A 57,671-nucleotide genomic window follows, 5' to 3' on the forward strand; every position below is an offset into this window, starting at 1 on the left:
CGGCGCCGCCGAGCATGAGCAGCGCGAGCGCGAGGGTCGTCACGGCGATCGTGCCGTCCGCGGCGATGACGAGCGCCTTGCGGTTCACCCGGTCCGCCCACACGCCGCCGAAGATCGAGACGACCGCCTGCGGCAGGAACCCGAAGAGCGTGCTCAGCGCGAGCACCGCACCCGACTTCGTCTCGATCGTCAGGTGCCACATGACGGCGTACTGCACGAGCATCGAGCCGAAGAGGGAGACCGTCTGCCCGGAGAGGAAGATCGCGGTGTCCCGCCGCCACCGGGGCTTGGCGAGCGTGTCGTCGACGGGAGCGTCGGGCTCCGCGCCGTCGGAGACGTCGGCGGTGGGGGCGTCGGTGTTCTCGTACGGCGTATGGCTCACCCGCACATCCTGACGGCCGCCACCCACACGGTCCACGGAATTCGCCGACGGCGGACGGTCAGTCGGCCACGGGCACCTCGCCGGCGTGGGCGATGTTCCCGAGCCGGCGCCACACGAGGGCGAGCGTGATGCCCGCGCCGACGAACGCGAACCAGAACGGGGCGGTGATCCCCCACGCCTGGGCGAGGACGCCGCCCAGCGCCTGCCCGACGACGCTGCCGCCGAACACGCAGACCAGGTACACCGAGCCGACGCGACCCTGGAACTCCGTGGGCACGGCGCGCTGGCGGATCGTGTTGGACACGGTGCCCCAGACGAACGCGTACGCCCCGAACACGACCATGATCGCGAGCGCGACCCAGCCGGTCGTGGTGAGCGCGAGCGCGAGGTGCATGACGACCTCGAGCGAGAGGCACACGCGCATGATGGTCGACAGCCGCAGGTGGCGCTCGAGCCACCCGAACGACGCGATGCCGATCACTCCCCCGACGGCCGACGCCGTCGTGAGGAGGCCGAAGCCGACCTCGCCCATGTCGAGGTGGTCCAGCGCGTACTTCACGAGGACGCCCCACGGCGCAGCCCAGGTGACGTTGAAGGCCAGGATGACGAGCGCGAGCGTGCGGACCGGCGCGTTCCCGAGGATCCACCGCACACCCTCGGCGATGTCCTGGCGCACGTGCGTCTGCGTCTCGCGCACCCCACCGGGCTGCGTCGCGATGCGGCCCACGAGCACGACGGCGAGGGCGACGCACACGACCTGGACGACGAACGGCCAGACCGCCCCGAGCGCGAACAGGAACGCGCCGACGGGCGGCCCGAGGAGCTGGTTCGCGGTGAGGAACCCGGCCTGCAGCCGCGCGTTGCCGGTGCCGAGGTCGCGTGGCTCGACGAGCATCGGGAGCAGCGTCTGGGACGCGGAGTCGGCGAACACCTCGGCGACCCCGTAGAGGAACGTCACGGCGAGCACGACGCCGATGCTCACGTGCCCGGTCGCGATCACGACGCACAGGGCGACGACGACGAGTGCCCGCAGCGCGTTCGCGACCATGACGACGACGCGCCGGTCGAGGCGGTCGGCCAGCGCCCCGGCCCAGAGGCCGAACAGGAGCCAGGGCAGCTGCTGCAGGAGCGCCGCGAGCGCGACGAGGAACGCGGAGTCGGTCTGGGACGCGACGAGCAGCGGACCTGCCGCCAGGGCGATGCCGTCGCCGACGTTGCTGGTCCACGACGACGACAGCAGCCAGCGGAAGCCGGTGCCCATGCGCCGGGGCGCGACGATCTCTCCGAGCCTGCTCACAAGCGGAGAAGCGTACGCGGTGCGGTCGTCCACCCGGGCAACCTTTCCGGGCATCCGCACCGGGTCCTGGCCGTGCGCCGCCCCGGACCCCGCACCGAGCACCTCGGCAGGCCTGGCAGCATGGGCCCGTGACGATCCCCACCGCGCCGCGCGACCCCGGCGAGCCGCCCCCGCGGCTCCCCCGCCACCTCCAGCCCGGGGACGGCTGGGTCGAGTGCGAGTGCGGGCGCCGGCACTGGGGCCTGTTCGGTGCGGCGGGGCTCCTGCTCGGGCGGCGCGACGGCGAGGGGCGGCTGACCGACGTCGTGCTGCAGCACCGCGCCCCGTGGTCCGACCAGGGCGGGACGTGGGGCGTGCCGGGCGGCGCCGTCGGACCGGACGAGACGCCCGCGCAGGGCGCGCTCCGCGAGGCCCGGGAGGAGGCGGGCGTCGAGCCCGGGCACGTGCGCGTCCTCGGCGAGCACGTGCTCGACCACGGTCCGTGGCGGTACACGACCGTGCTGGCCGAGGTGGCCGACGGCGCGACGTTCGAGCCGCGCGCGACCGACGCGGAGAGCGTCGAGGTGCGCTGGGTGCCGGTCGACGACGTCGCGTCCCTGGACCTGCTGCCCGCGTTCGCAGACGCCTGGCCCGGCCTGCGCGCGACTCTCGACCACGGCACGACCGGGGCCTGACGGCCCGCGCGCGCGGGACCTTCGTCACCGATCGGCGCCTGACCGGTCCCGGGACCGGTCAGGCGCCGGTGGGCCGGGGCACGATGGCGTCGTGCCCGAGGACACGTCGACCACCTACCGCGCCCTCGCCTCCGCGAGCAGGCTGACGCTCCTGCACGCGCTGCAGGAGCGAGGGCCGATGACGCTCGCGGACCTCTCGCGCGAGGCCGCGCTGTGCCCGAGCGCGACCCGGGAGCACCTTCAGCGGCTGACGGACGCGGGCTTCGTGCGTGGCGCGCCCGAGGTCCGCACGACGCGCGGGCGGCCCCGCATCTTCTACGAGGCGATCGTGGGCGAGCACCCCCCGCAGGACGACGGCGCGACGCGGCGCCTCGGGGAGTCGATCGTCCGGGCCGCGCTCGCGCGCGCGGTGCTCGGGTACGACGACGCCCAGGACGCCGCGGACGTCCACCCCGCGCAGGACCGGTGCGGCGACGACCCAGCCGGGGCCACCGGACCGTCCCGGCGTGGCCCCGGCGACCTCGCGGGACCGGCGCGCGCGGCGGGGCGCCGGCTCGTCGACGTGCTGCGGACCGCGGGCCAGGAGGCCCCCGAGCCCACTCCCGAGAACCAGCTCGCCGCGCTCGACGACCATCTGCACCAGCTCGGGCTCGACCCCGAGCTCGACCGCGGCACGATGCGCGTCCACCTCTACCGGTGCCCGTTCCTCGCGCTCGCCGCCGAGCGCGAGGAGGTGCTCTGCGCGGTGCACCTCGGACTGGTCCAGGGCGTGCTCGCGGGCATCGGCGGTCCGGTGCGCGCCGAACGGCTGCTGCCGTTCGTCGAGCCGCACCACTGCGTGCTGCAGCTCTCACGCGCGGGCTGATTATTCACGGTCCCCGACCCGTCGCGCAGGCTCCCCCGCGCGCCATGCTGACGACGCACCGGGCAGAGCGCCCGGGGTCACGCCGACGACGGTGGTGACCTGCGACGACGGGAGGACGAGATGACCGCCCCTGCCACGACCAGACCGCCGTCGCTCCTCAGCGCGGCCCGCACGCCGTCGACCGTGGACCTGTCGACGTGGGACCCGGAGGACGAGTCCCGCTGGGACCGCCGGTTCGCGTGGCGCACGCTGTGGATCAGCACCTACAACCTCACGCTCGCGTTCTGCGCCTGGTACCTCGTGAGCGCGGTCGCCCCCCGGCTCAACGACGTCGGCTTCGACCTGACGACGGCACAGCTCTACTGGCTCACGGCCGTCCCGGGCCTGGCCGGCGGGCTGTTCCGCATGGTGTACATGTTCCTGCCGCCCGTCGTCGGCACCCGCACGCTCGTCGGCGGCACGGCGACGCTGATCCTTCTTCCGATGCTCGGCTGGACGTTCGCGGTCCGCGACGCGAGCACGCCGTACTCGGTGCTCATGCTCCTCGCCGTCGCGGCGGGGATCGGCGGCGGCGCGTTCTCGGGGTTCATGCCCTCCACGAGCTACTTCTTCCCGAAGCGCATGGCGGGCACGGCCCTCGGGCTTCAGGCCGGGATCGGCAACTTCGGCGTGAGCCTCATCCAGTTCCTCACGCCGTGGGTCGTCGGCTTCGGCCTCCTCGGGACGGCGGTCCTCACGCCGCAGCAGACGGCGACGGGCAGCGACCTGTGGCTGCACAACGCGGGCCTGGTCCTCGTGCCCTGGACGGTGCTCGGCGCGGTGCTCGCCGGCGTGTACCTCCGCCGCGTCCCGGTGCAGGCGAACTTCCGCCAGCAGCTCGACATCTTCGGGAACAAGCACACGTGGATCATGACGGCCATCTACCTCATGACCTTCGGGGCGTTCAGCGGGTTCGCGGCGCAGCTCGGGCTGCTCATCGTCGCGCAGTACGGCAGCTTCGAGAACGCGCCCGACCCGCTGCGCTACGCGTTCCTCGGGCCGCTGCTGGGCTCGGCCGCGCGCGCCGGTTTCGGGCCGCTGTGCGACCGGTTCGGCGGGGCCGTGTGGACGCTCGTCGCGGGGATCGGCATGACGGTGTCGACGGTGTTCTCGCTGTTCTTCCTCGACCCGACGGACGTCGGGCAGTTCGGCTGGTTCCTCGCGGGGATGCTCGCCGTCTTCACCTTCGCCGGGATCGGCAACGCGGGGACGTTCAAGCAGATGCCGATGATCTTCCCGCGCCGCCAGGCGGGCGGGGTGATCGGCTGGACGGCGTCGATCGCGGCGTTCGGCCCGTTCCTCGTCGGCATCGGCCTCTCGATGGTCCCCGCGCGGTCCTTCTTCATCGGCTGCGCCGTGTTCTTCGCGCTGTGCACGTGGCTCACGTGGCACTACTACGCCCGCCCGGGCGCACCGAACCCGTCCTGACCCGTACCCCGTCGGGTCGGTCCCGCCCCCGGCCGACCCCCGATCCCGAGGAGCTGTCGTGCCCCCACTCGACGAGCGAACCCCCCGCGACCCGGCCGACGCCCTGCTGCGGCTGGGGAGCCGGCTCCGCCGCGGGCAGGTGTCGGAGGACCTGCGCCAGGTGTTCCTGACCGGCGGACGTCAGGGCGACGTGTTCTACCGCGACCGCTGGTCCCACGACAAGGTCGTGCGCTCCACCCACGGCGTGAACTGCACCGGGTCCTGCTCCTGGAAGGTCTACGTCAAGGACGGCATCATCACCTGGGAGACCCAGCAGACCGACTACCCCTCCGTCGGCCCCGACTCCCCCGAGTACGAACCCCGCGGCTGCCCCCGCGGCGCCGCGTTCTCCTGGTACACCTACTCCCCCACCCGCGTGCGCTACCCCTACGTCCGCGCCACCCTGCTCGACCTGTACCGGCGCGCGAAGAGCACGGTCGGCGGCGACCCCGTGCTCGCGTGGGCGAAGGTCACGTCAGACCCGGAGTCGGCCCGCGCCTACAAGTCGGCCCGCGGCAAGGGCGGCCTCGTGCGCGCGACCTGGGACGAGGCCGCCGAGATCGTCGCCGCAGCCCACGTGCACACCATCAAGACCTACGGCCCCGACCGCGTCGCCGGGTTCTCCCCCATCCCCGCCATGTCCATGGTGTCGCACGGGGTGGGGTCACGGTTCGTCCAGCTCCTGGGCGGGACCATGCTGTCGTTCTACGACTGGTACGCCGACCTCCCGGTCGCCTCCCCGCAGGTGTTCGGCGACCAGACCGACGTGCCGGAGTCCGGGGACTGGTGGAACTCGACGTACTGCATCATGTGGGGCTCCAACGTCCCGGTCACCCGCACCCCCGACGCCCACTTCATGGCGGAGGCGCGGTACCGCGGCCAGAAGGTCGTGACCGTGTCGCCGGACTACGCGGACAACACCAAGTTCGCCGACGAGTGGCTCGCGCCCCATCCCGGCACCGACGGCGCCCTCGCCCAGGCGATGGGCCACGTCATCCTCACCGAGTTCCACGTGCGCGACCGCGCAGCCCGGTTCCTCGACTACATGGCGCAATACACCGACGCCCCGTACCTCGTGACCCTCGAGCCGCGCGGGGACGCGTACGTGCCCGGGCGGTTCCTCACGGCGGACCGGCTCGCGGGCACCCCCGCGGCCGACCAGGCCGGTGCCCCGAACGCGGCCTCCAAGACCGTGATCCTGTCCCGCGAGGGCGACGTCGTCGTCCCCAACGGGTCGCTCGGGCACCGCTACGGCGACCCCGGTCGCTGGAACCTCGACCTCGAGGGCGTCGAGCCGGCGCTGTCGGTCGCGGACCTGTCGGGCGGCGCGTCGGGCGATCCGGTCGCCGTCGACCTCCCGCGCTTCGACCTCGCCCCCGAGGAGGGCGCCGAGCACCAGGGCGGCGCGGGCGCCGTCCGGCGCGGCGTGCCGACGCACCGCGTGGGCGAGCACCTGGTGACGACGGTCTACGACCTCCTGCTCGCGCAGTACGGCGTCGACCGCCCCGACCTCGACCTGCCGGGCGAGTGGCCGACGGGCTACGACGACCCTGCGACGCCGGGCACCCCGGCGTGGCAGGAGGAGATCACCGGCGTCCCCGCCGTCGCCGCGGCGCGCATCGGGCGCGAGTTCGCGCAGAACGCGCTCGACTCCGGCGGCCGGTCGATGATCATCATGGGCGCCGGGACCAACCACTGGTTCCACTCCGACACGATCTACCGCACGTTCCTCGCCCTCGTGACCATGACCGGCTGCCAGGGCGTGAACGGCGGCGGCTGGGCGCACTACGTCGGGCAGGAGAAGGTCCGCCCGATCACGGGCTTCCAGCAGTACGCCAACGCGCTCGACTGGGTCCGCCCTCCTCGCCTCATGATCAGCACGGCGTTCTGGTACCTCGCGACGGACCAGTGGCGCTACGACGGCCTGCCCGCGGACGCGCTCGCGTCCTCGCTGGCACCCGGGAAGCTCGCGGGCCGTACGACGGCGGACACGCTGGTGGAGTCCGTCCGTCGCGGCTGGACGCCGAGCTACCCGACGTTCGACCGCAACCCTCTCGACCTGGTGGACGAGGCGGAGGCGGCGGGCACGGACCCGGTGCGCCACGTCGTCGACCAGCTCTCCTCGGGCGAGCTCGACTACGCGTGCGCCGACCCCGACGACCCGGCGAACTTCCCGCGCGTCCTCACCGTCTGGCGCGCGAACCTGCTCGGGTCGTCGGGCAAGGGCAACGAGTACTTCCTCAAGCACCTGCTGGGGACCGACGCCGCGGTGCGCGCCCCCGAGTCCGGGCCGGACCGCCGCCCGCGGGACATCGCGTGGCACGACGAGGCGCCCCGGGGGAAGCTCGACCTGCTCGTCACCGCCGACTTCCGGATGACGTCGACGACGCTGTTCTCCGACGTCGTGCTGCCGGCCGCGACCTGGTACGAGAAGCACGACCTGTCCTCGACGGACATGCACCCGTTCGTGCACTCGTTCAACCCGGCGATCAGTCCCCCGTGGCAGACACGCACGGACTTCGACATCTTCCACACGATCGCCCGGCGCATCTCCGAGCTGTCGGTGACGCACCTGGGCGTGCGCAAGGACGTCGTGGCCGTCCCCCTCGCGCACGACACCCCGGACGCCATGGCCACGCCCCACGGCGAGGTCCTGCCGCAGGGCGAGCTCGTGCCCGGGGTGACCATGTCCAAGCTCGTCGTCGTCGAGCGCGACTACCCGGCGTTCGCCGACCGGCTCGCCGCCCTGGGCCCGCTCACCCAGAAGGTGGGCATGGTCACCAAGGGGGTCGCGTTCGACCCGACGCCGGAGGTCGAGCGGCTCGCCGTCGCGAACGGCGTCGTCGCCGGCGGACCGACGGCGGGACGTCCGCGCCTGGACCGGGACACCCACGTGTGCGAGATGATCCTCGCGCTCTCGGGGACGACGAACGGGCGGCTCGCGGTGCAGGGGTTCGAGGACCTGGAGCGTCGTACGGGACAGCGCCTGGCCGACCTCGCGCGGGACGAGCAGGGCAAGCGCATCACGTTCCCGGACGTGCAGTCGCGCCCGACGGCGGTCATCACCTCTCCCGAGTGGTCCGGCTCCGAGCACGGCGGGCGGCGCTACAGCGCCTTCGTCATCAACGTCGAGCGGCTCAAGCCGTGGCACACGCTCACCGGCCGTCAGCACTTCTTCCTCGACCACGACTGGATGACCGAGCTCGGCGAGCAGCTCCCGGTCTACCGGCCGCCGCTCGACATGCACCGCCTGTTCGGCGACTCGCGCGTCGGCGACACGTCCCCCACGGGGGCGCAGGGGTCCGAGGGCTACGCGGAGGTCGCCGTGCGCTACCTGACCCCGCACTCGAAGTGGTCGATCCACTCCGAGTACCAGGACAACCTCTTCATGCTGTCGCTCTCGCGCGGCGGCCCCACGATCTGGATGAGCCCGCAGGACGCGGAGAAGATCGGCGTCGCGGACAACGACTGGATCGAGTCCTACAACCGCAACGGGGTCGTGGTCGCACGGGCCGTCGTCTCGCACCGCATGCCCGAGGGCACGGTCTTCATGTACCACGCGAAGGACCGGACCGTGGACGTGCCGCGGTCGGAGACGTCCGGTCTGCGAGGTGGCATCCACAACTCCCTGACGCGCGTGCTGCTCAAGCCCACCCACCTCATCGGCGGCTACGCGCAGCTCTCGTACGGCTTCAACTACATCGGCCCGACGGGCAACCAGCGTGACGAGGTCACGGTGATCCGTCGTCGTTCTCAGGAGGTGACCTACTGATGAAGGTCATGGCGCAGATGTCGATGGTGATGAACCTGGACAAGTGCATCGGGTGTCACACGTGCTCGGTCACGTGCAAGCAGGCCTGGACCAACCGCACCGGGGTCGAGTACGTGTGGTTCAACAACGTCGAGACCCGCCCCGGCCTGGGGTACCCCCGCACCTACCAGGACCAGGACCGCTGGCAGGGCGGGTGGGTGCGCACCAAGAAGGGCAAGCTCAAGCTCCGCGCCGGGGGCAGGTTGAAGAAGCTCGCCACGATCTTCTCCAACCCCGTCCTGCCCTCGATCCACGACTACTACGAACCGTGGACGTACGAGTACGACATGCTGCTCTCGGCCCCCCAAGGAGCGCACACCCCGGTCGCGCGGCCCAAGTCGCTGCTGACGGGCAAGGACATGAACATCTCCTGGTCGGCGAACTGGGACGACGACCTCGCCGGGTCCACCGCGACCATGGACCAGGACCCGATCCTGCAACACATGTCCGAGCACGTCGCGACCGAGCTCGACAAGACGTTCATGTTCTACCTGCCCCGCATCTGCGAGCACTGCCTCAACCCCGCCTGCGTCGCGTCCTGCCCCTCGGGGGCCATGTACAAGCGGGCCGAGGACGGCATCGTCCTCGTCGACCAGGACGCCTGCCGCGGGTGGCGCATGTGCGTCACCGGCTGCCCCTACAAGAAGGTCTACTTCAACCACAAGACCGGCAAGGCCGAGAAGTGCACCCTGTGCTACCCCCGCCTCGAGGTCGGCCTGCCCACCGTGTGCTCCGAGACGTGCGTGGGACGCCTGCGCTACCTCGGCCTCGTCCTGTACGACGCCGACCAGGTCACCCAAGCCGCCGCCGTCGAGGACGAGCACGACCTCCTCGCCTCCCAGCGCGCCGTCTTCCTCGACCCGAACGACCCCGCCGTGATCGCCGCCGCCCGACAAGAGGGCATCCCCGAGGACTGGATCACCGCCGCCCAGAACTCCCCCATCTGGGACCTCATCAGCCGGTACGAGATCGCCCTGCCGCTGCACCCCGAGTACCGCACCCTGCCCATGGTCTGGTACATCCCACCCCTGTCCCCCGTCGTCGACGTCGTCACCGCCTCCGGCAACGACGGCGAAGACGGACGCACCCTGTTCGCCGCCATCTCCCAGCTGCGCATCCCCCTGGAGTACCTCGCCGGACTGTTCACCGCGGGCGACACCGCCCCCGTCGAACGCGTCCTACGCCGCCTCGCCGCCATGCGCTCCTACATGCGCGACCTCAACCTCGACCGCGAACCCGACGAACAGACCGCCGCCGCCGTCGGCATGACCGGCACCCAGATCCAGGACATGTACCGCCTGCTGGCCATCGCCAAGTACGAAGACCGCTACGTCATCCCCACCGCCCACACCGAGATCGCCCGCGAGCTCGACGAGCTCTCCTGCTCCCTCGACTACGACGGCGGCCCCGGCATGGGCGGCGCGGGGCCGACGACGGGCGAGTCGTTCCACGCGGTCGGCGCGCAGGAGCGCGCCACGAGCCCGTACACGCCGTCCACGTCGGGCCGGGTCAACCTGCTCAACTGGGACGGCGACGGGACCCCGGGCGGGCTGTTCCCACCGTCGCGACCCACGGGCCGCCCCGATCCCGCGGGGGGTGCGGCATGAGGCGCGCGGCCCGGTCCCGGCCGGCGTCCTCGACGAGCGGCGCGTCGCCCGGCCCCCTGCCGGACGACCAGCGCCGCGCCGCGCACACGGTGATCTCGCTCCTGCTCGACTACCCCACCGCGGAGACCGCCGCCCACCGGGCGGACGTCGAGGACGTCGTCGCCGGGCTGCCCCCGGACGTGCGGCGGCCGCTGCGCGCGTTCCTCGACGCCACGGTGTCCGTGCCCCTCCGTGAGCTCCAGGCCGCCTACGTCGCGACGTTCGACCTCAAGCGCCGGTGCTCGCTCTACCTGTCGTACTACGCGGCCGGGGACACCCGGAAGCGCGGCGCCGCCCTCGTCACGTTCGTCGAGGCGTTCCGCGCCGCCGGCTGGGAGACGGACGGTTCGGAGCTGCCCGACCACCTGCCCACGGTGCTCGAGCTCTCCGCCCGCACCGACGGCGAGATCGCTGGGATGGTGCTCGACGCGCACCGCGACGGCATCGAGGTGCTGCGGGCCGCGCTGGAGACCCTGCGCAGCCCGTACGCGCACGTGGTCGGCGCGCTCGTCGCGACGCTGCCGACGATGCAGTCCGAGACGGCCGCGCGCTTCCGCGACCTCGTCTCCGCGGGACCGCCCACCGAGCTCGTCGGCCTGAGCGACCCTTCCCACCTCACGCCCTTCGCCACGATCCCGAGCCTGACCGAGGAGACCCGACGATGAGCCCGCTCGACGTCCTGCTGTGGGTCGCCGTCCCGTACGCCGTGGCGGCGGTGTTCGTGGTCGGCCACGTGTGGCGCTACCGCTACGACCAGTTCGGCTGGACGACGCGCTCGTCGCAGATCTACGAGAAGCGGTGGCTGCGCCTGGGTTCGCCCCTGTTCCACGTCGGCATCCTCATGGTCATCGGTGGTCACGTCGTCGGCATCCTCGTGCCGCGCACGTGGCTCGAGGCGGTGGGCGTCGACGAGCACGCGTACCACCTCGTGGCGACCGTGGCCGGCACGTTCGCCGCGGTCCTCACCGTCGTCGGGCTCGTCATCCTCGTGATCCGGAGGCGGCTGTCCGGCGCTGTGTTCCGCGCGACGACGCGCATGGACAAGGTCATGTACGTCGCGCTGGGGGCCGCGATCGGCTTCGGGACCCTCGCGACGGTGCAGCACCAGATCTTCGGCGGCGGCTACGACTACCGCGGCTCGATCTCGCCCTGGTTCCGCTCGCTGCTCACGTTCCAGCCCGACGCCTCGCTCATGGCCGACGTCCCGCTCACGTTCCAGCTCCACGTCCTGTGCGGCCTGGCGCTGTTCGCCCTGTGGCCGTTCACGCGCCTCGTGCACGTGTTCTCCGCGCCGCTCGGGTACCTCACGCGGCCCTACGTCGTGTACCGCCGCCGTCCCGCGACGACGTCGTCCCGTCCCCCGCGCCGCGGCTGGGAGCCCCCGGGCGCCCCGTAGCCCGGCTCACCTCGACCCGGTCCGAGCACGACGACGCCCGGCGGCCATCCCCGTGCCGCCGGGCGTCGTCACGTGCGGGCCGGTCGACGGCCCGGGCTTCTCAGCCCTGCACGGGCACCGGCCTGCGCGTGAGCCGGATGCTCACCTCGGTCGCCTCACGGGACACGTACTCGCGGTCGAACGCGCCGGGCTCGCGGCCCTCGAGCTGCGCGAGCAGCGGGAGCGGGTCGTGCGGCGCGACGAGCACGAGCCCGTCCCCGGGCGCGAGCGCCTCGAGGGCCCCGAAGACGACGCCGTGGCGCACCGCGTGCGGGATCGTGCGGACGTCGAGGACGATCTCGGCGTCGTCGTGCGCGCACCCGCACGTGTGCCCCTCCTCGTGCGCCGCCTCGTGCTGCGGGGGCTCGGTGATCTCGATCGGCTCTGCTGCCATGGTGGTCCTCCTGTCGTGGCGCCGTGACGCCGGTGGTGGGGCTGGGTCGGTGGTCGTCGGCACGGGTCCCCGGACGGTCTGTCCGCTCACGGCGCGACGTCGAACGCACCCGAGGCGCCGCGCTCGGCGTCGGACATGGCGTGCGTGACGAAGGGGTAGGTCCCGGCCTCGGGGAACGCGAGCTCGACGAACCCGCCCTGCGCGGGCAGGAGGCCGAGCACCTGGCTGCCGCCCGTCGTGCCGGCCGGGAGCGCGTACGCGCCCTCGTGGTAGACGGTGTCGAACTGGCCGCCGACGACGTGGAACGCGCTCGGGCGGTTCGGCCCGGCGTCGAGCACCCACACGCGCACGCGCTCGCCGACCCGGGCGTCGAGGGGGTCGTACCGGTACTGGTTCGCGTAGCCGTTGAACGCGAGCAGGTCGGGCTCGGCTGCCGCGACCTTCGCGTCGTCGGCGGACGCGCCCTGCGCACCCAGGTAGAGCTCGGACTGCACGACGACGTACTCGCGATGGACGGGGGTGAGGTCTGGCGGGTCGATGATCACCGCGCCGAACATGCCGTTGGCGATGTGCAGCGACATGGGCATGGTCGAGCAGTGGTACATCCAGATCCCCGCCCGGGTCGCCGTGAAGCGGTAGACGAGCGACTCCCCCGGCGCGATGGTCCGCATCGGCTCGTCGGGCGCGAGCGCGCCGGCGTGGAAGTCGACGGAGTGCCCGATCGTCCCGTCGTTGACGAGCGTGATCTCGAAGACGTCGCCGATCTTCCCCCGCAGCACGGGCCCGGGCGCGGTCCCGCCGAAGGTCCACACCGTCTGCTCGACGCCGGGAGCCACCTCCTGCACCGTCTCCGTCACGGTGAGGGTGCGCCGGTGCACGACGGGCTCGCCTGCGGGGTCGATCTCGGCCGGAGCGAGGGTCGCGTCGCGCGCGGTGAACCCGTCGCCCGGTTGTGTCATGAGGTCGACGTCGGACGCGGCCAGCGAGTCCTCCTCGCCCGAGCCCGCGCTCGTGTGCCCGTGGTGCGCGTCGGTGCCGTCGTTGGCCGCGAGCGTCCCGCCGGACCCCTCCGAGCCGGTGCCCTCGGCGTCGATCGTGAGTGTCATGCCCATGAGCCGGTGCCCGGCCACGGAGCACCAGCCGTCGAGGTCGCCGCTCACCACGCCGACGTCGACCGTGACGGTCTCCCCCGGTGCGACGCGGCCCGACGTCGTGCCGTCCTCGAGGACGAGGTCGTGCACGTCGTCGTCGGTGTTGGTGAGCTCGACGACGAGCCGGTCGCCCGCGGGCACGGTGATGGTGTCCGGGACGAACCGCATGTCGGCGGCCTCGACCTGCACGGTCGTCGTGCGGCCGGTCGCCGCGACCGGCACGCCGGCCCCTCCGGTCCCGGCGACGGCGCCACCCCCCACGGCACCGGAACCGACACCGGCCGCGACCGGGTCGGCCGCGACGCCGCCCACGACGGCGAGCGCGAGCGTCGCGACGGCGGCCGTCACCGCGCCCGCGAGCGGCCGACGCGCCTGCGCGTCCCGGAGGGCGGCGACGGCGCGTGCGGCGTCGCCGCGGCGCGTGCCCGACGGCGGAGCGCCCGTCGTGAGGCTCGCTGCCCCTGGGACGGGCGGCTGGGCCGGGGACGGCGCGGCCGCCGGCAGGGACGCGTCGTCTCCCGAGACCGCGTCGCCCCGCGAGACGATCACGGCGCGCAGCGCCAGCACGAGGAAGGCGAGGAAGGTCGCGAAGACGACGAGCGACAGCCCGACCCGCACCCACGACGGCAGCGGCAGGAGGTACAGCGCGAGACCGCCGTTCGCGACGATCACGCGGTACGCGCCGCCCGCGCCGACGACCGCCTCGGTGCGGCGGCGTCGCGCCGGGCCGCCGCCGAGCACGACTGGGACGAGGTAGGTGAGGGCGCCGAGGAGCACCTGAGCGGCGAACCCGACGACGAACGGCAGCAGCAGCCCGCCGATCGCGTCCTGCGCCGCGGCCCACGACGGCGCCGCGGCGACCTGGATCCCGAACGTAGCCACGCTCCCGGCGAACCACACGACGGACGCGGCGAGGCTCCACGCGGCGAACCCCCACGCGCGGCGCTGCGCCGCCCGGCCCTGCGCCGCGAGGTGCCGACCGACCATCACGGTGCCGCCGAGCACGACCGCGGCCCCGGCCGCGACGAGCGGCCGCCACCCGACGGCGCACGCCGCGACGACGAGCAGGATCCCGGTCGTGAGCACGGGCAGCGCGTGGCGGGCCGCGACGTCGGCGTCGGGCTCGATGCGCGTGCGCAGCACGGTCGGCCACAGCAGCACGAGCGTGCCCAGCACCGTGAGACCCACCCACCCGAGGACGTTGAGCGTCACGTGCGCCACGTAGAGGCGGCCGTACGCCTCCGTCCCCGCGCCGCCGCGGGCCATGAGGACGCCGAGCGTCACGCCGACCGGCAGGCACGCGGCAGCGACCACGTAGTAGCGGACGAGCCGACCGAAGCGCGACGGCAGCGCGCCCCGGCCCTGGAGCGCGAGCACGGTCGCGTGCGTGAGCGCCCCCGCGCCCACCAGCACCCCGCCCGCGACCACGAGGGACCAGACGTCGGCCAGCAGCCCCGCGACGACGAGCAGCGCGCCGACCGTGTGCGCGGCGAGCCGCGCGACGTGCAGCGGGCGGCCGCCCGGTGCCTGTCGGCGCAGCATCGTGTCGGCGAAGTGCTGGCTCCACACGAGGATGGCCGTGCTCACGGCGCCGAGCATGAGGACGTGGACCATGAGCCACACGGCCTCGGGCACGAACCGGTGCACGACGACGAGCACCACCTCCGCGACGAACCAGCCGAGGACGAGGGCGTGGAGCCACAGGTTCCGGCCGGTCACCCCGACCTTCTGCGTCCCGGGCAGCGGACCGGAAGGTCGGGCGGACAGGAGCGAGGGTCGCTCGGGCGAGGCGGGCACGGTCACCTTCCGAAGACGATCGGGACTGCGGCGGCTGCCGAGGTAGAACCCTGGTCGGCCGAGGAAGAATCCTGGTCACGCGAAGCAGACCCCTGGTCCACTGATGCGCGCGCCGGGGTGGGCCGAGCGGCTGGCTCGACCCCTCGGAGCGCCGACCAGACCGCGACCCCGACGAACCCGAGGACGGCGAGCACGTTCGCCGCCCCGCCGACGCGGACGGCCGTGACCGTCGCAGGCCCGTCGCCCGCGAGGTCGCCGACGACCCGGACGGCGAGCGACACGTGCAGCAGCGCGAGCGGCGCCCACATCGCGGCGCGGTACGGGAGCGGACGGCGCAGCACGGCCGGGAGGATGAGCGGCGCGTGCGCCATGATCATCGACAGCCCGAACCCGAGGAACACGGCGTGCACGACGGCGTCGTACGTCGTCCCCGAGCGCAGCGTCACCGCAGGGCCGAGGCCGGAGGGACCGGCACCGGCCGCGAGGAACACCCAGGCGGCGCCCGCGAGGACGAGCCAGGCGTACCCCGCGAGCATCGCTGCGGCGGCGAAGCGCGGCAGCCCGGACGCGCGGACGGTGCGACGCGCGACGTCGCGCCGCAGCAGGACCACGGCCGACGCCGCGAGCGCCGCCCCGGCGAGCGCGTCCCCGGGCGCGGGCGCGAGCAGGGCGACGCTCGCGGCGGCGACGTAGACCAGCGCACCGGCGAGGACAGCGCGCTCGGTCCGGGCGTCGATCTCGAGCCGTGCGAGCTCGACGCGCTCGCCGAGCACGGTCCAGGCGACGAACCCGACGAGCCACGGCAGCAGGTCGGGCACCGCGACGCCCGCGGCCCAGAGCGCGGCACCCCCGACGGCGAGCACGGCGCCCGCGGCCTGGACCGCGGTCGCGACGGCGGGCTGGCGCCTCCAGAGCGCGGCGTAGATGGCGACGAGCCCGAGGGTCCCCGCGACGAGCAGCCCTTGGCCGAGCGCGCGGGGTGCGGGCGAGAGGAGCGCGAGCGCGCCGAGGCCGAGCGCGGTGGGCGCGACGTAGGCGACGGGGCGACGCACCGCGACGGCGCGCTCGAGCGTGACGAGCGTGCCGACGAACCCGAGCACCATGAGCAGGCCGTGCGCGTCCTGGACCCGCTCCGCCGGGACGGGCGACGGGAGTCCGAGCAGGGCCAGTCCGGTCGCGAGGCCGGTGAGCAGCGCGACCCCGGCGGGCAGGACGAGGAGCGCCCGGAACGGCGTCCGGCTCGTCAGGCCCCGAGGGTTTTCCACGGTCCCGACCGTAGGAATCCGGCGGTACGCCCGGACAGGGCCGAAGGTCCCGCCACGGCGCGCCGGTCACGTGGGCTGGGTCACGCCGGCAGTCACAGGAGCTGGGTCGCGCCGGCGGTCACGCGGGACGGGAAACGCAGGGCGGGTATGCGGCGGCTCACTCGCGCGCCCGGGCGAGGTCGCGCACCGCGGGGCCGACCGTCTCGCCGTAGGCGCGCAGCGTCTCGTCCTTCGCGTCGTGCTGGAGGTAGACGGCGAACTGGTCGACCCCGAGCGCGGCGAGCTCCTGGAGGCGCTCGACGTGCCGCTCCGGCGGCCCGACGAGGCAGAACCGGTCGACGATCTCGTCGGTGACGAACGTCGTGTGCGTGTTGCCCGCACGCCCGTGCTCGTTGTAGTCGTAGCCCTCGCGCCCGGCGACGAAGTCGGTGAGCGCGTGCGGGATCGTCACGCCCGCGCCCTCCTCCGACCCGCCCGGCCCGTAGCGCGCGACGATCTCCGCGACGTGGTTGCCGACCATCCCGCCGAACCACCGGCACTGGTCGTACGCGTGCGCGAGCGCGCGTCGTCCGGCCTCGCCGTTCGACGGCGCGGTGCCCGTCACGTAGGCGGGTGCGGCGACGCAGATGCGCACCGCGTCCGGGTCGCGTCCCGCGCGCTCGGCCGCGGACCGGACGGCGGCGACCGACCACGCGACGACGTCGGGGTCGGCGAGCTGGAGGATGAAACCGTCGCCCACCTCGCCCGTGAGGGCGAGCGCCTTCGGCCCGTAGGCGGCGACCCACACCGGGAGCCGGGAGTCGGGGTTCCACGGCAGGCGCAGCGTCGAGCCGCGGTACTCCACGGTCTCCCCCGACGCGAGGCCGCGGATCACGCCGATCGCCTCGCGCAGCTCGGCGAGCGTCACGGGGCGGCCGTTGATGACGCGCACCGCGGAGTCGCCGCGGCCGATGCCACAGATCGTCCGGTTGCCGAACATCTCGTTGAGGGTCGCGAACAGCGAGGCGGTGACGGTGACGTCGCGCGTCGCGGGGTTGGTGACCATCGGCCCGACGGTGACCCGGTGCGTCGCGGAGAGGATCTGGGAGTAGACGACGAACGGCTCCTCCCAGAGCAGGTGCGAGTCGAACGTCCACACGTGGGAGAACCCGTAGGTCTCCGCCTGCCGTGCGAGGTCGACGACCCGCCACGCGGGCGGGTCGTTCTGCAGCACCACCCCGAGGTCCATGCCCGCCTCCGATCCGGTCCTTGCCGTCCTTCGCTGCTCAGCGCAGGTACGCCGACAGCCCGCGGCGCAGGAAGCGTCCGTGCCCGGGGCTGCCGTGGTACATGCCGTCCTCGACGACCACGCGCCCGCGCGACATGACGACGTCCACGTGCCCGGCGACCTCGAACCCCTCCCACGCGGAGTGGTCCATGTTCATGTGGTGCGTCTTCCCGTACCCGATCGACGTGCGCCCCGCGGGGTCGTAGACGACGACGTCGGCGTCCGCACCCGGGGCGAGCACGCCCTTGCGACCGTCGAGCCCGAACATGCGCGCCGGCGTCGTGCAGCACAGCTCGACCCAGCGCTCACGCGTGATGCGCCCGTCGACGACGCCCTGGTAGAGCAGGTCGAGCCGGTGCTCGACGCCGCCGATCCCGTTGGGGATCTTCGAGAAGTCGCCGCGCCCGAGCTCCTTCTGCTCCTTCATGCAGAACGGGCAGTGGTCGGTGCTCACGACGGACAGGTCGCCCGTGCGCAGGTAGCGCCACAGCTCGTCCTGGTGGCCCTCGGCGCGCGACCGCAGCGGCGTCGAGCACACCCACTTGGCGCCCTCGAAGTCCCCCCACTCCTCGCTGCGCGCGGCGAGCTGCTCCTCGAGCGAGAGGTAGAGGTACTGCGGGCACGTCTCGCCGAACACGTTCCAGCCCTCGTCGCGCGCCTGCGCGAGCGTCGCGACGGCCTGCTTCGCGGACATGTGCACGACGTACAGCGGTGCGCCGGTGAGGCGCGCGAGCATGATCGCGCGGTGCGTCGCCTCCTCCTCGGTCTCCCACGGGCGGCTCGTGCCGTGGAAGTACGGGGCGGTGTCGCCGCGGTCGAGCGCCTCGCGCACGAGCACGTCGATCGCGATGCCGTTCTCGGCGTGCATCATGATCACCGACCCGTTGTCGCGCGCCTTCTGCATGGCGCGCAGGATCTGTCCGTCGTCGCTGTAGAACACGCCCGGGTAGGCCATGAAGAGCTTGAAGCTCGTGATGCCCTCCGTGACGAGCTCGTCCATCGCCTTGAGCGAGTCGTCGTCGACGCCGCCGAGGATCTGGTGGAAGCCGTAGTCGATCGCGCACCGCCCGTCCGCCTTCGCGTGCCACGCGGCGAGCCCGTCCTGCACCCGTTCCCCGGTGCGCTGGACCGCGAAGTCGACGATCGTCGTCGTGCCGCCCCACGCAGCGGCCCGCGTGCCGGTCTCGAACGTGTCCGACGCGTTCGTCCCGCCGAACGGCAGCTCCATGTGCGTGTGGCAGTCCACGGCACCCGGGATGACGTACTTGCCCGTCGCGTCGATCACGCGCTCGGCGGTCGCGGCGAGGTCCGCGCCCAGGCTCGTGTCCCCCGGCCGCAGCAGCGCGGCGACCTGCTCGCCGTCGACCAGCACGTCGGCGAGCGTCGAGCCCGTGGGCCCGACGACGGTCCCTCCCCGGATCAGCGTGTGCGGCATCGCGTGGTCTCCCCTCGGTACGGGTCTCGGGTCCCGGCTCAGGGCCGGGTGAGGTCGTCGTAGGCGTCGGGGCGGCGGTCGCGGTAGAACTGCCACCGGTCGCGCACGACGCGCAGGAGGTCCAGGTCGAGGTCGCGCACGATGAGCTCCTCGGCGTGGTCGTCCGCCGGGTCACCCACGAACGAGCCCTCGGGATCGACGAAGTACGACGTGCCGTAGAAGTCGTCGTCGCCCAGGTCTTCGATGCCCACGCGGTTGATCGCGCCGACGTAGTACTCGTTCGCGACCGCCGCCGCCGGCTGCTCGAGCTTCCACAGGTAGTTCGACAGCCCGCGGCTCGTCGCGCTGGGGTTGAGCACGATCTCCGCGCCGTTCAGGCCCAGCGCGCGCCAACCCTCGGGAAAGTGCCGGTCGTAGCAGATGTACACGCCCACGCGCCCGACGGCGGTGTCGAACACCGGGTAGCCCAGGTTGCCGGGGCGGAAGTAGAACTTCTCCCAGAACCCGCGCACGTGCGGGATGTGGGTCTTGCGGTACTTGCCGAGGTAGCGCCCGTCGGCGTCGATCACCGCCGCGGTGTTGTAGAGCACGCCCGGCTGTTCCTCCTCGTACACGGGCAGCACGACGACGGTCCCCAGCTCGGCCGCGAGCGCCGAGAAGCGCTCGACCGTAGGCCCGGGGACGGACTCGGCGTACGCGTAGTACGCGGCGTCCTGCACCTGGCAGAAGTACGGCCCGTAGAACAGCTCCTGGAAGCACACGAGCTGCGCGCCCTGGTCGGCGGCGTCGCGCAGGTGCTTCTCGTGGACGTCGATCATCGACTCCTTGTCGCCCGTCCAGCGGACCTGGGTGAGCGCGGCTCGCACGGTGGTCATGAACCCTCCTCGGGTGTCCGGTGTGTCATTCCCGCGCCGCCTCGGCCTGCTCGTCGGCGACGTCGAGGGCCGCGTCGATCGCGGCGATGCCGTGCTCGAGGTCGTCGGCGGACGTGACGAGCGGCGGGGCGACGTGCAGGCGGTTGAAGTGCACGAACGGCCACACGCCGCGCTCCTTGATCGCCGCGACGACCGCACCCATGGGCGCGGCGGCGGGCCCGCTCGCGTTGAACGGGACGAGCGGCTCGCGCGTCTCGCGGTCGCGCACGAGCTCGACCGCCCAGAAGAACCCGAGCCCGCGGACCTCCCCGACGCTCGGGTGCCGGGCGGCGATCTCGCGCAGCCGCGGGCCGATGACGTCGGCGCCCAGCGTCCGCACCCGCTCCAGGATCCGCTCGTCCTCGAACGTGCGGACCGTCTCGACCCCGACCGCGCACGCGAGCGGGTGGCCGGAGTAGGTGAGGCCACCGGGGAAGACGCGGTCGTCGAACGTCCGTGCGACGTGCTCCCCGATGATCACCCCACCGAGCGGCACGTAGCCCGAGTTCACGCCCTTGGCGAAGGTCACGAGGTCCGGCACGACGCCCCACCGGTCCACGGCGAACCACTCGCCCACGCGTCCGAACCCGACCATCACCTCGTCGGTGACCAGGAGGATCCCGTGCTCGTCGCACAGCGCGCGCACGCCCGCGAGGTAGCCGTCGGGCGGGATCAGCACGCCGTTCGTCCCGACGATCGTCTCGAGCAGGATCGCCGCGATCGTCCCGGGCCCCTCGAGCTGCACGACCTCGCGCAGGTGGGCGAGCGCGCGCTCGCCCTCCTCCGCGTCGTCGCGCGCCCCGAACGCCGAGCGGTACGCGTACGGCCCGAGGAAGTGGCGCACGTGCGGGTCGGGCGAGACCTCGTTGGGCCAGCGCCGCGGGTCGCCCGTGAGGGACATCGCCGTCGTGGTGTTGCCGTGGTACGACCGGTAGGCGGCCAGCACCTTGGCGCGCCCCGTGTGCAGGCGCGCGAGCCGCACCGCGTTCTCGACGGCGTCCGCCCCGCCGTTCGTGAAGAAGACCCGCCACCGCCGGTCGTCGCCCGCCCCGCCCGCCGGGGTGCCACCGGTCCGCGCGCCCGGCGCGCGCTCCGTGATGAGCCGCGCGAGCTCGCCCCGCACGTCGTTGGCGAACGTCGGCCCGACCGTCGCGAGGCGTCCGGCCTGCGCCTGGAGCGCCGCGACGAGGCGCGGGTGCTGGTGGCCCAGGTTGAGGTTGACGAGCTGGGACGCGAAGTCGAGGTAGCGGTTGCCGTCCTCGTCCCAGAACCACGCCCCCTCGCCGCCCGCGACGGGCAGCGGGTCGATCGCGCCCTGCGCGGACCACGAGTGGAAGACGTACCGGTCGTCGTCGCGCGTGCGCGACCGCTCGGCCCCTCGCACGGCCTCCTGGTGCGTCGTCATCGTCACTCCCTGCCCGTCACCGGGTCCGGGGGAAGCCGAGGTCGACGCCCGCCGTGGACGGGTCGGGCCAGCGTGTCGTGACGACCTTCGTGCGCGTGTAGAACTGCACGCTCTCCGGCCCGTAGACGTGCAGGTCCCCGAAGAGCGAGCTCTTCCAGCCCCCGAACGAGTAGTAGCCGACCGGCACGGGGATGGGGACGTTGACGCCGATCATCCCGGCCCGCGCGTCGACCTCGAACGCGCGCGCCGCGCCGCCGTCGCGCGTGAAGATCGCCGCGCCGTTGCCGTAGGGGTTGTCGTTCACGAGCCCGACGGCCTCGTCGTAGGACTCCGCCCGGACGACCGACAGCACCGGCCCGAAGATCTCCTCCCGGTACACCGTGTGCTCGGGCCGCACGTGGTCGACGAGCGTGGGGTGCAGGAAGAACCCCTGCCCCAGCTCGGGAGCGCTGGCCCCCGTGCCCGGGGGTGCCTCGCGCCCGTCGACGACGAGCGTCGCCCCCTCCTCGGCCGCCGTGCCCACGCGGGCCGCGACCCGGTCGCGGTGCTCGGCCGTGATGAGCGGGCCCATCTGCGACGCGGGGTCGGAGCCCGGCCCGACGACGAGGCGCGCCACGCGCTCGCGGATCGCCTCGACGAGAGGGTCGGCCACCGCGCCCACGGCGACGAGCACGGAGACCGCCATGCACCGCTCGCCCGCGGACCCGTACGCCGCGGAGACCGCCGCGTCGGCCGCGACGTCCACGTCGGCGTCGGGCAGCACGACCATGTGGTTCTTCGCACCGCCCAAGGCCTGGACGCGCTTGCCGTGCCGGGTCCCCGTCTCGTAGACGTGGCGCGCGACGGGCGTCGAGCCGACGAAGCTCACGGCCTCGACATCGGGGTGCTCCAGCAGGCGCTCGACCGCGACCCGGTCGCCCTGCACGACGTTCACGACGCCGTCGGGCAGCCCCGCCTCCTGGAGCAGGCGCGCGACGACGAGCGACGCCGAGGGGTCGCGCTCGCTCGGCTTGAGCACGACCGTGTTCCCGCACGCGATCGCGTTCGGGATCATCCACAGCGGCACCATGGCCGGGAAGTTGAACGGCGTGATGCAGGCGACGACGCCGAGCGCCTGCTTCACCTCGTGCACGTCCACGCCCGCCGACGCCTGCTCCGTGTACCCGCCCTTGAGGAGCTGGCCGATCCCGCACGCGAACTCGACGCACTCGAGCGCGCGGGCGACCTCGCCCGCCGCGTCGGAGAGCACCTTGCCGTGCTCGGCGCTCACGACCGCCGCGATCTCGTCCCGGTGGTCGACGAGGAGCTGGTGGAACGCGAAGAGGATCTCGACGCGCCGCGAGACGCTCGTCGCGCGCCACGCGGGGAACGCGTCCCGCGCTGCGGCGACCGCGGCGTCGACGTCGGCCGCCGACGCGAGCGCCACCCCACCGGTGACCTCACCGGTCGCCGGGTCGTGGACCGGCCCGTACCGTTCCGCGTCCGTCCTCAGGCCGCCCGCGACCCAGTGCCCGATGCGCGCTTCCCCGGCGCGCGCCTGCTCGTCGTCCGTCGCGGGCGGGGCGCTCGTGGCGTCCCCCGCGAGCGGGGAGATCCCAGCGGTCGTCTCCACGTCCTCGCCTCCTCGCGCGCCGAGGTGGTGGCGCGCCGTCGCAGCCGATCCCCCAGTCTGGCACGGAAGACCCGATCGTGTGGTGCGGATCACAGCGCCCGCCCGGTAGCGTCGTGCCTCGTGAGCGCAGCGCAGCCCCCGTCCGCCCCGTCGGTCTCCCGGCCCGGCACCCGGTACGACCGGGCGACCGCCGTCCCGCTCCTGCTCGTCGTGACGGTCACCGCGATCGTCGTCGAGCTCGTGCGGTCGAGCGGCCCGCTGCTCGACCACGCGTTCTCCGCGGGCGTCGTCACCGTCGCCCTCACGGCGGTCGCGACGTACGCCGCCCCCGGCGTGCTCGTCGTGATGATCGCGGCGCGGCTCGAGCTCACCGGCAAGGTCGTGCTGCTCGCCGTCGCGGCGCTCGTCGTGGCGCGCCTCGCGCTCCAGGGCCTCGGTGCGGCGATCGCCGGGGGCGTCGACCTCGGGCTCGTGCGGTACGGCGTCGGGCTTGCGACGGTCGCCCTCGGAATCGGGGTGCTCGTGCTCGTCGCGGCGTTCGCGAGCGGGACCCCGACCGGCGGCCCGACAGGCGGCTCGGGGGGCGAGACCGGCCCGGCACCCGGGTCCGAGGGTGCCCCGGCACCGTCCCGGCCCGGCGGGCTCGCGCGCGGGTCGCTCGTCGCCCTCGGCGTCGTGCTCGGGGCGCTCCTCGCCGGAGCGCTGAGCGCCGCGCTGGGGACGTGGGACGCCTACTGGCGGTCCGACGTCGCGGGGTGGGTCGTGACCGTCGTGGTCGCCGCCGCGGCGGTCGCGTGCGCGTGGGCGCTGCGGGGACGGTCCGCGTGGCCGGGGTCGCGCGGGCTGTGGGTGCTCGGTCCGTCCGTCGCGCTGCTGGTCCAGGTGCTCGCCAACCCCGCGTTCTCCGCGTCCCAGACGGGCGTCGCGCTGCCCTTCGCGGTCGCCGCCCTGGCCGTCGCGGCCCTGCTCACCGCGTGGTTCGTGCCGTGGGCGGGCCGGTCGACCCCGCCCGGGTCACCGTGGGTGTCTTCTGCCGTGCTCGTCGTCGGCGTCGCGGTGGTGTTCCTCGCCGTGCCGCGCCTGGACGGACCCGGGACCGTCGGGGGCTGGGCGCTCCTCGTCCTGCTGGTGCTGCTCGTGCCCGCCGCGGCGCGCACCCTCGCGCTCGCCCTGACGCGCACCGCGCGCCCCCTCACCTGGCTGCGCCTCGCCGGCGCGGCGAGCGTGGCCGGGCTCGGGATCGCCGTGCCGCTGCTCGGGTACCAGCTCGAGTACGACGTCCCGCTCCCGTTCCCCCACACGCTCGTGCCCGTGGCCGCAGCGCTCGCGCTCGCGGTTCCCGCCGTCGTCGCCGGGCTCCGCGCCCGGGGCGCCGCGGCCTCCGCGGGCGACCCCCCACCGCCGGGCAGCGACGAGCGCGCGGCCGGGACCACCCCGGTGCCGCTCGCCGTCGGCGGGGCGGTCGCGGTGCTCGCGCTCGTGGGGGTCACGCAGGTCCACGTGCCGACCACGACGTCCGCCGTCGCCGACTACCCGGTCGGCGACCTGCGCCTGCTCGACTGGAACCTGCACTACGGCGTGAGCGCCGACCCGTCGGTCCGGCTCGACGAGATGGTCGCGACGATCGAGGACTCGGGCGCCGACGTCGTCACGCTGCAGGAGGTTTCCCGCGGCTGGGTGCTCGGCGGCGGCGCGGACATGGCGACCTACCTCGCGCGCGAGACCGGGATGCGCGTCGTCTTCGTCCCCGCGGCCGACCGGCAGTTCGGCAACGCGATCCTGTGGGACCCGCTGCGCGGCGACCTCGCCGACGTCGCGCGCCACGCCCTGCCCTACGGTGCCGGGCCGCAGGAGCGCTCCGCGATCTCGGCGACGCTCGACGCCGCGGGCGTCCCGGTGCGCGTGACGTCCGTGCACCTGCAGCACCGCGAGGAGAACACGCCGACCCGCCTCGACCAGCTCGAGACGCTCCTCGCCGACGAGCCCGTCGAGGGGGCGTACGTCCTCGCGGGCGACCTCAACGCCGAGCCCGGCTGGGACGAGATCACGTTCCTCGAGGAGGAGGGCCTCGAGAGCGGTCAGGACGTCGCCGGCGACCCGGACGCGCTCACGTCGCCGTCCGTGGCCCCCGCGCACCGCATCGACTGGGTCTTCGGGTCCGACGCCGTGACCTTCCGCAGCTTCGAGGTCCTCGAGGTCACCGCGTCCGACCACCGGCCCCTGCTCGCCGAGCTCCGCGCCCGCGACTGAGCCCGCCCTCTCGGCCCGCCGTCGCATCCCGGCGGCGTCGGCCTACGTGAGCGCACGCACCACGGCGTCCGCCCACGGCTCCGCCAGGACGCACCCGACGAGCACCGCCAGCAGGTACAGGAACCCGAACCGTCGCGCGAGTCGCGTCGGCGTCGCGCCCATGATCGCCGCGACGATCCCGAAGAACATGGCACCGACGAACGTCACCGCGGCCCCGAGGATCAGCGCCCCGACGTCCGCCGGGCACGGCGGACCTGACGTCTCGGGCCCGCACGGAAACGGCGTCGGGACCTGGGTCGCGCGGACGACGGCCCATACCGTCAGCGGCAGGCACACCCCGGCCACGACCGTGAGCACCGCCCGGAGCGGCACCGACCACCGGTACATCTCGGCCCGCGCCGCGTCCTCCGTCTCCAACGTCGGGTCTCCCGCGTCCTCCGGCTCCGACGTCGGGTCTCCCGCGTCCTCCGGCTCCGACGTCGGGTCTCCCGCGTCCTCCGGCTCCGACGTCGGGTCTCCCGCGTCCGACGTCGCGGTACCGACGCCCCCAGCCCCGCCCTGCTCGCTCGGTGAGTTCACGGCGCGCAGCGTACCGACGCCCCGACGTCCCGCGCTCCGCCGCCCGGACCCGCCGGACCGCCGTGCCGAGTTCCCGGCCCGCGTGGCGGGTCCGCGGCGGGGCGCCCTCGCCGCTGAGGTAGAACCGTGGACCCGCGAGGTAGAACCCTGGTCCGCCAAAGTAGAACCGTGGTCCCGCCAAGGATCGGTCTCGGCGGAGGTTAGGGTCGGCGGGTGCGCATCGAGCTGACCGTGACCGAGGCCGTGGAGATCGCGCGTGCGACGGGCGGTCTGCCGCCGTACGTGCGCTCGGTGACCGGTGAGGGCGACGACGTGCGCGTCGTCGTCGACCTGCGCGAGGTGCCCGACCCGCCGTCGGCGCTCAGGCTCGCCGCCCGGCTGGTCCCCGTGGTGCGGGCGACGCTGCACGTCGAGTCGGTCGTGGCGGGCACCGCGGTGCTCGCGGTCGAGGCCAACGCTGCCGGCCTGCCCGCGCACAAGCTGCTCGGCTTCGTCGAGGCCCCGCTCCAGGGCGCGCTGCGTTCGCACGGGCTGCCGCCGGAGGCGGTGCGCGTGCTGCCCGACGCGCGGGTCGCGGTCGACGTGCAGGCGCTGCTCGGCGGCGTGCTCGAGCACACCTTCCCGGGGTTCCAGCTCACCGAGCTCGCGTTCGCGGACGGGACGCTGCGCCTCGACGGCCGGCTCTGAGGTGTCGCGGCAGCGGGCGGACGGCCGGGCCGTCGCGCCGGTCCTCGTCCTGCTCGGCCCCGCGGCCACCGGCAAGTCCACGATCGGCGAGCTCGTGGCCGGCTTGCTCGGGGCGCCGTTCGTCGACCTCGACGCCGTCGCGGACCGCTACTACCCGGAGGTCGGGTGGAGCGTCGACCGGCTCGTCGAGCGCTTCGCGGTGGTCGGCCGGGTCGCGGCAGAACGGGAGTGGGAGCCGGCACGAGCGCACGCCGTCGAGCGTGCGGTCGCCGAGCACCCCGGCGCGGTGCTCGCGCTCGGTGCGGGGCACGCGTCGTACACGGACCCGGCGTGCCGGGACCGCGTGCGCGCTGCGCTCACGCCCGTGCCGCACGTCGTCCTCGTCCTGCCCGGCACCGACCGCGAGGACGCCCTGACGGTGCTGCGGGCGCGGTCGGTCGCGTCGAAGGGCACGGACTGGGTCCGCGACGGCCACGACTTCCTCGCCGAGTGGTTCGACGACGTCGGCACGCGCGACCTGGCGCACCGCACGTTCGTCACCGGCCCGGAGGACGCGGGCGCGAGCGCCCGGAGGCTCGTCGCCACCCTCGCCTGAGGAGCTCGCCTGAGGTGCTCGCCGGAGGGCGGCGCCGTCAGTCCTCGCGGTGGTGCAGCATCCGTGCGACCTCGGCGATGGAGCCCGACAGCGACGGGTAGACGGTGAAGGCCGACGCGACGTCGTCGACCGTGAGCCGGTGCGACACGGCGAGCGTGATGGGGAAGACGAGCTCGCTCGCGCGCGGCGCGACGACGACGCCGCCGAGCACGACCCCCGCCTCGGGGTGAGCGAAGAGCTTGACGAAGCCGTCGCGCATGCCGAGCATCTTGGCGCGCGGGTTGCGCGCGAGCGGGAGCACCGTCGTGACGTACTTGCTGCTCTGCGCCTTGAGCTGCTCCTCGCTGTACCCGACGGTCGCGATCTCGGGCGCGGTGAAGATGTTCGCGGCGACGGTCCGGAGCTTGATCGGCACGACGGCGTCGCCGAGCGCGTGCGACATGGCGACGCGGCCCTGCATCGCGGCGACCGACGCGAGCGGCAGGACGCCGGTGCAGTCGCCGGCCGCGTAGACGCCGCGCACCGACGTGCGCGACACCTTGTCGACCTCGACGTGCCCGCTCGGGGTGAGGCGCACCCCGGCCTCCTCGAGCCCGATGCCCTGGGTGGAGGGGATCGCGCCGACGGCGATGAGGACGTGCGAGCCCTCGACGACGCGGCCGTCGGCGAGGGTCACGCGCACGCCGTCCGCGGTGCGCTCGGCGGACTCGGCGCGGGACCGCGACATGACCGTCATGCCGCGGGATCGGAACACGCCCTCGAGCAGCTCGGCCGCGTCGGCGTCCTCGCCCGGGAGCACGCGGTCGCGGCTCGACACGAGCACGACGTCCGAGCCGAGCGCGTTGTAGGCGCCGGCGAACTCGGCGCCCGTGACGCCGGACCCGACGACGATCAGCCGCTCCGGGAGCTCGGACAGGTTGTAGAGCTGGGTCCAGGTGAGGATGCGCTCGCCGTCGGGCTGCGCCGTCGGCAGGACGCGCGGGGTCGCGCCGACCGCGACGAGGATCACGTCCGCGTCGAGCGTGAGCGGGCCGTCCGCGCCGTCCGGCGAGTCGACGACGACGCGCGCGGGGCCGTCCAGCCGGCCCGCGCCGATCACGACGCGCACGCCCTCGCGCTCGAGGCGCGCGTGGATGTCCGCGGACTGCGCGGCGGCGAGCGCCATGACGCGCGTGTTCACCGCCTCGAGGTCGACGATGTGGCGGCGCATGGCGGGGTGCTGCGCCTTGGCGGTGTCGACAGGAAGGCGGATGCCGAGCTCGGCGGCGCGCTCGGCGATGGTCATCCAGTCGGCGGTCGCGATGAGGGTCTTGGAGGGGACGACGTCGGTCAGGACGGCCGCGCCGCCGAGGCCCTGGCGTTCGACGACGGTCACGTCGGCGCCGAGCCGGCGGGCGACGAGCGCGGCCTCGTAGCCGCCGGGCCCACCTCCGAGGACGACGATGCGGGTGGCCTGATGGTCGATGCTCGCGTGCGTCACGCGGGACATTCTGTCAGGCCGTCGCGTCCCCTCGTGTCAGCATGCGAGACGCCGCGGCCGGTCATGGTGCCCGCGGGACGCGGGTCGCTCGTCGGGTCGCGCGCCCGGGGACGGACTAGCCTTGCGACCATGACGACGACGCCTGCGAGCACACCCCCGCTCGACGACCCCGCGACCGACCCGTTCCTCGTGGCGCGGGCCGCCGCCGACCACATCGCGCAGGCCACGGGGGTCGACGGCCACGACATGGCCCTCGTGCTGGGCTCGGGGTGGGGCGGCGCGGCCGAGCTGCTGGGCGAGGTCGTCGCGGAGGTCCCGACGCACGAGATCCCCGGCTTCTCGGCCCCCGCGGTCGCAGGGCACCTCTCGGTGACGCGGTCGATCCGGGTCGAGCGGGCGGACGGCTCGGTACGGCACGCGCTCGTGCTCGGCTCGCGCACGCACCTGTACGAGGGCAAGGGCGTGCGTGCGGTCGTGCACGGCGTGCGCACGGCCGCCGCGACGGGCGCCGAGACGCTGATCCTCACGAACGGGTGCGGTGGCCTCAACCAGGACTGGGGCGCGGGCACGCCCGTGCTGCTCTCGGACCACATCAACCTCACGGCCCGCAGCCCGCTCGAGGGCCCGACGTTCGTCGACCTCACCGACGTCTACTCCCCGCGCCTGCGCGAGCTCGCGCACCGCGTCGACCCGACGCTCCCCGAGGGCGTGTACGCGCAGTTCCCCGGGCCGCACTACGAGACCCCGGCCGAGGTGCGGATGGCGGGCGTCCTCGGCGCCGACCTGGTCGGCATGTCGACGACGCTCGAGGCCATCGCCGCGCGTCACTGCGGTCTCGAGGTGCTCGGCGTCTCGCTCGTGACGAACCTCGCCGCCGGCATCAGCCCGACGCCGCTCTCCCACGCCGAGGTCATCGAGGCCGGCCAGGCCGCGGGACCCCGGATCAGCGCCCTCCTGGCCGACATCGCGAAGCTGGTGTGACATGACGGACCGCACCGCGGGCTACCGGACCGACCCTGCCGACGACCCGACGTTCGACCCGGGGACCGACCGCGGTGCGTTCCTCGAGCGTGTCACCGCGTGGATCGACGACGACGTCGACGCGGGCGACCAGGACGAGCTGCGCCACCTGCTCGACCTCGCGGACTCGCCCGACCCGCGCAAGCACGACGTGCGCGCCGCCGCCCTCGCCGAGCTCCAGGACCGGTTCTCCGGACCGCTGGAGTTCGGCACCGCGGGTCTGCGCGGGCGCATGGCCGCCGGTCCGCACCGCATGAACCGCGCGGTCGTCATCCGCGCGGCGGCGGGGCTCGGGGCATACCTGCTGGACGCGCTCGGCCCCGCGGGGGCGGGCGGCGCGGCCCGGCCTCGCGTCGTCGTCGGGTTCGACGCCCGGCACCGGTCACGCGCGTTCGCGGTCGACAGCGCGGCCGTGCTCACCGCGGCGGGGCTCGACGTCCTCGTCCTGCCGACGGCGCTGCCGACGCCGGTGCTCGCGTTCGCGGTGCGCCACCTGGGCGCGGACGCGGGCGTCATGGTGACCGCGAGCCACAACCCGCCCGCCGACAACGGGTACAAGGTCTATCTCGGCGGGCGCGTCGTCACGGACTCCGGGCAGGGCGCCCAGATCGTGCCGCCGTACGACGCGCGCATCGCCGCCGCGATCGCGGCGGTCGGCCCGGCACGCTCCGTCCCCCGCGCCGGGACCGGCTGGACCGTCCTGGACCGGGAGATCGTCGGCGCGTACGTCCGGTCGGTCCTCGCGCTGTCCGACGGCGCCCCCCGTCGCCTCAAGGTCGTCACCACGGCGCTGCACGGCGTGGGCGGCGAGACGGTCGCGCGCGTCCTGCGCGACGCGGGCTTCACGACCGTCATCCCTGTCGAGGAGCAGCTCGACCCGAACCCCGACTTCCCGTCGGTCGCGTTCCCCAACCCCGAGGAGCCGGGCGCGATGGACCTCGCGCTCGCCGTCGCCCAGGACTCCGCGGCCGACGTCGTGCTCGCGAACGACCCCGACGCCGATCGCTGCGCGGTCGCGGTGTTCGACCCGCGCGTCGGCACCTACCAGGGCGCGGAGACCGCCCGCTCCAACGGGTGGCGCATGCTGCACGGCGACGAGGTGGGCGCCCTGCTCGGGGACGACGTGGCGCGGCGGGCCGTCGCCTCGGGCGCGGCCGGCGGGGTGCTCGCGTGCTCCGTCGTGTCCTCGCGCCTGCTCGGGAAGATCGCGGCCGCGCACGGGCTCGGCTTCGCGACGACGCTCACGGGCTTCAAGTGGATCTCGCGCGTCGACGGGCTCGTGTTCGGGTACGAGGAGGCGCTCGGCTACTGCGTCGACCCCGCGCACGTGCGCGACAAGGACGGGATCAGCGCCGCGCTGCTCGTCGCGCAGCTCGCGAACCGGCTCAGGGCCGAGGGTCGCACGCTCGTCGACGCGCTCGACGACCTGGCGCGCGCGCACGGGCTGCACGTGAGCGACCAGCTCTCCGCGCGGTTCACCGACCTCGACCGCATCGGCGAGACGATGACCCACCTGCGGGCGGCTCCCCCGCGCACGCTCGCCGGCGCCGGCGTCTCCGACGTCACCGACCTGTCGGCCGGTCTCGACGGCCTGCCGCCCACCGACGGCGTGCGCATCCTCACGGCCGACGGGACGCGTGTCATCGTGCGCCCGAGCGGGACCGAGCCCAAGGTGAAGTGCTACCTGGAGGTCGTGCTGCCCGTCGCCCCCGACGCGTCGCACGACGACCTCACGGCGGCCCGCGCCGCAGCCCGCGACCGCCTGGACCGCGTCAAGGCCGACATGCAGCGCGCCCTGGGCCTCTGAGCCCTCGGGACGGCCCGCGCCCCGGCCCCACCGGACCCGCCACGAGGCGTACCGACGGGTAACCTGGTGCGATGAGCACAACGACACCGACGTCGGTCGCCGCGACCGGCCCGGCGGGCACCGGAACGGCCCCGGCGACCCCGGGTTCCGCCGACCGGTCCGCCGCCGAGATCGCCGATCTCGCGCGCTCCGTGACCGGTTCCGCCCTCCTCGACGACACCGCCTGGCGCCGCTACCTCCACGGCCTGCCGGGGGTGGACAAGGTGGGCGCCGACGGCCGCGCCGCGGCGCTCGGCACCCGCTCGATCAAGACGACGTCCAAGGCCTGGGCGCTCGACACGATCATCCGCATGGTCGACCTCACGACGCTCGAGGGTGCGGACACGCCCGGCAAGGTCCGCGCGCTCGCCGCCAAGGCGGTCCGCCCCGAGCCGGCCGACCCGACGTGCCCGTCCGCCGCCGCCGTGTGCGTGTACAACGACCTCGTCCCCGTCGCGGTGGAGGCGCTCGCCGGGACGGGCGTCAAGGTCGCCGCCGTCTCGACCGCGTTCCCGTCCGGCCGCGCGAGCCGCGCCGTGCGCCTCGCGGACACGCGCGACGCCGTCGAGGCGGGCGCGGACGAGATCGACATGGTCATCGACCGCGGTGCGTTCCTCTCCGGGCGCTACTCCCAGGTCTACGAGGACATCGTCGCCGTGCGCGAGGAGTGCCGGGCGAACGGGCACCACGCGCACCTCAAGGTCATCCTCGAGACCGGCGAGCTCGCCACGTACGACAACGTGCGCCGCGCGTCGTGGCTCGCGATGCTCGCGGGCGCCGACTTCATCAAGACGAGCACCGGCAAGGTCTCGCCCGCCGCGACGCTCCCCGTGACGATCGTCATGCTCGAGGCCGTGCGCGACTTCCGGGCGCTCACGGGCGTCCCGATCGGGGTCAAGCCCGCCGGCGGCATCCGCACGTCGAAGGACGCGATCAAGTACCTCGTCGCGGTCAACGAGACCGCGGGCGGCGACTGGCTCGATCCCGACTGGTTCCGGTTCGGGGCGTCGTCGCTGCTCAACGACGTGCTCATGCAGCGCAACAAGCTCGCCACGGGTGCCTACTGGGGCCCCGACTACGTGACCGTCGACTGAGCGGGACTCAAGGACACACCATGACCACCACAGCAAGCACGGCCGGCTCGCCGTTCGAGTACGCGCCGGCCCCCGAGTCGCGCGCCGTCGTCGACATCGCGTCCTCGTACGGCCTCTTCATCGACGGCGAGTTCACGCCCGCGTCGGACTCCGGCTCGTTCAAGACCGTCAACCCCGCCACGGAGGAGGTCCTCGCCGAGGTCGCCGAGGCGACCGAGGAGGACGTCGACCGCGCCGTCCGCGCCGCGCGCCGCGCGCAGGAGAAGGTGTGGGGCCCCATGCCGGGGCGCGAGCGCGCCAAGTACCTCTTCCGCATCGCGCGCCTGCTGGCCGAGCGCTCGCGCGAGTTCGCGGTCCTCGAGACGCTCGACAACGGCAAGCCGATCCGCGAGTCGCGCGACGTCGACGTCCCGACGGCCGCCGCGCACTTCTTCTACTACGCCGGCTGGGCCGACAAGCTCGAGCACGCGGGCTACGGGCCCGACCCGCGCCCGCACGGCGTCGCCGCCCAGGTCATCCCGTGGAACTTCCCGCTGCTCATGCTCGCGTGGAAGATCGCCCCCGCGCTCGCGACGGGCAACACCGTCGTGCTCAAGCCCGCAGAGACGACGCCGCTCACGGCGCTCCTGTTCGCGGACCTGCTGCGCCAGGCCGAGCTGCCGCCCGGCGTCGTGAACATCGTCACCGGCGCGCGCGCCACGGGCTCCGCGCTGGTCAACCACCCGGACGTCGACAAGATCGCGTTCACGGGATCGACCCCGGTCGGCAAGCGCATCGCCCAGGAGATCGCGGGCACACGCAAGCACGCGACGCTCGAGCTCGGCGGCAAGGCCGCGAACATCGTGTTCGACGACGCGCCGATCGACCAGGCGATCGAGGGCATCGTCAACGGCATCTTCTTCAACCAGGGCCAAGTCTGCTGCGCGGGCTCACGCCTGCTGGTGCAGGAGACGATCGCCGAGGAGCTCGTCGACCGGCTCAAGGCGCGCCTGAGCACGCTGCGCGTCGGCGACCCGATGGACAAGAACACCGACGTCGGCGCGATCAACTCGCCCCAGCAGCTCGCGCGCATCACCGAGCTCACCGACGCCGGTACCGCCGAGGGCGCGACGCGCTGGAGCCCGGACTGCGAGCTGCCGTCGTCGGGCTACTGGTTCGCCCCGACGCTCTTCACGGGCGTCTCGGCCGCGCACCGCATCGCGCGCGAGGAGATCTTCGGCCCCGTGCTGAGCGTCCTGACGTTCCGCACCCCTGCCGAAGCCGTCGCCAAGGCGAACAACACCCCCTACGGGCTCTCCGCGGGGATCTGGACGGAGAAGGGGTCGCGCATCCTGTGGATGGCCGACCAGCTCCGCGCGGGCGTCGTGTGGTCCAACACCTTCAACCGGTTCGACCCGACCAGCCCGTTCGGCGGCTACAAGGAGTCGGGCTACGGACGTGAGGGCGGCCGGCACGGCCTGGCGCCCTACCTGATCGAGGGGAGCACCTACTGATGGCCCGCACGACGAAGGCGACCGCCAGCACACCCCGCACCGCGCCCGAGCGCCTCGGGGTGCGCAAGACGTACAAGCTCTACGTCGGCGGGAAGTTCCCCCGCAGCGAGTCGGGCCGCACGTACGAGGTGACGGACACCAAGGGCCGGTTCCTCGCGAACGTCGCGCAGGGCTCGCGCAAGGACGCGCGCGAGGCCGTCGTCGCCGCACGCGCCGCGCAGGCGAAGTGGGCCGGCGCGACGGCGTACAACCGCGGCCAGGTGCTCTACCGCGTCGCGGAGATGCTGGAGGGACGCCGCGAGCAGTTCGTCGCCGAGGTCGTCGCGGGCGAAGGGCTCACGGCGCGCCAGGCGGAGCTCGCTGTCTCCGAGGCGATCGACCGCTGGGTCTGGTACGCGGGCTGGACGGACAAGGTCGCGCAGGTCGCCGGCTCCGCCAACCCGGTCGCCGGACCGTACTTCAACCTGTCGTCGCCCGAGCCGACGGGCGTCGTCGTCTGCCTCGCGCCGCAGCGCTCGTCGCTGCTCGGCCTCGTCTCGACGATCGTCCCGCCGCTCGTCACGGGCAACGCGGTGATCGTCGTCGCGAGCGAGCAGCGCCCGATCCCGGCGGTCACCCTCTCCGAGGTCCTCGCGACGTCGGACGTCCCCGGCGGCGTGGTCAACGTCCTCACGGGCTTCACGAAGGAGCTCGCTCCCCCGCTCGCGTCGCACCTCGACGTCAACGCGCTCGACCTCGCGGGCGCCGTCGGCGCCGAGGGTGTCGTCTGGGGCGAGCTTGAGGCCGCCGCGGCCGACTCGGTCAAGCGCGTCCTGCGCCCCGCCGTCGGACGCCGCGGCGACGACGCCGAGCCGGACTGGACCGAGGCTCCGCGCCCCCAGCGCATCCTCGCGTTCACCGAGACCAAGACGGTCTGGCACCCCAAGGGCGTCTGACCCTGCCAGCACGACCGTGGTGCCGTGATCGCGTCGATCACGGCACCACAGTCATGTTCGGCGACCCGGGCGGGTCTGCAGGTCCGCTCAGAGCTGGGCGCCCTGGACCTCCTGGTAGCCCGGCAGGATCACGTCGTCGACGAGCGCGCGACGCTCGTCGTGATGGACGAACGCGCTCCACGCCGCGGTCATCGTCACGTCCGCGAGGTCGTCGATCGTCCAGCCCGCGTGCTCGACGAGGAGCGCCATCTCCTGCGTCATCGTCGTGCGCGACATGAGGCGGTTGTCGGTGTTGAGCGTGACCGCGAAGTCGAGCTCCTTGAGCCGCGTGATCGGGTGCGCGGCGATCGACGTCGCCGCTCCGGTCTGCACGTTGGACGACGGGCAGAGCTCGAGCGGGATCTGGTGGTCGCGCACCCAGTGCGCGAGGAGGCCGAGCGCGGCCGTCCCCGACTCCCCCTCCGCGCTGTGCGGGTGCTCCGGGTCGAACGTGATGTCCTCGACGATCCGCACGCCATGGCCGATGCGGCTCGCCTGGCCGAGGTGCACGGCCTCGCCGATCGACCCCGGTCCCGCCGCCTCGCCCGCGTGGATGGTGACGGGGAAGTTCTGGTCCGCGAGGTAGCGCCAGATCTCCGCGTGGCGCGAGGGCGGGAACCCGTCCTCGGCGCCGGCGATGTCGAACCCGACGACGCCGTTGGCGCGGTTCGCGACGGCGAGCTCGGCGATCTCCTGCCAGCGGTCGGCGTGCCGCATCGCGGTGACGAGCTGCCCGACGCGGATGGTCCGTCCCTCGGCGGCGGCCTCGGCGACGCCCTGCTCGATGCCCGCCTGCACGGCGTCGACCGTCTCCTGGAGGGAGAGCCCGCGCTGGAGGTGCTGCTCGGGCGCCCAGCGCTGCTCGGCGTACACGACGCCGTCGCGTGCGAGGTCGAGGACCGCCTCGCGCGCCACCCGCGCGAGGGCGTCGCGCGTCTGCATGACGGCGATGGTGTGGTCGAACGTCTCGAGGTAGCGCACGAGCGAGCCGGAGTCGGCCGACTCGGCGAACCAGGCGCCGAGGGACTCGGCGTCGCCCGCGGGGAGCTGGTGCCCGACGTCGGCGGCGAGCTCGAGGATCGTGGCGGGGCGGAGCCCCCCGTCGAGGTGGTCGTGCAGCACGACCTTGGGCAGCGCGCGGATGACGTCGACCGTCAGGGGGGCGTTCTCGGTGGTCATGCGCTCACGGTACCGGCCGGTAAGCCTGCGCTCGCGCCGAGCCGTCGCCCGGTGCCCGGCCGGTCAGGCGTAGTCGTCCTCCTCGCCCGGCACGGCGGACGCCTGCTCGACGACGTCGGCCTCGTTCGCCTCGCCCTCGAGGTCCGGTCGCGCGGTGCGCGGACGGTACTCGTCGCCCTCGTGCTCGGCGTCGTCGACGCCGGCGCCGTCGTCCTCCGACTCCTCGACCAGGCTCACGACCTCGTCGTCCGGCTCGACCAGGCCGGCGTCCCGCCACGCGTCGTTCCCGGGCACGGTGCTCATGGCGACTCCTCACCTGACGACTCGACGCCGGCACAGACCGTGGCGGCTACGTCCATCCTCCCGCGGGGCCCGTGGCCTCGCCAGCGCGACCCGAGGGGAGCAGCGCCCAGCAGACGTGCGGCCAGCCGCCGAGCGCTCGCCGCACCTCGGGGGTGTGCCGGCCGTCGAGCAGCGCGCCCGTTTCGAGGTCGTGCACCGTGCCGGTCGACGGCTCGTAGACCTGGCAGCGCCGCAGCTGCGCGTCGGCGAGGGCGAGGAGCACGACGTGCCGTGGCACGGCGGTCTCGATCCCCAGCGCGAGATCGCCGCCCGTGAAGAGCGGCACGGGGACGCCGCGTGCCGCCGCGACGAGGGCGGCCCGGACCTCCGGCTCCGGGTCCCCGGACCCGGAGCGTCCCCGGACGACGCGCTCGCCGTACCGGACGTCGGCGTAGCGCGCGGTGCGCGCCGCACCCCAGGGTGGAGTCCCGAGGGCAGCCGGCCACGGCAGCGGACCGAGGGCGGCGCGGTTGGTGCGCCGCTTCACCGCCCGTTGCAGCTCCCCGAACCGCGCCGCACCGCCGGTCCAGGGCCGACGACCCGACCCGGGGGCGTCGCCCGGGCGCAGCCCCGTGGCGAGCCACAGCGCGAGCACCGGGTCGCCCACCGCGGCGAGCAGACCGAGCACCGCGGAGCCGCAGGTGGTCGCGTCGGTCTGCTGCGCCCGGTCCCCGCCGAGCTCGACCGGCCGGACCAGCGCTCCGCCGTCGGACCGGCTATGAACCCCGAGCCTGCCGATCGGGTCGACGACGGCACGCCGGGTCCTCGGGTCGAGCACGCTCAGCGTCGACGCGAGGGCGCGGACGAGGTCTGCAGGGTGTCCCGCCCGGCGGGCGAGGTCGAGGGAACGGTCGATCCCGCCGTCGGGCAGGTATCGGCCCTCGGGCGGCCCCGGGGGCACCGCACGCCGCGGTGCGAGACGCGCGACGTCCGTCGCACGAAGGCTGCCGAGCACGGCGCCGAGGTTCACGCGGCACCCAGCGCCCGGCCGAACGACCAGACCGAACCCACGAGCGCGAGCACCACGACGAGCGACGCGACGCGAACCAGGAACGACCACGAGTGGAGCATCCCGTCGCCAGGGAGCCCCCCGGTCGGGGGGCTCAGCACCGCGGGCACGAGCGCGAGCACCGCGACCGCGACCGCGGCGCACACGGTCACGACGGAGCCGACGCGCAGGCCCGCCGCCGCCAGGACGAGCGAACCGACGACGACGCCGAGCACCGTCCGCTGCCAGGCGAGCGCCGTCCGCTCCGGCTGCAGACCCTCGTCGCGGGGAGCGCCCGCGGGCGGTTCGGGCTCCCTGCTCACGACCCGGTCGCCGCCCCCACGGCGTACCCGGCGATGAGCAGACCGAGGACGACGACCCCGGCCACGAGGACCGGCAGGCCGCTCGGCGAGGGCAGCCGGCGGCGCAGCCGCAGCGCGCGCTCGTTGCGGCGCCACGCGACGAGCGCGTACCCGGCGAACCCCGCGCCCGCGAGGCACGCGACCCCCGCCACGACGTCGAGGACCCCGGGCATGTCGGCGAACGTCGCGAACGACGTCAGCGCGACGCCGCCCGCGACCAGGCCCAGCCCGGTCCGCACCCACGCGAGCGCGGTCCGCTCGTTCGCGAGGCTGAACCGCGCGTCCGGCTCGGTCCCCACCCCGTAGACGGAGCGAGGACGGCGCGTGTCGGCGCGCTCCGCCGCGGCGGGCTCATCGGACCCCACGCTCAGCTCACGCCCACGGTCAGTCCACGCGGTCCAGGACGACGGGACCGCGCTCGACGACGGTGCCCGGGTCGGCGACCGCCCACGCGCCGTCGAGGGCCTGCACGGCACGCTCGAAGCGCTCCGGGGTGTCCGTGTGCAGCGTCATGAGGTGCTGCCCCTTGCGCACGGCGTCACCGGGCTTGGCGAAGAGCTCGACGCCCGCGCCCGCCTGCACCGGGTCCTCCTTGCGCGCGCGGCCGGCCCCGAGCCGCCAGGCGGCGACGCCGACGGCGTACGCGTCGAGTCGTTCGAGGACGCCGTCCCGGTCGGCGACGACGTGCTCCCGCTCGCGCGCGACCGGCAGCGGGGCCCGCGAGTCGCCGCCCTGCTCGGCGATCATCGCGCGCCACTTGTCGAGCGCGCGCCCGCCCACGAGCGCGTGCCGCACGTCGTCCTCGTCCTGCGGGCGACCCGCCCCGGCGAGCATCTCGAGCGCGAGCGCGACCGTGAGGTCGACGACGTCCTGCGGACCCTCGCCCTTCATCACCTCGACGGACTCGCGCACCTCGAGCGCGTTGCCCGCGGTGAGCCCGAGCGGCGTCGACATGTCCGTGAGCAGGGCGACCGTGCGCACGCCGGCGTCGGTACCGAGGTCGACCATGGTCCGCGCGAGCTCGCGCGCCGAGCCCAGCTCCTTCATGAACGCACCGGACCCGACCTTGACGTCGAGCACCAGAGCCCCGGTGCCCTCCGCGATCTTCTTGCTCATGATCGAGCTCGCGATGAGCGGGATCGACTCGACCGTGCCCGTGACGTCGCGCAGCGCGTACAGGAGGCGGTCCGCGGGCGCGAGGCCGGAGCCCGCCTGGCAGATCACCGCACCGACGTGCTCGAGCGCGTTCATCATCTGCTCGTTGGTGAGCGCCGCGCGCCACCCCGGGATCGCCTCGAGCTTGTCGAGCGTTCCGCCCGTGTGCCCCAGACCGCGCCCCGAAAGCTGCGGTACCGCGACGCCGTACACGGCGACGAGCGGCGCGAGCGGCAGCGTGATCTTGTCCCCCACGCCCCCGGTCGAGTGCTTGTCCGCCGTCGGCCGCGAGAGCCCCGAGAAGTCCATCCGCTCGCCCGAGGCGATCATCGCCTGCGTCCAGCGACCGATCTCGGTCCGGTCCATGCCGTTGAGGTAGATCGCCATCGCGAGCGCGGCCATCTGCTCCTCGGCGACGACGCCGCGCGTGTAGGCGTCGATCACCCAGTCGATCTGTGCTGCGTCGAGCCGCGCGCCGTCGCGCTTCGTCCGGATGACGTCGACGGCGTCGAACGGCTCGGGGGCCGGTCCCTCGCCGTCCGCTCCCCCGTCGTCGCCGGCCCCGACGGCCGCCTCGGCCGTCGCGTCCTGGTCCTCGGTCCCGCCACCCTGCGGGGTCACGTCGTCGCTGGTCACGAGCGCTCCTCCAGATCCTCGGGCCCGAAGGCGTCGGGCAGCACGTCCCTCATCGTCTTGATACCACGCACGGTGTCGACCAGCAGGTCGGGGCCCCCGTGCTCCCACAGGAGCTGTCGGCAACGCCCGCACGGCATGAGCGTCGCGCCGTGCCGGTCCACGCACGCGAACGCCACGAGGCGGCCGCCCCCGGATCCGACGAGCGAGCTCACGAGCGAGCACTCCGCGCACAGCGTGACGCCGTACGCGGCGTTCTCGACGTTGCACCCGACGACGACACGCCCGTCGTCGACGAGCGCGGCCGCCCCCACCGGGAAGCCCGAGTAGGGGGCGTACGCGCGGGTCATGATCTCGCGCGCAGCGTCGCGCAGGGAGTCCCAGTCGACGGGCGGCCCGACGGCGGTCCCGCCCTGGTCCGTCCCCTCGCCCGGCCGGGGCTCGGCGCCGTGCACGTGCGGCAGGTCTGTCATCGGCACCGTGGCCTCACTTCACGTAGGGGATGCCCTCGGCGGCCGGCGGGCGCACGCGCCCGACGAGCCCCGCGACGGCGAAGATCGTCACGACGTAGGGCGTCATGAGCATGATCTGGCTCGGGATCGGCGTGCCGACGATGCCGAGCACCGTCTGGAGGTTGTCCGAGAAGCCGAACAGGAGCGCCGCGACGAGCGCGCCGACCGGGTTCCACCGCCCGAGGATCATGGCCGCGAGGGCGATGAAGCCCTTGCCGCCCGTCATCTCCTTGCCGAACGCGAGGCCGGCCGCGACCGTGAAGAACGCGCCGCCGAGGCCGGCGACCGCGCCGCCGAGGATCGTGTTGCGCACGCGGGTCGCGTTGACCTTGATGCCGACCGTGTCGGCTGCCTTGGGGTGCTCGCCGACGGCGCGCAGGCGCAAACCCCAGCGGCTCCGGAAGAGGAAGACCTGCAGCAGGATCACGACGACGTACATGATGTAGACGAGCAGCGTCTGGCGGAACAGCACCGGCCCCACGACGGGGATCTGCGAGAGCACCGGGATCTCGATCACCGGGAGCGGGGTGCGCGTGTTCCACGTGCCCGGGTCCTCGGTGAGCACCGTGGAGTAGAGGTAGCTCGTCACACCGACCACGAGCACGTTGAGCACGACGCCGACGATGATCTGGTTCACCCAGTACTTCACGGAGAAGATCACGAGCAGCACGCCCACGAGGGCGCCCGCGATCGGTGCCGCGATGAGGCCGGCGTAGGCGCTCGACGTGAGCGACGCGACGACCGCGGCGAGGAACGCCCCCGCGAGGAGCTGGCCCTCGATCGCGATGTTGATGATCCCGACGCGCTCGCAGAGCACGCCCGAGAGGGCGCCGAACACCAGCGGGACCGCGAGGAACAGCGAACCCTGGAGCAGGCCCGTCAGCGGGATCGCGGACTTGCCGGCCCCGGCCCAGCTCAGGAAGGCGAAGACGACGGCGACGCCGAAGACGATCGGCAGCCAGATGCCCACCTTGCGCCGGTCGCGCGCGGCCCAGAACGACAGCCCGGCCAGCAGGAGCGCGAGGATCGACAGGAACAGCGCGGCGCCGGTCGAGCTCACCGTGATCGGCTCGATCTGGAAGAAGTCGTTCGCCGTCGACAGGCGGTACGTCGTCTGCTGCCCGCCCGCGGGGAGCAGGGCGAAGAAGACGAGCGACAGGAGCCCGATGACCGCGTACGCGACCGGGGCCTTCCAGCTGATCGGAGGCAGCGGCTTGGGCGCGCGCTCCGGCGCGGAGGCCGGCGCCGGGGTGCTGGTCGCGGTGCTCATGCTCCGGCCTCCTGGGTCGTCGTCGTGGTCGTGGACGCCTTGGCGCGGCGCCGCGCGGCGTGCCGCTCGGCGCGCGTCGGGCCACCAGGGGTCGGGAGGCGGAAGATCGCCCGCACGAGGGGCGGGGCGGCGATGAAGAGCACGATGAGGGACTGCACGACGAGCACGATGTCGATCGGCGTGCCGGTCCGTGCCTGCATCGCGAAGCCGCCCGCGCGGAGCGCTCCGAAGAGCAGCCCGGCGAGGACCGTGCCGAGCGGACGGGACCGGCCGAGCAGGGCGACCGTGATCGCGTCGAAGCCGAAGCTCGCGGCGACGCCCGCGGTGAGGACCTTCTCCGTGCCGAGGACCTGCGCTGCGCCGCCGAGACCGGCGAGCGCCCCGGCGAGGGCCATGACCCAGACCGTCACCCACGCGACGGAGATGCCCGCCGTGCGTGCGGCGTGGGGGTTCTCGCCGACGGCGCGGAAGCGGAAGCCGAGCGTCGAGCGCTCCATGAGCCACCAGACGCCCACCGCCGCGAGCAGGGCGAGCACGAAGCCGAGGTGCAGCCGGAACCCCTCACCGAGGAGCAGGGGGAACGTCGCCGAGCTCGGGATGGGTGGGCTGATCGGGTTGCTGCTCCCGGGTCGCTGGAACGCGGGGGTCGTGAGCAGGTAGGCCACGAGGTAGATCGCGATGTTGTTGAGCATGATCGTGACGATCACCTCGTGCGCGCCCGTCCGGGCCTTGAGGACGCCCGCGATGCTCGCCCAGATCGCGCCGCCGAGCGCGGCACCGAGCACGGCGAGCAGCAGGTGGAGGCCCGGGGGCAGGGAGAACGTGAAGCCGATGAACCCGGCGAAGATGCCGCCGAGGATGATCTGGCCCTGCGCACCGATGTTGAACAGGCCGGCGCGGAAGCCGATGCCGAGGCCGAGACCCGCGAGGATGAGCGGGGTCGAGACCGTCATGGTCTCGGTCAACGGGCGGAGCGCTCGCTGGAGGTCGGGCGCCTGGAAGTTGACGACGGCACCCTGGAAGAGCGCGCTGTACGCGCCGAACACGGCGTTCCACACGGCGGCGAAGAAGTCCGAGGGGCGCGCGAAGAAGTAGGTGGCCGCCTCCTGGACCTCGGGGTCCGCGGCCGCGATGAGGACCCCGCCGAGGATCAGGGCGGCGACGATCGCGAGCAGCGAGACGAGCCAGCTGCTCTCCAGCATCTCGCGCAGGATGCTCGACCCGGCGGGCGGCCGGGGCTTCGTGGTGTCGCTCGGCGGCGCCGGCGTCGGCGGGACGGCCGACGCGTCGTCGGGCGTGGCCTGCTGGGTCACTGGATCTCCTCCTCGCGGGCGTCGGCGTCGGCGCCGGCCAGGTCGTCGGCGACCCCCGGGCCCGACGGCGCGTCCCCCGCCTCGATGTCCTTCTCGCCGAGGGTCGTGTGGTGCACGGCCGCCTGCGCGACCGCCTCGTCCAGCGGGACCCCGGCCATCATGAGCCCGAGCACGTCGCGGTCGGTGTCGCCGGGGACGACCCCGACGACGCGTCCGCGGTACATGACCGCGATCCGGTCCGCGAGGGCGAGCACCTCGTCCAGCTCGGTCGACACGATGATCACCGGCGTGCCGTTGTCCCGCTCCTCGACGACCCGCTTGTGGACGAACTCGATCGAACCGACGTCGAGGCCGCGCGTCGGCTGCGACGCGATGAGCAGGCGCAGCGGGCGCGACATCTCGCGCGCCAGGACCACCTTCTGCTGGTTGCCGCCGGAGAGGGTCCCCGCCGGGACCTCGACGGTCTGGGTGCGGACGTCGAACTCGACCACCCGCTGCTCGGCGTTGTCGCGGATCGCGGCCCGGTTGAGCGCCCCGCCGCGCGAGTAGGGCGCGCGGTCGAAGAGGTCGAGCACCAGGTTCTCCTCGACGGAGAACGTCCCGACGATGCCGTCGGTGCTCCGGTCCTCCGGCACGTACCCGACGCCGGCGGCGAGGACGTCCGAGACCCCCCGCCCGACGAGCTCGGCACCGTCGAGCGTGATCGAGCCGGCGACGGGCTTGCGCAGGCCCACGATCGTCTCGGTGAGCTCCGTCTGCCCGTTGCCCTGGACCCCGGCGACGACGAGGATCTCGCCCCGCGCGACGTCGAGGCTCACGCGGTCGACGACCGCGTTGTCGAGGTCGTCCATGACCGTGAGGTCGGTGACGCGGAACGTCGCGTCGCCCGGCTCGGCGGGCGCCTTGTCGACCCCGAGCGAGACGGAGCGGCCCACCATGAGCGAGGCGAGCTCGGTCTCGCTCGCGTTCGGGTCCGCGGTCCCCACGACCTGCCCGCGGCGGATCACGGTGATGCGGTCCGCCACGGCGCGGACCTCGCGCAGCTTGTGCGTGATGAAGACGATCGACGTCCCCGCGGCCTTGAGCTGGCGCATGATCGCGATGAGCTCGTCGGTCTCCTGCGGGGTCAGGACCGCCGTCGGCTCGTCGAGGATGAGCACCCGCGCGTCGCGCGAGAGCGCCTTGATGATCTCGACCCGCTGCTGCACGCCGACGGGGATGTCCTCGACCATCGCGTCCGGGTCGACCTCGAACCCGAACCGGTCGGAGATCTCGCGGACGAGCCCCCGCGCACGGCGGGCGTCGATGAGGCCCGCGCCCTTGACGGGCTCGTGGCCGAGCGCGACGTTCTCCGCGACGGTGAAGACGGGGACGAGCATGAAGTGCTGGTGCACCATCCCGATGCCCGCCGCCATGGCGTCGCCGGGACCGGTGAAGGCGACCGGTGAGTCGTCGACGAGGATCTCGCCCTCGTCCGGGTCGTACAGGCCGTAGAGCACGTTCATGAGCGTGCTCTTGCCGGCACCGTTCTCGCCCAGCAGGGCGTGGATCTCGCCTGGTTCGATCACCAGGTCGATGTGGTCGTTCGCGACCAGGGACCCGAACACCTTCGTGATCCCGCGCAGCTCCAGCTTCACCGGGCGGCCTCTCTGAGAACAGGGAACTCCATCGAACCGTACTTCCGTCGCGTCGTCGCCTCGTGCGTCGCCTCAAGACGACGGTGGCCCGGGCGGGCTCGCCCGGGCCACCGTCCCGCCGGTCCCTCGACGGCCCTCACGGGCCCGGGACCGGCGGTCTCAGCGGGTCGTCACGGGGTGTTGGTCGACTCCACGACCAGGTCCCCGGCGATGATCTGCTCCTGGTACTGCGCGAGCTGGTCCTGGAGCTCGGTCGGCACCTGGTCCTCGAAGTCGTGGAACGGCGCGAGGCCCACGCCCTCGTTCTCGAGCGTGCCCACGTACGGCTCGTTGGTGAAGTTGCCGTCGACCGACTCGCTCACCGTGTCGAAGACGGCCGGGCCGATCTGCTTCATCACCGAGGTGATGATGATGTCGCCGTACTCGGTGGTGAGGAAGCCGTCCGAGTCGACCCAGATGATCTTCGCGCCGGCGCCCTGGGCGGCGGCCGCCGCACCGAGGCCGACCGGGCCGGCGACGGGCATGATGATGTCCGCGCCCTGGTCGATGAAGCCCTGGGCGAGGTTCTGCCCGTTCGCCTGGTTCTCGAAGTCACCGGTGAAGGAGCCCGTCTGGGCGGCCTTGTCCCAACCGAGGGTCTTGACGTCGGTGCCGTTGTCCTCGTTGTACTTCGCGACGCCGTCGACGAAGCCGTCCATGAAGATCGCGACCGACGGGATCTGGATGCCGCCGAACGTCGCGACGGTGCCTGTCTCGCTCATCCCCGCGGCGAGGTAGCCCGCGAGGAACGCGGCCTCGGCCGTGTTGAAGAGGATCGGCTTGGCGTTGTCGAGCTCGACCGGGTTGAACTCCGCGTCCGAGAACGACGAGTCGATGAGGGCGAAGTTCGTGTCCGGGTTCGCCTCGGCCGCCGTCTGGATCGGGTCCTCGAGGAGGAACCCGACGCCGATGACGAGGTTGCAGCCCTGCTGGACGAGGTTGTCGATGTTCGGCGCGTAGTCCGTGTCCGCGGAGGACTCGACCTCGACGGCCGTGATCCCCAGCTCGGACTCCGCCTGCTCCAGGCCCTCGAAGCCGGCCTGGTTGAAGGACTGGTCGTCGAACCCGCCCGCGTCGGACACCATGCACGCGGAGAAGTCGGAGTTCCCGCCCGCCGTGTCCTCGCCGCCGCCGGTCGTCTCGTCGTCCTCGGGTGCGGCGCCGCACGCGGCCAGCGCCAGCGCGGCGACGGCCGCGAGCGCGGTGACCTGAGTCGCTCTCTTCACCTGATAGCTCCTGTCGTTCTCGTAGCAGGGCCGCGCAGGGAAGGACCCCTGGGCCCTCCCGAGCACCGTTGCGCGGGAGGACCGGTCCGTCGGCCTCTATAGGATCGAACACTAATCAGCCGGAGGGGTCCTGCACGTTACTTGTCGGTAACGCCGCTGCTTCGTTATGCAAGCGTCACTTTGCGTCTGAGGCGTGACACACCCCTGTCCACGGTTCGGGACCGCTTCACCCGCCCTGACCGGCGGCGACGCGGGCCAGGAGTCGCATCCCGGCGTCGACGGCACGCTCGTCGACCTGCAGGTCGCCCTGGTGGATGTCGTAGCTGCGGCCACCCGGCGTCCGCGTGCCGAGCCGCGCCATCGCGCCGGGGACCTTGGTCAGGTACCAGGCGAAGTCCTCGCCGCCCAGCGACTGCTCGGTCAGCAGGACGGAGTCCGGCCCCAGGACGTCGCGGGCCGCCGCCTCCAGCAGGCCCGTGCAGCGCTCGTCGTTCTCCACCGGCGGCACGCCGCGCGTGTGGTGCACGGTCACCTCGACCTCGTAGGGCGCGACGACCTGCTCGACCGCGTCGTGCAGCACCTGCCCCGCGAACTCCCACGCCCGCACGTCGAGGCAGCGCAGCGTGCCCCGCACCGTCCCCGTGCTCGGGATCGCGTTGTGCGCCGACCCCGCGTGCACCGCGCCCCACGTGAGGTTCACCCCCGAGCGCGGGTCGAGCCGCCGGCCGAGCACCGCGGGGACCTGCGTGATGACCTGGCCCAGCGCGTAGACCACGTCGCCCGTGAGGTGCGGTCGCGACGTGTGGCCGCCCGGGGACGCGATGGTCACGGAGACCTCGTCGGAGGCGGACGTGATGGGGCCGATCCGCGTCCCGATGCGGCCCACGTCGACCTTGGGGTCGCAGTGCACCGCGTAGATCTCGTCGACGCCGTCCATCGCGCCCGCCGCGAGGACGTCGAGCGACCCGCCCGGCTGGACCTCCTCCGCCGGCTGGAACACCAGCCGCACGCCGCGGCTCAGCTCGCCCTGGGCGTGGAGCTCGGCCAGCACGAGCCCGGCACCGAGCACCACGGCCGTGTGCACGTCGTGGCCGCACGCGTGCGCCACCCCGGGGACCGTCGAGGCCCACGGGAGCTCGCACCGGTCCTGCAGGGGCAGCGCGTCGATGTCCGCGCGCAGGGCGACCCGGCCCGGCGCGGACGACGACGCGCCGCCGGGCAGACCCGCCGCGACGGCGTCCCCGGGCTGCGGACCGACGTCGCACACGAGGCCCGTGCCGGGCAGGAGCCGCGGCTCGAGGCCCGCCGCGCGCAGCCGGTCGGCGAGCAGCGCCGTCGTCCGCGTCTCGGCGCGCGAGACCTCCGGGTGCGCGTGGATGTCACGACGGATCGCCACGACCTCGTCCACGTGCCGGGCGACGGCGGCGCCGATGCGGGCGGCGAGGGTCACGTCGGCGGTCACAGGAGCTCGTCCATCCCGAGCTCGCGCACCGTGTCGACCATCGACTTGACCTGCTGCGCGCGGGCGCGCGTCGTGACGAGCAGCGCGTCCGGCGTGTCGACCACGACGACGTCGTCGAGACCCAGCACCGTGACGACCCGGTCGCTCGCCGGCACGACGACCGACCCGGCGCTCTCCCGGCGCACGACGCGACCCGTGTCGCCGAGCACCTTCGACCCCGCGCCGTCGACCGAGGGCAGCAGGGCGGCGAGCGAGTTGAAGTCGCCGACGTCGTCCCACCCGAACGTGCCGGGCACGACGGCGACCCCGCCCACCGCGGCCACCGGCTCGGCCACCGCGTGGTCGATCGCGATCTTCTCCAGGGCGGGCCAGCGCTCGGCGAGCACGCGGTCGCGGTCCGGCCCGTCCCAGGCGGCGGCGATCGCGCGCAGGCCGTCGTGGAGCTCCGGGCGCTGGTCCTCGAGGTGCCCGAGGAGCACCGACGACCGCACGATGAACATGCCCGCGTTCCAGCGGTACTCCCCCGACGCGAGGTAGCGCTGCGCGGTCGCCGCGTCCGGCTTCTCGGTGAACCCGCGCACGTGCTGGGCGCTCGGCGCGCCCGCGACCCCGAGCGGGGCCCCGCTGTGGACGTACCCGAACGCCGTCGACGGCCGCGACGCCGCGATGCCGATCGTCACGACGTAGCCCGCGCGGGCCGCCTCGACCGCCTCCCGCACCGACGACTCGAAGGCGTCCCGGCCCGTGATGACCTGGTCCGCGGCGAACGACCCCACGACGACGTCGCCGTGCCTCTGCTCGAGGACCGCCGCCGCGAGCCCGATCGCCGCCATCGAGTCGCGCGGCGACGGCTCGGCGAGGACGTTCTGCGCGGGGAGCTCGGGGAGCTGGGTCCGCGCGGCGGCGACGTGCCTGTCGCCGGTCACGAGGACGACGCCCTGCGCCCCCGCGAGCGGGACGAGGCGGTCGACCGTCGCCTGGAGCAGGGAGCGGCCCGAGCCGGTCAGGTCGAGCAGGAACTTGGGCGAGCCCGCGCGCGACAGCGGCCACAGCCGCGTGCCCGCCCCTCCCGCCGGGACGACGGCGTGGAACCCGGGGATCGGCGACACGGACGAGGGGTGCGGCGAAGAGGCCATGGGGGCAGCATAGTGACGCGCGCAGTTCCCCCGCGGGCTGTGGGATCAGTCACAAACCGCCCGCGCAGGGGCGCTTCGCCGCCTCCGGCGGTCCGCATCATGACGCCGATGTCACTATGGTGGAAGCCCAGAGACCGATGCCGACGACGGTCCCGCGGTCCGGACTGAGGGAGTTCCGGGCCACGACCCGGAACGTGACATCTCCCCCTGATCTCGCCCAGGAGGCCCCCAAAGTGCCCAGTGCACCAGCCGGCACGCTCTACCGCGGCCGTGAAGGCATGTGGTCGTGGGTCGCGCATCGCGTGACCGGCGTGCTCATCTTCTTCTTCCTGCTCGTCCACGTGCTCGACACGGCGCTCGTCCGGGTCTCCCCCGAGGCCTACAACGCCGTCATCGGGACGTACCAGACGCCGATCATGGGCCTGGGCGAGGCGGGACTGGTCGCGGCCATCGTCTTCCACGCCTTCAACGGCATCCGCATCATCCTGGTCGACTTCTGGGCCAAGGGCCCGCGGTACCAGCGCACGATGCTCTGGATCGTCGTCGGCCTGTTCGTCGTGACGATGGCCGGGTTCCTGCCGCGTCACCTCATGAACGTCTTCGGAGGTGGGCACTGATGGCCACGACGGCAACGGCCGGCTCGGCCGTCGCGAGCCCGCGCGACCCGTACCAGCGTCGCAAGGCCACGCGCAGCAACTACGAGCTGTACAGCTGGATCTTCATGCGCGCCTCGGGCGTCGTGCTGATCGTCCTCATCTTCGGGCACCTGTTCGTCAACCTCATGGTCGGCGAGGGCGTGCACGCGATCGACTTCGGCTTCGTCGCCGGCAAGTGGGCCTCGCCGTTCTGGCAGATCTGGGACCTGCTCATGCTGTGGCTGGCCATGTTCCACGGCACCAACGGCGTGCGCACGATCATCAACGACTACGCCGAGCGTGACGGCACTCGCCTCGTCCTCAAGCTCGCGCTGTACCTCGCGTTCACGGTCGTCACGGTCCTCGGCACGCTCGTGATCTTCACGTTCGAGCCGTGCCCCGCGAACGCACCGGCCGAGCTGCTCGCGTCGTTCTGCACGGCCTGAGCACCGCACCACCCACGCCCCCGTCTTCTCGCTCCACCCGGCTCTCTCCCAGGAGGCATCGACCCCGATGCAAACCCATCAGTACGACGTCGTCATCGTCGGCGCAGGCGGCGCCGGGATGCGCGCGGCGCTGGAGTCGTCCGGCAAGGTCCGTACGGCCGTCATCTCCAAGCTCTACCCCACGCGCTCGCACACGGGCGCCGCGCAGGGCGGCATGTGCGCCGCCCTCGCCAACGTGGAGGAGGACAACTGGGAGTGGCACACGTTCGACACGGTCAAGGGCGGCGACTACCTCGTCGACCAGGACGCCGCGGAGATCATGGCCAAGGAGGCCATCGACGCGGTCCTCGACCTCGAGCGCATGGGCCTGCCGTTCAACCGCACGCCCGAGGGCCGCATCGACCAGCGCCGGTTCGGCGGGCACACCCGCAACCACGGCGAGGCCGCGGTGCGCCGCTCGTGCTACGCCGCGGACCGCACCGGCCACATGATCCTCCAGACGCTCTACCAGCAGTGCGTCAAGCAGGACGTCGAGTTCTTCAACGAGTTCTACGTGCTCGACCTCATCACCGACCACGACCTCTCGGCCGGCGAGATCCCGGACGACGAGACGGTCACCGCGACCGGCGTCGTCGCCTACGACCTCGCGACCGGCGAGATCCACGTGTTCCAGGCGAAGGCGATCATCTTCGCCACGGGTGGCGCGGGCAAGATCTTCAAGACGACGTCCAACGCGCACACGCTCACGGGTGACGGCATGGCCCTGGCGTACCGCCGCGGCCTGCCGCTGGAGGACATGGAGTTCTTCCAGTTCCACCCGACGGGCCTCGCGGGTCTCGGCATCCTCCTTTCGGAGGCGGCGCGCGGCGAGGGCGGGATTCTCCGCAACGCGGACGGCGAGCGCTTCATGGAGCGCTACGCACCCACCATCAAGGATCTCGCACCGCGCGACATCGTCGCCCGGTCGATGGCGAACGAGGTCCGCGAGGGTCGTGGCGCCGGGCCGAACAAGGACTACGTCCTGCTCGACCTCACGCACCTCGAGCCCGCGCACATCGACGCGAAGCTCCCGGACATCACGGAGTTCGCGCGGACGTACCTCGGCATCGAGCCGTACACCGAGCCCGTGCCCGTCTACCCGACGGCGCACTACGCGATGGGCGGCATCCCGACGAACGTCGCGGCCGAGGTCCTGCGCGACAGCAGCCACGTCGTCAAGGGGCTCTACGCCGCGGGCGAGGTCGCGTGCGTGAGCGTCCACGGCTCCAACCGCCTGGGCACGAACTCGCTGCTCGACATCAACGTCTTCGGCAAGCGCGCCGGCCGCACCGCCGCCGCGTACGCCGCGACGGCGTCGTACACCGAGCTCCCCGAGAACCCCGCGGCCGCCGTGATCGCGCAGCTCGAGGAGATGCGCAACCGCCCCGACGGCGAGCGCGTCGCCGACGTGCGCAAGGCGCTCCAGGAGACGATGGACGCCAACGCCCAGGTGTTCCGCACCGGGGAGTCGCTCAACCAGGCCCTCGCGGACATCCGCGACCTGCAGAAGCGGTACAAGAACGTCTCGGTCCAGGACAAGGGCCGGATGTTCAACACCGACCTGCTCGAGGCCATCGAGCTCGGGTTCCTCCTCGACATCGCCGAGGTCACCGTCGTCGCGGCCATCAACCGCAAGGAGTCGCGCGGCGGCCACTACCGCGAGGACTACCCCGACCGGGACGACACGAACTACATGCTGCACACGATGGCCTACCGCCGTCCGACGTCGGCACCGGACACCGCCGACGGGCACGTCGCGGGGTACTTCGACCACGTCGAGTCCTTCGACGGCTACAAGGTCGCCCTGGGCTCCAAGCCCGTCACCCAGACCCGGTACGAGCCCATGGAGCGGAAGTACTGATGACTGCCACACTCGAGAGCCCCGCCCCCGAGGCCAAGGCCGGCGAGATCCCCTCGTTCGAGGTCACGCTCCGCATCCGGCGCTACCTCCCCGAGTCGGAGCACGGCGAGGACGCGTACTGGGACGAGTTCACCGTCCTGGCCCACGGCACCGACCGCGTGCTCGACGCCCTGCACAAGATCAAGTGGGAGAACGACGGCTCGCTCACCTTCCGTCGCTCGTGCGCGCACGGCGTGTGCGGGTCGGACGCCATGCGCATCAACGGCCGCAACCGCCTCGCGTGCAAGACGCTGCTCAAGGACGTCAACCCCGACAAGCCCATCACGGTCGAGCCCATCAAGGGCCTGCCCGTGGTCAAGGACCTCGTCGTGGACATGGAGCCGTTCTTCGCCTCCTACCGCGAGATCATGCCGTTCCTCATCACGTCGGGGAACGAGCCCAGCAAGGAGCGCCTGCAGTCCGCCGAGCAGCGCGAGCGCTTCGACGACACCACCAAGTGCATCCTGTGCGCGGCGTGCACGTCGTCGTGCCCGGTGTTCTGGACGGACGGCCAGTACTTCGGGCCCGCTGCGATCGTCAACGCGCACCGCTTCATCTTCGACAGCCGCGACGAGGGCGCCACGCAGCGCCTGGAGATCCTCAACGACAAGGAGGGCGTGTGGCGCTGCCGCACGACCTTCAACTGCACCGAGGCCTGCCCCCGCGGCATCGAGGTCACCAAGGCGATCCAGGAGGTCAAGCGCGCGATGATCACGCGCGCCTTCTGATCCCCGCACGTCCCGCACGTCCCGCGCGGAGGGCGCCGACCGGCACGGTCGGCGCCCTTCGCCGTCCCGCCGCCGCTCGGGTCACACCCGATCGGACGCCACCGCGGACCCCACCGCGGGGACAGGAGAGCCCTCCCACGACCGCGGACCTGACCGCCGTGTCGACGGCTACGCGCCGCGCGGGAGGCGGGCACGGCGGACGCCACGGACGACCGGGCTCCAGGGCTTGCCGGACCCCTGGCCGGCACGGATGCGCTCCTCCGCCGACCCGACCACGACGACGGTCCTCTCCGCGTCCTCGGTCGTCGCGTGACGAGGGACGCGTGCGTGCCGTGCGTCGACCACGGGGTTGCCGTCGACGACGGGCAGCTCCGGTCGCCCGTCGCGCGCGTGCCGGGGGCCGCCCGGCTCGGGCTCGGGCGGGCGCGGGGGGTCCGCCATCCACGCGCAGACCGCGAGCAGGATGCGGGCGGTGAAGTTGACGAGGAGCAGGAGCGTCACGAGCACGGCGAACGACGCGAGCAAGGCGTTGCGGCTCGCGCTCCCCGCGACGAAGGAGGACCCGAGGTAGCGCAGCCCGCTGAAGGCGACGGAAGCGGTGAGCGCACCCACGACGAGGTCCCGGCGCCGTCGCACGCGCACGCCGGCCAGGAGCGTCACCACGACCACCACGAGCAGCGCGTCGAGCAGGACGCTCACGAGCGTCCCCGCCCCTGTGACGAGCAGCGCGGTCCCGCCTCCGAGGCCGAGCGCCGCCGTGATCCGGGTGCCGAGCGCGGTGACGGCGATCCCCGCGACCGCTGACACGAGCATCGTCAGTGCCAGGAGGAAGAAGCCGAGCAGTGCACGGGCCCGGGCGACGAGCGCGCTCTGGCCGACGTCGCTGACGCCGAACATCGTCCGCACCGCGCCACGCAGGTGGTACATGAACGTCACGACGGAGAAGAGCAGGACGACGCCGGCGACGATGCTCGTGACGCTCAGCCCCGGTTCGAGCAGCAGGTCGTCGGGCGAGATGACGCCCTTCTCGCCGTCGACGGCGATGAGCCCGGGGACCAGCTCGTTGATCTCGCCGAAGACCACGTCCATGAGCTCCCGGCGGCCTCCGAGGACCTGCATGAAGACCGAGTAGCCGATCGTCAGCGCGGCGAACAGGGAGAACAAGGCGGAGTAGGCGATCCCGCCGCACAGCAGCGATCCGCGCGCGTACAGGTAGCGGTAGGTCGCGCGCCCCGCGCGGCTGCCCTTCCACCACTCGCCGAGCGTCCGGGTGCGCTCGACGGTGCGCGCGACGACGCCCGGCTCGGCGGTGTCGTGCGACGTCACGCCCAGAACCCTACGAGGGGGTCACGTTCCCGGCATCCGCGGTGAGCGCGAAGACCTGCTCGGGGCGCCACACGCCGTCGTCGCCGTGCTCGTACAGCGAGATCCCGGTGACCTCGAACGCCGCCTCGTAGGTCGCCATCTCCTCGAACGCGGCGTCGAGCGCGGCGTCGGGCACCTCGTGCGCGACGGTCACGTGCGGGTGGTAGTTGAACCGCAGGTCCTGGGCGAGGGGGCCCGTGCGGATCGCGCTCTCGAGGTGCTCGCACTCGGCGATCCCCTCGACCACCTGGATGAACACGACGGGCGAGATGGGCCGGAACGTGGCGCTGCCGCGCAGATGGATCCGGAACGGCGCCGCCGATGCGGCGACCGCGGCGAGGTGGTCGCGCGCCGCGTCGATACCGGCCGGGTCGAGGACCGTCGGCCCGAGGAGCGTGACGTGCGGCGGGATGGACCGCGCGAGCGGGTCACCGAACCGCGCACGCGCGTCCTGGAGCTGTGTCGCGAACGGCTCGGGGACCTCGATCGCGATGCCGATCCGCACCTGCTGCGGCCCACGCTCCGGGAGGTTCACGCGGTCGGCCCTCCCACGGGCAGGAGGCCGACGCGCTCGTAGATCCGCGCGAGGGTGCCGGCGGCGATCTCCCGTGCCTTCTGCGCGCCGCGCGCGAGCACGGCGTCGAGCTCCGCCGGGTCCGCGAGGTAGGTGTTGGCACGCTCCTGGAACGGCGTCAGGAATTCGACGACGACGTCCGCGAGGTCCACCTTGAGGTGGCCGTACCCGCGGCCGTCGTACTCGGCGGCGATCGCCTCGACGTCGCGCCCGGTCAGGGCCGAGAAGATGGTGAGGAGGTTCGAGACGCCGGGCTTGCCCACCGGGTCGTACCGGATCTCGGTGCCGGAGTCCGTCGCGGCCGACCGGATCCGCTTCGCCGCGACCTTCGGGTCCTCCAGGAGCCAGATGACGCCCTTGCCGTTGGACGACGACTTGCTCATCTTGGCCGTGGGTTCCTGCAGGTCGTAGATCTTCGCCACCGACCGGACGATGTGCGCCTCGGGCACGACCGCGGTGCCTTCGCCGAACCGGGCGTTGAGGCGCTCCGCGAGGTCGCGGGTGAGCTCGAGATGCTGGCGCTGGTCCTCGCCGACGGGGACCAGGGCCGCGTCGTACAGCAGGATGTCGGCCGCCATGAGCACCGGGTAGGTGAACAGCCCCACGGTCGTGCCGTCGGTGCCCTGCTTCGCGGACTTGTCCTTGAACTGCGTCATGCGGCCGGCCTCGCCGAAGCCGGTCTGGCACGACAGCACCCACGACAGCTCGGCGTGCTGCGGCACGTGCGACTGCACGAAGAGCGCGGAGCGGTCCGGGTCGACGCCGCCCGCGAGGTACTGCGCCGCGGTGCGTCGCGTGCGCTCGCGCAGCCGCTCCGGGTCGGGGTTCACGGTGAGCGCGTGCAGGTCGACGACGCAGTACAGCGCGTCGTACGCCTCCTGGAGCGAGACCCACTGGCGGAGCGCGCCGATGTAGTTCCCGAGCTGCAGCGAGTCCTCCGTGGGCTGCATGCCCGAGAGGATCCGAGGCCTGGTGCTCGGCGGGTTCCCGGGCTCCTGCGTGGTCACCGGGACCGGTGTCGAACCGATGTGCGTCGCCTCCGTGGACATGGCCTCATTCTGACAGGTGGTGCCTCGCCGGAACGAATCGCTCCCGTGGCCCGGACCGGTCGGGGTGCTCAGGTGGCCTCGTCGTCGAACGGGGCGCGACCACCCGGCGGGACGGACGACGGAGCCGTCCGCGACGCCGGGGTGGGCGCGGCGCGCTCACGGTCCGGCTCGTCGTCCAGGAGGGCCTCGCGCACGATGCGCCGCGGGTCGTACTGACGCGGGTCGAGCTTCGACCAGTCGACGTCCGAGATCTCGTCCCCGATCTCCGCGTCGACGCGCGCCTTCGCGTCCCGCAGGTACCCGCGGGCAGAGCGGACGAACGACCCGAGCTGCTCGGCGTAGCGCGGCAGTCGCTCGGGGCCGATGACGACGACCGCCACGACGAGGAGCACGACGAACTCGGCTCCGTTGATCCCGAACACGCGGACAGACTACTCGCTCGTGGCCTCGTCGAGGACGACGCGGACGTCGCGCTCCTGGTCCCCCGTGCGGACGCGGAGGGTCACGGCGTCCCCCGGGGCCTTCGCCCGGATCGCGACGATGAGCTCGTCCGACTCCGTGACGGGCCGCCCGTCGATGGACAGGATGACGTCGCCGGGGCGGATACCGGCGGCGTCGGCGGGTCCGTCGGGCGTGACCGCGGGAGTCCCGGACTGGGCGTCGGTCGAGACCTGGACGCCCTCGCCCTGGTACCGCTGGTCGAGGAGGACGCCGATCACCGGGTAGGTGGCCACGCCGTCGGCGATGAGCTGCTCGGCGGTCCGGCGCGCCTGGTTGGACGGGATCGCGAAGCCGAGACCGATGCTCCCCGTCGCCGACGAGCTGCCCGGCGGCTGCGCGATGGCGGAGTTGATGCCCACGACCTGGCCGCTCCCGTCGACGAGCGGGCCACCGGAGTTGCCGGGGTTGATCGCGGCGTCGGTCTGGATCGCGTTGATGAACGCCGTCTCTGCCGCTGCCCCCGCCTGGACGGGTCGGTTGAGCGCGCTGATGATGCCCGTGGTGACGGTCCCGTTGAGGCCCAGGGGTGCGCCGACGGCGACCACCGGGTCCCCGACGACGACACCGTCCGAGTCGCCGAGCGCCAGCGGCGTGAGCCCGGTGTCCTCGACCTTGACCACGGCGAGGTCGTAGTCGACCGTACGGCCCACGAGCTCGGCCGGGCTCTGGTGCCCGTCCGAGAACAGGACGACGACCTCGCCGCCGTCGGCGGCGGACGCCACGACGTGGTTGTTCGTGAGGATGTACCCGTCCTCGCGCAGCACGAACCCGGACCCGGTCGCGACCCCGTCGGTCCCCCGGACCTCGAGCGAGACGACGCTCGGCAGGACCGTCGAGGCGATGTCGGCGACAGACCCCGCGGGGCGGTCGGCACCGGGCTCGACGCTCGCCGGAGGCAGGGACGACGTGTACGAGCCTGCGGGGGCCGGACCGAGGAGGCGGTCCGCGGCGACGCCCCCGAGCGCGCCGGCGACGAGCGCGAGCACGGCGACCCCCGCGACGGCGGCGGGTCGCAGACCTCGCCGCGGCTCCGGCCTGGAGGGGTCCCGCGGCACGCCGACGAGGGTCGGGTCGACCGAGCCGCCCGGCCGCGTCGGGGCGGACGGCCCCTCCGGCTGCCCGAACGCGCGCAGCGTCTCCCAGGGGTCCGCCGGTCCCGGCGACGTCCCCGCGGAGCCACCCGGCGCCGGAGACGGGGCCGGTGCACCGACGGATGGCCCGGCGGGCACCGCGGTGGGCGGCGGCGGGACCGGACCGGGACCGTACGCTGCCGACGGCGGGACGGGCGGGACGCCCCGGTACGCCGACGGCGGCGCGAACGGGTGGGGCGCGGCGCCCTGGTCCCGGGGGTGCTCCGGGCCGGTCTGGGGGTCGGTCATGAGGTCCCGAGCGCTCCTGTCATGGTCGTCCAGCCCCGGGAGATGCGCGCCGGGACCCCGGCATCGTAGTCACGGGCGGGGAACGCCGCCACGAGAGCGGCGACGGTCTCCTGCTCGGTGTCCGCGACGACGTCGACGACCGTGTCGCCCGACTGCCAGACGACGTGCCACGGCGCCTCGGACAGCACGTGCACGCGCCGCCCGTCGACGTCCCACGTCTCCCCGCCCGCGAGCGCGGCGGCGTCCAGGAGGCCCGCCTGCTCGCGCACGACGGCCTCGCCGCCGGGCGCCTCGAGGTCGATCTCGAGCACGCCGCGCGCGCCGTCGTGCCGGACGCCGACGACCGTGAAGCCCTCCGGCCAGGCGGTCGGGCACGCCCATCCCGCCGCGTCGAGAGCGGCGAGCGTGCCGGCCCCGCTCACGCCGGACCCGTCCGAACCGTCGCCCGAGCCCAGGGCGGGAGCCGCTCCCACCACGAGAGCGCCCGTCGCGCGGGGCGCCGCCTGCGCCAGCACGCTCAGCGGGTCGCTGCGGTGCAGGTCCGGCGTGACGACCGGGCTCTCCCCCAGCACGAAGAGCCCGACCGCCGCGATCCCGACGCCGCCCACGACCAGTCCCGCGATCCGCCGGCCGAGCGTGCCCCGGCGCACCTCGCCGCTCCAGGCGCCTCGCGGCAGGGTGGCGGGCTCGGCCCAGGGCGTGGCCGGGGCCGAGCGAAGCGGATCCCCTGCCGTCGTCGGGATCTGCGCCGAGAGCGCGAGCAAGCGCGCGGCGAGGTCCGGGGCGGGCTCGACCGGCCCGGCCGAGCTCAGCGCCCGTCGCGCCGCCCGCGCAGCGGTGAGCTCCGCCGCGCACCGCGGGCAGCAGGCCACGTGCTCGAGGGCGCGCTCGGCCTCGGCCGGCGTGAGCTGCCCGTCGACGAGCGCG

General features: G+C 73.5%; 50 protein-coding genes (2 of these 50 only partly in view). 19 read left to right on the forward strand and 31 right to left on the reverse strand.

Translation table 11 applies throughout. The annotated features are described in order from the left end of the window. Nucleotides 1-382, reverse strand: the start of a protein-coding gene (locus FIC82_RS14875) for an MFS transporter (protein WP_168731939.1). It extends 929 nt beyond the left edge of the window; only the first 382 of its 1,311 coding nucleotides appear in the window; it begins with the start codon at nt 380-382; its stop codon lies off the left edge, out of view. Nucleotides 383-440: 58 nt separating this feature from the next. Further along, the gene (locus tag FIC82_RS14880; protein ID WP_154800358.1) at nt 441-1,643 is read right to left on the reverse strand and encodes an MFS transporter; all 1,203 of its coding nucleotides are present in this window, start codon (nt 1,641-1,643) and stop codon (nt 441-443) included. Between the two features lie 170 nt (nt 1,644-1,813). Here FIC82_RS14880 and FIC82_RS14885 point away from each other — a divergent pair, with 170 nt between their 5' ends. From FIC82_RS14885 to narI, 7 genes are all read left to right on the forward strand, one after another. After that, entirely contained in the window at nt 1,814-2,353 is a 540-nt protein-coding gene (locus tag FIC82_RS14885; RefSeq protein WP_064315888.1) for an NUDIX hydrolase, read from the forward strand. A gap of 91 nt (nt 2,354-2,444) precedes the next feature. Next, on the forward strand, nt 2,445-3,218 hold the full coding sequence (locus FIC82_RS14890) for a helix-turn-helix transcriptional regulator (RefSeq protein WP_168731940.1): 774 nt from the start codon (nt 2,445-2,447) through the stop codon (nt 3,216-3,218). 120 nt (nt 3,219-3,338) lie between these two features. Then, nucleotides 3,339-4,685: an MFS transporter gene (locus FIC82_RS14895; RefSeq protein WP_154799025.1), complete on the forward strand. Its 1,347-nt coding sequence runs from the start codon at nt 3,339-3,341 to the stop codon at nt 4,683-4,685. Nucleotides 4,686-4,743: 58 nt separating this feature from the next. Beyond that, nucleotides 4,744-8,496, forward strand: coding sequence for a nitrate reductase subunit alpha (locus FIC82_RS14900; protein WP_168731941.1), 3,753 nt, complete (start codon nt 4,744-4,746; stop codon nt 8,494-8,496). Then, nucleotides 8,496-10,142: a nitrate reductase subunit beta gene (gene narH, locus FIC82_RS14905; RefSeq protein ID WP_154799026.1), complete on the forward strand. Its 1,647-nt coding sequence runs from the start codon at nt 8,496-8,498 to the stop codon at nt 10,140-10,142. The genes FIC82_RS14900 and narH overlap by 1 nt, the downstream gene beginning before the upstream one ends. Beyond that, a complete protein-coding gene (gene narJ, locus FIC82_RS14910; RefSeq protein ID WP_154799027.1) occupies nt 10,139-10,846 on the forward strand; it encodes a nitrate reductase molybdenum cofactor assembly chaperone in 708 nt (235 codons plus the stop codon). Before narH ends, narJ begins: the two co-directional genes overlap by 4 nt. After that, a complete protein-coding gene (narI, locus tag FIC82_RS14915) occupies nt 10,843-11,577 on the forward strand; it encodes a respiratory nitrate reductase subunit gamma (RefSeq protein WP_154799028.1) in 735 nt (244 codons plus the stop codon). Before narJ ends, narI begins: the two co-directional genes overlap by 4 nt. Nucleotides 11,578-11,677: 100 nt before the next feature. On the opposite strand, the gene FIC82_RS14920 is transcribed toward narI, so the two are convergent. From FIC82_RS14920 to FIC82_RS14955, 8 genes are all read right to left on the reverse strand, one after another. Beyond that, entirely contained in the window at nt 11,678-12,010 is a 333-nt protein-coding gene (locus FIC82_RS14920; protein ID WP_154799029.1) for a DUF2249 domain-containing protein, read from the reverse strand. An 86-nt stretch (nt 12,011-12,096) separates the two neighbouring features. Beyond that, complete coding sequence (locus tag FIC82_RS14925; RefSeq protein ID WP_253691207.1) at nt 12,097-14,964, reverse strand: multicopper oxidase domain-containing protein; 2,868 nt, start codon at nt 14,962-14,964, stop codon at nt 12,097-12,099. Continuing rightward, nucleotides 14,961-16,223 carry a hypothetical protein gene (locus FIC82_RS14930; RefSeq protein ID WP_216609912.1) on the reverse strand — a complete coding sequence of 421 codons (1,263 nt, stop codon included), beginning with the start codon at nt 16,221-16,223 and terminating at the stop codon, nt 14,961-14,963. Before FIC82_RS14930 ends, FIC82_RS14925 begins: the two co-directional genes overlap by 4 nt. 157 nt (nt 16,224-16,380) lie before the next feature. Next, entirely contained in the window at nt 16,381-17,451 is a 1,071-nt protein-coding gene (locus FIC82_RS14935) for a TIGR03842 family LLM class F420-dependent oxidoreductase (RefSeq protein ID WP_154799030.1), read from the reverse strand. A gap of 37 nt (nt 17,452-17,488) precedes the next feature. Beyond that, nucleotides 17,489-18,925, reverse strand: a complete 1,437-nt coding sequence (hydA, locus tag FIC82_RS14940) for a dihydropyrimidinase (protein ID WP_154799031.1) — start codon at nt 18,923-18,925, stop codon at nt 17,489-17,491. 38 nt (nt 18,926-18,963) lie between these two features. Continuing rightward, nucleotides 18,964-19,800: a nitrilase-related carbon-nitrogen hydrolase gene (locus tag FIC82_RS14945; RefSeq protein WP_154799032.1), complete on the reverse strand. Its 837-nt coding sequence runs from the start codon at nt 19,798-19,800 to the stop codon at nt 18,964-18,966. Between the two features lie 25 nt (nt 19,801-19,825). Further along, nucleotides 19,826-21,244, reverse strand: coding sequence for an aspartate aminotransferase family protein (locus tag FIC82_RS14950; protein WP_154799033.1), 1,419 nt, complete (start codon nt 21,242-21,244; stop codon nt 19,826-19,828). 16 nt (nt 21,245-21,260) lie between these two features. Beyond that, nucleotides 21,261-22,760 (reverse strand): CoA-acylating methylmalonate-semialdehyde dehydrogenase, encoded by a 1,500-nt coding sequence (locus tag FIC82_RS14955; RefSeq protein ID WP_216610066.1) that lies wholly within the window; start codon nt 22,758-22,760, stop codon nt 21,261-21,263. A 216-nt stretch (nt 22,761-22,976) separates the two neighbouring features. On the opposite strand from FIC82_RS14955, the gene FIC82_RS14960 reads away from it, so the two are divergent. Beyond that, the gene (locus FIC82_RS14960; protein WP_168731942.1) at nt 22,977-25,106 is read left to right on the forward strand and encodes an endonuclease/exonuclease/phosphatase family protein; all 2,130 of its coding nucleotides are present in this window, start codon (nt 22,977-22,979) and stop codon (nt 25,104-25,106) included. Between the two features lie 42 nt (nt 25,107-25,148). Here the strand turns inward: FIC82_RS14960 and FIC82_RS14965 are convergent, their stop codons facing one another. Continuing rightward, nucleotides 25,149-25,685: a hypothetical protein gene (locus FIC82_RS14965; RefSeq protein ID WP_154799034.1), complete on the reverse strand. Its 537-nt coding sequence runs from the start codon at nt 25,683-25,685 to the stop codon at nt 25,149-25,151. 213 nt (nt 25,686-25,898) lie between these two features. On the opposite strand from FIC82_RS14965, the gene FIC82_RS14970 reads away from it, so the two are divergent. Both FIC82_RS14970 and FIC82_RS14975 read left to right on the forward strand, forming a co-directional pair. Beyond that, the gene (locus FIC82_RS14970) at nt 25,899-26,372 is read left to right on the forward strand and encodes a hypothetical protein (RefSeq protein WP_154799035.1); all 474 of its coding nucleotides are present in this window, start codon (nt 25,899-25,901) and stop codon (nt 26,370-26,372) included. A 1-nt stretch (nt 26,373) separates the two neighbouring features. Then, nucleotides 26,374-26,967 (forward strand): shikimate kinase, encoded by a 594-nt coding sequence (locus FIC82_RS14975; RefSeq protein WP_154799036.1) that lies wholly within the window; start codon nt 26,374-26,376, stop codon nt 26,965-26,967. 37 nt (nt 26,968-27,004) lie between these two features. Here FIC82_RS14975 and FIC82_RS14980 read toward each other — a convergent pair whose 3' ends face one another. Further along, entirely contained in the window at nt 27,005-28,456 is a 1,452-nt protein-coding gene (locus FIC82_RS14980) for an NAD(P)H-quinone dehydrogenase (RefSeq protein ID WP_154799037.1), read from the reverse strand. Between the two features lie 120 nt (nt 28,457-28,576). Between FIC82_RS14980 and FIC82_RS14985 the strand changes: the two genes are divergently transcribed. The 5 genes from FIC82_RS14985 to FIC82_RS15005 all read left to right on the forward strand — a co-directional run bounded on the left by FIC82_RS14985 (nt 28,577) and on the right by FIC82_RS15005 (nt 34,835). Further along, nucleotides 28,577-29,428, forward strand: a complete 852-nt coding sequence (locus FIC82_RS14985) for a purine-nucleoside phosphorylase (protein WP_154799038.1) — start codon at nt 28,577-28,579, stop codon at nt 29,426-29,428. Nucleotide 29,429: 1 nt separating this feature from the next. After that, complete coding sequence (locus FIC82_RS14990; RefSeq protein ID WP_154799039.1) at nt 29,430-31,274, forward strand: phospho-sugar mutase; 1,845 nt, start codon at nt 29,430-29,432, stop codon at nt 31,272-31,274. Between the two features lie 71 nt (nt 31,275-31,345). Then, nucleotides 31,346-32,407 (forward strand): deoxyribose-phosphate aldolase, encoded by a 1,062-nt coding sequence (gene deoC / locus FIC82_RS14995; RefSeq protein ID WP_154799040.1) that lies wholly within the window; start codon nt 31,346-31,348, stop codon nt 32,405-32,407. A gap of 20 nt (nt 32,408-32,427) precedes the next feature. Next, nucleotides 32,428-33,900, forward strand: coding sequence for an aldehyde dehydrogenase family protein (locus tag FIC82_RS15000; protein ID WP_154799041.1), 1,473 nt, complete (start codon nt 32,428-32,430; stop codon nt 33,898-33,900). Further along, nucleotides 33,900-34,835, forward strand: a complete 936-nt coding sequence (locus tag FIC82_RS15005; RefSeq protein ID WP_154799042.1) for an aldehyde dehydrogenase family protein — start codon at nt 33,900-33,902, stop codon at nt 34,833-34,835. Before FIC82_RS15000 ends, FIC82_RS15005 begins: the two co-directional genes overlap by 1 nt. A gap of 87 nt (nt 34,836-34,922) precedes the next feature. Here the strand turns inward: FIC82_RS15005 and FIC82_RS15010 are convergent, their stop codons facing one another. From FIC82_RS15010 to FIC82_RS15070, 13 genes are all read right to left on the reverse strand, one after another. Beyond that, nucleotides 34,923-36,053, reverse strand: a complete 1,131-nt coding sequence (locus FIC82_RS15010) for an adenosine deaminase (RefSeq protein ID WP_154799043.1) — start codon at nt 36,051-36,053, stop codon at nt 34,923-34,925. A gap of 63 nt (nt 36,054-36,116) precedes the next feature. Beyond that, nucleotides 36,117-36,356, reverse strand: coding sequence for a hypothetical protein (locus FIC82_RS15015; RefSeq protein ID WP_154799044.1), 240 nt, complete (start codon nt 36,354-36,356; stop codon nt 36,117-36,119). A 46-nt stretch (nt 36,357-36,402) separates the two neighbouring features. Beyond that, nucleotides 36,403-37,365 carry a hypothetical protein gene (locus FIC82_RS15020; protein ID WP_154799045.1) on the reverse strand — a complete coding sequence of 321 codons (963 nt, stop codon included), beginning with the start codon at nt 37,363-37,365 and terminating at the stop codon, nt 36,403-36,405. Then, nucleotides 37,362-37,706, reverse strand: a complete 345-nt coding sequence (locus FIC82_RS15025; RefSeq protein WP_168731943.1) for a DUF202 domain-containing protein — start codon at nt 37,704-37,706, stop codon at nt 37,362-37,364. Before FIC82_RS15025 ends, FIC82_RS15020 begins: the two co-directional genes overlap by 4 nt. Next, nucleotides 37,703-38,110, reverse strand: a complete 408-nt coding sequence (locus FIC82_RS15030) for a YidH family protein (RefSeq protein WP_253691209.1) — start codon at nt 38,108-38,110, stop codon at nt 37,703-37,705. The genes FIC82_RS15025 and FIC82_RS15030 overlap by 4 nt, the downstream gene beginning before the upstream one ends. Before the next feature lie 19 nt (nt 38,111-38,129). Then, nucleotides 38,130-39,395: a thymidine phosphorylase gene (locus FIC82_RS15035; protein WP_253691838.1), complete on the reverse strand. Its 1,266-nt coding sequence runs from the start codon at nt 39,393-39,395 to the stop codon at nt 38,130-38,132. Nucleotides 39,396-39,532: 137 nt separating this feature from the next. Beyond that, entirely contained in the window at nt 39,533-40,006 is a 474-nt protein-coding gene (locus FIC82_RS15040; protein WP_154799046.1) for a cytidine deaminase, read from the reverse strand. Nucleotides 40,007-40,019: 13 nt separating this feature from the next. Then, the gene (locus tag FIC82_RS15045; RefSeq protein ID WP_154799047.1) at nt 40,020-41,315 is read right to left on the reverse strand and encodes an ABC transporter permease; all 1,296 of its coding nucleotides are present in this window, start codon (nt 41,313-41,315) and stop codon (nt 40,020-40,022) included. Continuing rightward, nucleotides 41,312-42,628, reverse strand: coding sequence for an ABC transporter permease (locus FIC82_RS15050; protein WP_418884326.1), 1,317 nt, complete (start codon nt 42,626-42,628; stop codon nt 41,312-41,314). Before FIC82_RS15050 ends, FIC82_RS15045 begins: the two co-directional genes overlap by 4 nt. After that, the gene (locus FIC82_RS15055) at nt 42,625-44,265 is read right to left on the reverse strand and encodes an ABC transporter ATP-binding protein (protein ID WP_168731944.1); all 1,641 of its coding nucleotides are present in this window, start codon (nt 44,263-44,265) and stop codon (nt 42,625-42,627) included. Before FIC82_RS15055 ends, FIC82_RS15050 begins: the two co-directional genes overlap by 4 nt. A gap of 170 nt (nt 44,266-44,435) precedes the next feature. Beyond that, the gene (locus FIC82_RS15060; RefSeq protein WP_168731945.1) at nt 44,436-45,530 is read right to left on the reverse strand and encodes a BMP family lipoprotein; all 1,095 of its coding nucleotides are present in this window, start codon (nt 45,528-45,530) and stop codon (nt 44,436-44,438) included. 226 nt (nt 45,531-45,756) lie between these two features. Continuing rightward, nucleotides 45,757-46,992, reverse strand: coding sequence for an amidohydrolase (locus FIC82_RS15065; RefSeq protein ID WP_168731946.1), 1,236 nt, complete (start codon nt 46,990-46,992; stop codon nt 45,757-45,759). Next, complete coding sequence (locus FIC82_RS15070; RefSeq protein ID WP_154799048.1) at nt 46,989-48,128, reverse strand: mannose-1-phosphate guanylyltransferase; 1,140 nt, start codon at nt 48,126-48,128, stop codon at nt 46,989-46,991. The genes FIC82_RS15065 and FIC82_RS15070 overlap by 4 nt, the downstream gene beginning before the upstream one ends. 233 nt (nt 48,129-48,361) lie before the next feature. On the opposite strand from FIC82_RS15070, the gene sdhC reads away from it, so the two are divergent. The 4 genes from sdhC (at nt 48,362) to FIC82_RS15090 (ending at nt 51,876) form a co-directional block, all read left to right on the forward strand. Further along, nucleotides 48,362-48,745, forward strand: coding sequence for a succinate dehydrogenase, cytochrome b556 subunit (gene sdhC, locus FIC82_RS15075; RefSeq protein WP_081772373.1), 384 nt, complete (start codon nt 48,362-48,364; stop codon nt 48,743-48,745). After that, entirely contained in the window at nt 48,745-49,209 is a 465-nt protein-coding gene (locus FIC82_RS15080) for a succinate dehydrogenase hydrophobic membrane anchor subunit (RefSeq protein ID WP_154799050.1), read from the forward strand. The genes sdhC and FIC82_RS15080 overlap by 1 nt, the downstream gene beginning before the upstream one ends. Before the next feature lie 67 nt (nt 49,210-49,276). After that, nucleotides 49,277-51,109: a succinate dehydrogenase flavoprotein subunit gene (sdhA, locus tag FIC82_RS15085; protein ID WP_154799051.1), complete on the forward strand. Its 1,833-nt coding sequence runs from the start codon at nt 49,277-49,279 to the stop codon at nt 51,107-51,109. Continuing rightward, complete coding sequence (locus FIC82_RS15090; RefSeq protein WP_087471552.1) at nt 51,109-51,876, forward strand: succinate dehydrogenase iron-sulfur subunit; 768 nt, start codon at nt 51,109-51,111, stop codon at nt 51,874-51,876. Before sdhA ends, FIC82_RS15090 begins: the two co-directional genes overlap by 1 nt. A 168-nt stretch (nt 51,877-52,044) precedes the next feature. Here the strand turns inward: FIC82_RS15090 and FIC82_RS15095 are convergent, their stop codons facing one another. From FIC82_RS15095 to FIC82_RS15120, 6 genes are all read right to left on the reverse strand, one after another. Then, complete coding sequence (locus FIC82_RS15095) at nt 52,045-53,202, reverse strand: YhjD/YihY/BrkB family envelope integrity protein (protein WP_168731947.1); 1,158 nt, start codon at nt 53,200-53,202, stop codon at nt 52,045-52,047. Nucleotides 53,203-53,212: 10 nt separating this feature from the next. After that, complete coding sequence (locus FIC82_RS15100; RefSeq protein WP_168731948.1) at nt 53,213-53,776, reverse strand: 2'-5' RNA ligase family protein; 564 nt, start codon at nt 53,774-53,776, stop codon at nt 53,213-53,215. Next, complete coding sequence (gene trpS / locus FIC82_RS15105) at nt 53,773-54,864, reverse strand: tryptophan--tRNA ligase (RefSeq protein WP_154799053.1); 1,092 nt, start codon at nt 54,862-54,864, stop codon at nt 53,773-53,775. The genes FIC82_RS15100 and trpS overlap by 4 nt, the downstream gene beginning before the upstream one ends. A 68-nt stretch (nt 54,865-54,932) precedes the next feature. Further along, complete coding sequence (locus tag FIC82_RS15110) at nt 54,933-55,286, reverse strand: twin-arginine translocase TatA/TatE family subunit (protein ID WP_168731949.1); 354 nt, start codon at nt 55,284-55,286, stop codon at nt 54,933-54,935. Nucleotides 55,287-55,295: 9 nt separating this feature from the next. Beyond that, the gene (locus FIC82_RS15115; RefSeq protein WP_154799054.1) at nt 55,296-56,744 is read right to left on the reverse strand and encodes a S1C family serine protease; all 1,449 of its coding nucleotides are present in this window, start codon (nt 56,742-56,744) and stop codon (nt 55,296-55,298) included. After that, nucleotides 56,741-57,671, reverse strand: the 3' portion of a protein-coding gene (locus FIC82_RS15120; RefSeq protein WP_168731950.1) for a zf-HC2 domain-containing protein. It continues 26 nt past the right edge of the window; 931 of the gene's 957 nt are visible here — the last part of the coding sequence; the start codon falls outside the window, past its right edge; its stop codon occupies nt 56,741-56,743. The genes FIC82_RS15115 and FIC82_RS15120 overlap by 4 nt, the downstream gene beginning before the upstream one ends.

Source organism: Cellulosimicrobium protaetiae (assembly GCF_009708005.2).
Classification (GTDB): domain Bacteria; phylum Actinomycetota; class Actinomycetes; order Actinomycetales; family Cellulomonadaceae; genus Cellulosimicrobium; species Cellulosimicrobium protaetiae.

Coding starts and splice junctions, on each gene's coding strand:
- FIC82_RS14935 (WP_154799030.1), bottom strand. CDS start 17,451: ATGGACCTCGGGGTGGTGCTGCAGAACGACCCGCCCGCGTGGCGGGTC.
- FIC82_RS15040 (WP_154799046.1), bottom strand. CDS start 40,006: ATGACAGACCTGCCGCACGTGCACGGCGCCGAGCCCCGGCCGGGCGAG.
- FIC82_RS14980 (WP_154799037.1), bottom strand. CDS start 28,456: ATGTCCCGCGTGACGCACGCGAGCATCGACCATCAGGCCACCCGCATC.
- FIC82_RS14950 (WP_154799033.1), bottom strand. CDS start 21,244: ATGACGACGCACCAGGAGGCCGTGCGAGGGGCCGAGCGGTCGCGCACG.
- FIC82_RS15045 (WP_154799047.1), bottom strand. CDS start 41,315: ATGAGCACCGCGACCAGCACCCCGGCGCCGGCCTCCGCGCCGGAGCGC.
- trpS (WP_154799053.1), bottom strand. CDS start 54,864: ATGTCCACGGAGGCGACGCACATCGGTTCGACACCGGTCCCGGTGACC.
- FIC82_RS14895 (WP_154799025.1), top strand. CDS start 3,339: ATGACCGCCCCTGCCACGACCAGACCGCCGTCGCTCCTCAGCGCGGCC.
- FIC82_RS15090 (WP_087471552.1), top strand. CDS start 51,109: ATGACTGCCACACTCGAGAGCCCCGCCCCCGAGGCCAAGGCCGGCGAG.
- deoC (WP_154799040.1), top strand. CDS start 31,346: ATGAGCACAACGACACCGACGTCGGTCGCCGCGACCGGCCCGGCGGGC.
- narH (WP_154799026.1), top strand. CDS start 8,496: ATGAAGGTCATGGCGCAGATGTCGATGGTGATGAACCTGGACAAGTGC.
- narI (WP_154799028.1), top strand. CDS start 10,843: ATGAGCCCGCTCGACGTCCTGCTGTGGGTCGCCGTCCCGTACGCCGTG.
- FIC82_RS14985 (WP_154799038.1), top strand. CDS start 28,577: ATGACGACGACGCCTGCGAGCACACCCCCGCTCGACGACCCCGCGACC.
- FIC82_RS14920 (WP_154799029.1), bottom strand. CDS start 12,010: ATGGCAGCAGAGCCGATCGAGATCACCGAGCCCCCGCAGCACGAGGCG.
- FIC82_RS15005 (WP_154799042.1), top strand. CDS start 33,900: ATGGCCCGCACGACGAAGGCGACCGCCAGCACACCCCGCACCGCGCCC.
- FIC82_RS15015 (WP_154799044.1), bottom strand. CDS start 36,356: ATGAGCACCGTGCCCGGGAACGACGCGTGGCGGGACGCCGGCCTGGTC.
- FIC82_RS14945 (WP_154799032.1), bottom strand. CDS start 19,800: ATGACCACCGTGCGAGCCGCGCTCACCCAGGTCCGCTGGACGGGCGAC.
- sdhA (WP_154799051.1), top strand. CDS start 49,277: ATGCAAACCCATCAGTACGACGTCGTCATCGTCGGCGCAGGCGGCGCC.
- FIC82_RS15000 (WP_154799041.1), top strand. CDS start 32,428: ATGACCACCACAGCAAGCACGGCCGGCTCGCCGTTCGAGTACGCGCCG.
- hydA (WP_154799031.1), bottom strand. CDS start 18,925: ATGCCGCACACGCTGATCCGGGGAGGGACCGTCGTCGGGCCCACGGGC.
- narJ (WP_154799027.1), top strand. CDS start 10,139: ATGAGGCGCGCGGCCCGGTCCCGGCCGGCGTCCTCGACGAGCGGCGCG.
- FIC82_RS15070 (WP_154799048.1), bottom strand. CDS start 48,128: ATGGCCTCTTCGCCGCACCCCTCGTCCGTGTCGCCGATCCCCGGGTTC.
- FIC82_RS15010 (WP_154799043.1), bottom strand. CDS start 36,053: ATGACCACCGAGAACGCCCCCCTGACGGTCGACGTCATCCGCGCGCTG.
- FIC82_RS15080 (WP_154799050.1), top strand. CDS start 48,745: ATGGCCACGACGGCAACGGCCGGCTCGGCCGTCGCGAGCCCGCGCGAC.
- FIC82_RS14990 (WP_154799039.1), top strand. CDS start 29,430: ATGACGGACCGCACCGCGGGCTACCGGACCGACCCTGCCGACGACCCG.
- FIC82_RS15115 (WP_154799054.1), bottom strand. CDS start 56,744: ATGACCGACCCCCAGACCGGCCCGGAGCACCCCCGGGACCAGGGCGCC.
- FIC82_RS14880 (WP_154800358.1), bottom strand. CDS start 1,643: ATGGGCACCGGCTTCCGCTGGCTGCTGTCGTCGTCGTGGACCAGCAAC.